This window comes from Stenotrophomonas sp. LM091, from assembly GCF_001806305.1.
In the GTDB taxonomy this organism is placed as follows: domain Bacteria; phylum Pseudomonadota; class Gammaproteobacteria; order Xanthomonadales; family Xanthomonadaceae; genus Stenotrophomonas; species Stenotrophomonas bentonitica_A.
The window spans coordinates 1,087,799-1,145,469 of the sequence record NZ_CP017483.1; the positions used below are offsets into that span (position 1 = coordinate 1,087,799).

Here is a 57,671-nt window from a genome sequence, read left to right on the forward strand (position 1 = left end):
GTCGGCAGCGCATCGGCAGGGCCCAGCGGCCGGGGCCAGGGTGCCGTGACGGGATCGCCGGCCAGAACAGGGACCGGCAGCCAGAGCGCGAGACCCAGCATCACCGCAGCCCAGCGATGGCCCATTGATGCGGATCGGCCTCCCCCCACGCGTACCCCGACCGTCCTCTCCTGCATGAACAGCACGGTATGCCGAAGCCACGCGAAGCGGGCTGGCAGGATCTGGACCCGGTCACAGTCCGATCAATCAAATTTCAGATCAAAAAAGAAACTACGAGGCATGGCATTGATCGCACCGGTGCGCGCTGTGCATCGGCTGATCAGTGTCGGGGCGACTTCCCGGCGCGCGCCTGCACGATCGCATCGATCAGCATGTCACCGGTCACCGGCTTGCGCAGGAAACCGTTGAATCCGGCCGCCAGCACCTGCTGCTCGGCGTAGGCATCCGAGCGTGCGGTCACCGCGATCAGGGGCAGCTCATAGCCCATCGCACGCAGTTGTCCGGCGATCGCGATGCCGTCCAGCGCCGGCAGGTCCAGGTCCAGCAGACCCACATCGAAGCGGCCTGCCGCCACCTCGGACAACGCCGCCAGGCCGTGCAGCACGTGCACCACCTCGTGCCCGCGCGAGCGCAGCAGCCCGGCGATGACATCGGCCACGGTGGCATCGTCCTCGACCAGCAGGATGCGCAGCGGCGGCAGTTGCGTGCGCGTGTCATGGCCCGCCTCACGCGGCGTGCCGAGCGGCTGTACGGTCCAGGGCAATGGCAGCGATACGGTGAATCGGGCGCCATCGCCCAGCCGGCTGTCGATCTCGATCCGGCCGCCCATCGCCACCGCCAGTTCCTGGCAGATCGCCAGGCCCAGGCCACTGCCACCGTAGCGCGATGCGGTCCGTGGGCCATCGGCCTGTTCAAAGCGATGGAACAACCGTTCCTGCTGGTCCTGGTTGATGCCCGGCCCCGTATCGGAGACCTCGAAAATGATCGCGCGACCCTCCTCGCCCAGTTCGACCCCCAGGCCGACATGGCCATGCTCGGTAAACTTGATCGCATTGCCGAGCAGGTTCATCAGGATCTGCCGCACACGCATCTCATCGCCGCTGACCTGCACTGGACCCGGCAGGTTGAAGCTGCGTTCGAACGCCAGCCCACGGTGGTGGGCCATCGGTTCCATCAAGGCTTCCACCTGCTCCAGCAACGACATCAGATCGAACGGACGCAGATCCAGCTCCAGCCGCCCTGCCTCGATGCGGGCCAGGTCCAGCGCGTCGTTGACCAGCCGCAGCAGATGTTTGCCGGCATGCTGGATCGAGCCGGCATACCCCCGCTGCACCTCATCCAGTGGGGTCGACAGCAGCAGTTCGCTCATGCCCAGCACGCCGGTCATCGGTGTGCGCACTTCGTGCCCCAGGGTGGCCAGGAAGCGGCTCTTGGCCTGTGACGCCTGCTCGGCCAACTGTTGTTTGTGCACCGTCAGCTGCCATTGCTGGCGACGGCGCAGGCGCGCACGTGCGACGTACGCCAGCGCGGCGATCCCGATCAGGCCCAGCAGCACATAGCCCACGATCGCCCAGCCACTGCGCCACCATGGCGGGCGAACCTCCAGGTCCAGCGTGCTGGGCGGCGTCCACGCGCCGTGCGGCGTCGCGGCCTGCACCTCGATGCGATAGTGCCCGGCGGGCAGGCGCGACAACAGCCGTTCGCCGTCGGCCGCCTGCATCACCCAGTTCTGGTCATAGCCGGACACCCGGTAGCGGTAGCGGTTGCCATGCGGGTTGGCGAACGACAGCAGGCGCGCGGACACGATCAGGTCGCGGTCCTGCGGGCCCAGCACGATCGGTGCCTGCGGCGGCAGCATCTGCTGGCCCTCGGCATCGTCACGACGCACCTGCACGCTGTCGATCACCAACTGCGATGGCGGCAGCACCATGTCCGCCGCGTCCGGATCGAAACCAACCAGCCCGGTCGCGGTCACTGCCAGCACCCGGCCGTCGCGTGTCTGCACGGGCGGGCGATTGCTGAACTCCACATCGGGCAAGCCGTCGCGTTCGCCATACAGCCGCAATCGACGTTCGCTGCCCTGCCAGCACACCAGGCCGCGTGGCGTGGTCGCCCATACCTGCCCGTGGCTGCCCAGCGCGAGCCCGCCCATCGACACCGCCGGCATCCCTTCGGCCGCGCCGACGCGTTCGCGCAGGCTCATGCTGAGCCCGTCCCAGCGGTACCGTTCCAGCGCGCCCTGGCGCGCCAGCCAGAGTTCATCCGGGCCCGTCCAGGCGGCATCGTAGATGCTGCCGCGGGAAATCCCGGGCACCTGTTCGAAACGGTCGTTGCGCCAGCGCATCAGCCCCATCTGGTCGCCCATCACCCAGAGCTGCCCGCGCGGATCGAACACCATCTGCTCGACCGGATTCTCGGTCAGCCCGCGGTTCTGGTCGTTGCGGATCGTATCGAGCACGTTGCCGCGGGCGTCGCGGCGCTGGATGCCGAAGTTCATGATCGACAGCCACAGCTCGCCATCCGGTGCCTGCCGGATCAGATCGATGCGCTGGCGTACATCGGCGCCACCGCCGATCTTCCACTCGCGCAACGTGCCGGTGGCCGGCTGGTACAGATTCAGACGGCCCGCGCGACCGATCCACACGGCGCCGTCCTCGCGGGGCAACAGCGACCACGCCGCGCCCACCCCGATCTGTTTGTCGTCGGCGATCTGGCGCAGCTGCCCCTGCACATCGAGACGGTAGAGCCCGTGCGCGCCGGAAATGTAGAAGTCGTCCCCCGCCGCTGCCGCGCCCAGCAGGTACACACTGTCCAACGGCTTGCCGTCGAGCTGGTACCAGCTGGAGAAACGCTTCCAGTCCGGGGGGAGGTAGGCCAGTCCCTGGGTCAGCATCGCCACCCACAGGCCGCCTTCATGATCCTGCAGCATGTCCAGCACGCCACTGCGCGCGGTCAGGAAGCCACTGCCGGCATCACCGGCGAGCAGCCGCGCGGTGCTGGCATCGCCGCGGTAAAGACCATCGGCGGTGCCCAGCCAATAGCCGCCGTTGCGGTCGTGGATCACCGTGGCCGCACGTACATCGGCGCTGAGCTTCCAGGGCGCCGGACGGGCCTGGTCATCGGCACCGATCTCGAACAGCCCGCCTTCGGTGCCCGCCCAGACCGTGCCATCGGGCTCGCGGGTCAGGCGGAACACGCTCTTGCCGCCCAGCAGGGCCGGCGCGATCCGGGTGAAACCCTCGCCATCCCAGCGGGCGACACCGTTGGAGGTCCCCACCCAGACCCGCCCCTGCGGATCGGCCAACAGAGTGTAGATGGTGTTGTCGGGCAGACTGCGCGGATCGCTCGGGTCGGCCTGGTACCTGACCAGCGCCCCGTCTTCGCTGCGCCGGCATATGCCGTGCTGGTTGGTGCCGATCCACAGCGACTGCGCGGCATAGGCCAGCGACCAGAACTGGCCCTCGCACGCCTCGCTCAGGGCGGTAAAGCGGGTGAACGCCGTCCGGTCCGGACCCAGCATGCCCAGGCCAGCACCATTGCTGCCCACCCAGACGCGGTCCAGCGGATCGATCAGCAGTGTTTCCACCTCGTTGCCGGGAAGCGAGCCGGGGTCGGCCGGATCATTGCGCCACACCCGCAGGCCGACGCCGTCCACGCGGGCCAGGCCGTCATCGGTGCCGGCCCAGATGTAGCCCTGGCGATCCTGGGCCAGGGCCAGCACCATGCGCGACGGCATGCCCTCGGCCGCGCCCAGGCGGCGCAAGCGTGGCGTTTCCGCCGATATCCCTGCGGCTTCCAACACTGACGGCACTGCGCACAACCACAGCCCCAACAGCACGATGCCTGCACCCCAGCGGCGCGTGCTCATCGATCCGGTCTCCCTGTTGGTGCGGATTGTCACACAGCGATCAGGACGGTGTCCGCATTCCGGGCCGACGGCCGTGGATGGAACGGGCTGTTTCCGTCCTGCACAGGGAACACGGCACGGGCGCCACGTGCTGTTGTCGGCCGCACCACGATCTGTTGCAGCCATGACGCTGCATCCCATGACACGGCTGTGCGTATGATCGCCCCAGACCCTCATGGAGCCAGCGCCTTGCTCAAGCGCCTGACCCTTTCGCTGCTGTTGTCGGCCCTGCCGCTGCTCGCCATCGCCGCCCCCGACAGCTACCGCCTCGACCCGGTGCATACCCGCGTGCTGTTCGCGGTGGAGCATGCCGGCTTCTCCCACGCACTGGGCACCGTGTCCGGCAGCGAAGGCGTGCTGGTGTTCGACCCGGACGACTGGCGCACGGCACGCCTGGAGGTCAGCGTGCCGATCCGGCGCCTGGACCTGGGCGATGACAAATGGAACAAGGCCACGCTGGCGCGCAACCTGCTCGACGGTGAGCGTTTCCCGGAAGCGCGGTTCGTCTCGACCCGGGTCGAACCGATCGATCCGACCCACGCCAACGTGATCGGCCAGCTCACCGTGCGCGGGGTGACCCGCGAGGTCACGCTGGCGGTCACCCTGAACGCGCTCAAGCGTCATCCGCTGCCGCCGTTCCGCCGCACCGCCGGTTTCTCGGCCACCGCCACACTCAGCCGCAGTGCCTTCGGCGTGGATGGCTGGGCCTCGATGATCGGCGATGACGTGCAGCTGCGGATCGAAGCGGAGGCCGTGCGCGATCGCAGCGCGAGCGAGCCGGGCGATCCTGCCCCTGCCGATGTGCCGGGAACTCCGGCCCCGCCGATCGACTCAGATACCCCACAGCCGGTCCAGGAGACCACGCCATGACCGCCAAGAACACCCCGACCCGCTGGGGCGGCGTCAGCCAGACCCTGCACTGGCTCATCGCCGTACTGATCCTCGCCCTGGGCATCGTCGGGCTGACCATGGGCGAACTGCCCAAAACCCCGAAGTACTTCTGGGTCTACACCATGCACAAATCGATCGGCATCACCGTGCTGGCGCTGGTGGTGACCCGGCTGCTGTGGCGGCTGTACGCCGGCGCCCCGCAACCGGTGCCGGGCACGCCAACCTGGCAGGAACGCGTCGCCTCGGCCACGCACTGGCTGCTGTACGTGCTGATGTTCGCCATTCCGCTGTCAGGCTGGCTGTACGACTCGGCCAGCGGCCTGCGCCCGTTCCGTTGGTTCGGCCTGGTCGATGTGCCCAAACTCAGCCCGCCCGATGAACGTGTCACCCAGATCTCCCACGCCATCCACGAGTGGGGCTTCTGGGTGCTGATCGCGGTGGTCGTCGCCCATGCCAGTGCTGCGCTTTACCACCATTTTTACCAACGCGATGCCACGCTTGCGCGCATGCTCCCGCAGCGCTGGCTTGCCTCCCCCCAGAAGGATTGACCATGAACATCAAGCTCACCTCTCCCGCCGCGGTCGCCGCCGCCCTGGCCGGCCTGCTGGCCACCGCCCCGGTGCTGGCCGCCGATTACGTGCAGGCGCCCGGCTCGGTGCTGGCCTTTGCCACCAAGTACGACGGTGAAGTGTTCACCGGCACCTTCCCCGGCTTCGACACCAGGATCAGCTTCGATCCGGCCAAGCTGGACGATGCCAAGCTGGAAGTGACCATTCCGCTGGCCAGCGCCAAGAGTGGCAACAGCGACCGCGACTCGACCCTGCAGGGCGCGGACTTCTTCAACGTGGGCAAGTTCGCCCAGGCCAAGTACAGCGCCACCAAGTTCCGTTCGCTGGGCAACAACCAGTACGCCGCGGACGGCACCCTGGAGCTGCGCGGCGTCAGCAAGCCGGTCACGCTCACCTTCACCTGGACCCCGGGCGCGCAGCCGGTGCTGGCCGGCAAGGCGACGGTCAAGCGCCTGGACTTCGGTGTGGGCGGCGGCGACTGGGCCGACACCAAGACCATCCCGAACGAGACCGCGATCAGCACCAAGGTCGTATTGAAAGCAAAATAAGCCGCGCCGGCTACAGGTAGAGCCGACCGTTGGTCGGCTGCCGCAACGATGATCCCCGGGCAGCCGACCAACGGTCGGCTTTACCGGATCCAGGCTTCTACCGCCGCCACGTCGAACGGCCAGTCCAGTTCCCGGCCCCGTGCATCGCGCAACACCGGCACCCGGAGCCCGTAGCGGGGCTCCAGCGCGGCATCGTCATCGATGAACACACTGTCCAGATCGGCCACCCGGGCCTGGGCCAGCACCGCCAGGGCCTGGTCGCACAAATGGCAGTCATCACGCTGGAACAAGGTAAACACCGGCCCACCCGCCTTGGGAAATGTTGCGCCGCACTCAAGGCTGGCGCCTGCGACAGCATAGAATAGCGCTCCATCCGATACCCGCAGTTTGGCAATCATGGCTGTCAGCACGTTCGACGTTTTCAAGATCGGCATTGGCCCGAGTTCTTCCCACACCGTGGGACCGATGAAGGCTGCCGAACGTTTCGTGCACCGCTGGCTGCTCGATCCGGGCCATCTGCAGGACGTGGTGCGCATCCGCGCCGACGTCTACGGTTCGCTGGCCCTGACCGGCCGTGGCCATGGCACCGACAAGGCGGTGCTGCTCGGGCTGGAAGGCCAGCGCCCGAACCTGATCGATCCGGACATCATCCCCGAGACCCTGGAGCGGATCCGCAGCAGCAAGCGGATCCGTCTGATGGGCCAGCACGAGATCGCCTTCGACGAGAAGCGCGACCTGGGCCTGAACAAGCGCCAGAAACTGCCGTACCACACCAACGGCATGCGCTTCACTGCCTACGGCGCCGATGAGCAGGTGATCGCCACGCGCGACTACTACTCCGTCGGTGGCGGCTTCGTGGTCAACCAGGACGATGCGGCCGATGACCGGATCGTGCCCGATGAAACCCCGCTGCCCTATCCGTTCAAGAGCGGCGACGAGCTGCTTGCCCAGACCGCACGCAGTGGCTTGAGCATCGCCCAGATGATGTTCGAGAACGAGAAGTGCTGGCGTACCGAAGACGAGATCCGCGAGAGCCTGCGTGAAATCTGGAGCGCCATGCAGGCCTGCGTGGCACGCGGCATCCGCCAGGAAGGCACCCTGCCCGGCGGCCTGCATGTCTCCCGCCGCGCACCGGCGCTGTACCGCGAGCTGTCCTCCAAGCCCGAAGCGGCGATGCGCGACCCGTTGACCACCCTAGACTGGGTCAACCTGTACGCGCTGGCGGTGAACGAAGAAAACGCCGCCGGTGGCCGCGTGGTCACCGCCCCGACCAACGGCGCCGCCGGCGTGCTGCCGGCCGTGCTGCATTACTTCGACCGCTTCTGCCCCGGTGCCAACGAACAGCGCGTGTTCGATTTCCTGCTGACCTCGGCGGCGATCGGCATCCTGTACAAGGAAAACGCCTCGATCTCCGGTGCCGAAGTAGGCTGCCAGGGTGAAGTGGGCGTGGCCTGCTCGATGGCCGCCGGCGGCCTGGTCGCCGCGCTCGGCGGCAACCCGAGCCAGATCGAGAATGCCGCCGAGATCGGCATGGAACACAACCTCGGCCTGACCTGCGATCCAATCGGTGGCCTGGTGCAGATTCCCTGCATCGAACGCAACGCGATGGGCGCGGTGAAGGCGATCAACGCCTCGCGCATGGCGATGCGCGGCGATGGCAAGCACAAGGTCTCGCTGGACAAGGTCATCAAGACCATGCGCGACACCGGCCGCGACATGCAGGACAAGTACAAGGAAACCAGCCGCGGCGGGCTGGCGGTCAACGTCATCGAGTGCTGATCCGCCGCCCCCGGATGTAGAGCCGACCGTTGGTCGGCTGCTCCCGGTCGCATCATCGGCACCCCTGCACGGCCACTCCGGTACAGTCGTACTTCCCCCGATGGAGACCGCCATGCGCATCCTGGCCGCCGCCCTGCTCGCCTGCCTGCCGCTGACCACCCTCGCCGCCGACACCTACGGCCCGCGGCTGGAAGGCTTCGACTACCCCTATCCGGTCAAGATCTTCCGGTTCGAGTCCCAGCGCCAGCCACTGGAGATGGCGTACATCGACGTGCCCGCCGGCGGCAAAGGGTTCGCCGGTACGGTCGTGCTGCTGCACGGGAAGAATTTCTGCGCGGCTACCTGGAAGGACACCATCGCAGCACTGAGCGCGGCCGGCTACCGGGTGATCGCCCCGGACCAGATCGGCTTCTGCAAATCGAGCAAGCCCGAACGCTACCAGTACTCGTTCGGCCAGCTGGCCGCCAATACCGAAGCGCTGCTGGAGCACCTGGGCTACGGTGAGGGCAAGCTGCACATCGTCGGCCATTCGATGGGCGGCATGTTGGCGGCACGCTTCGCGTTGATGTATCCCCAGCGCTTGCTCAGCCTGTCACTGGTCAACCCGATCGGACTGGAAGACTGGAAGGCCAAGGGCGTGCCGTGGCGCAGTATCGATGCCTGGTATGCGGGCGAGTTGAAGACCAGCTTCGACAGCATCAGGAAGTACCAGCTGGACGTTTATTACAACGGGCAGTGGAAGCCCGAGTACGAGCAGTGGGTGCGCATGCAGTCGCGCATGTACGACGGCCCCGGCAAACAGGCAGTGGCGTGGAGCCAGGCGCTGACCTCGGACATGGTGTTCAACCAGCCCGTCGTCTATGAACTGCCGAAACTCACGGTCCCGACCACCTTGTTCATCGGCCAGACCGACCGCACCGCGATCGGCCGTGACCTCGCGCCGCCCGCGCTGAAAGCGACGCTGGGCAACTACCCTGCGCTGGGCAGGGCGGCGGCCGCGGCGATTCCCGGCGCCACCCTGGTGAGCTTCGAGGACCTGGGCCACTCGCCGCAGGTGCAGGATCCGGCCCGGTTCAATGCGGCACTGCTGAAGGCGATCTCACCACACGACTGACCTGCCCACCCCCCGGTAGTGCCACGCCATGCGTGGCAGCAGCCGTCCTCACCCTTATCCGCCGACGCAGCCAGCCCACCCTGGCGCTACCGCGTGCCTTGGTGGGATCGCGCGGCAATCAGCCCCGCACGATCGCCAGCACGTCGTCCAGCAATGCGGCGGCGGTGACTTCCGCGCCGGCGCCCGGCCCCTGGATCAACAGCGGCTGGGCGTGATACCGATCGCTATGAATCGCCACCCGGTTGTCAGTCTGTGCACCGCCGGCCAGCGGATGGTCACGCGGGAGCACACGCAGCCCCACCGACGCACCCTCGTGATCGAAGCCGCCGACGAAACGCAGGCAACCGCCCTGCTCGCTGGCCTGCCGCCAATACTGCTGCAGCGGGGCATCCAGCAGTGACAGCTGGGCCAACGCATCGGCCGGCGGCAACACCGCCAGCGCGTCGGGCACCAGTGAGGCGACCTGCACCTGCTCGGCACGCAATGCGATGCCGCTGGCGCGCGCCAGGATCAGCAGTTTGCGACGGACATCTTCACCGGACAGATCCACACGCGGGTCCGGCTCGGTGTACCCGGCGCCCGCTGCCTCACGCACCCACGCAGAAAACGGACGCTGGCCATCGTAGTGATGGAACAGCCATGCCAGCGAACCGGACAGCACGCCCTCCACGCGATGGATGCGGTCGCCACCGGCAACCAGCGCGCGCAGGCTGCTCAGCAGCGGCAGGCCAGCCCCCACCGTCGCACTGTCGCCGTAGCGCGCGTCGCCCTGCTGCCCGCTGTCGGCGATGGCCTGGGCACGTGCGAGCTGCGCACCCTGGCCGAGCTTGTTGGCGGTCACCACGTGCACGCCACGCGCCAACCACTGCTCGTGCCAGTTGGCGACCTCGTCACTGGCCGTCGCATCGACCACCACGTCACCGCGCTGCAGGCCCTCGGCTTCCGCCCAGGGCTGCAGTGTCACCGCACCGCGTGCGGCCAGGTTGGCCTGGGCAAGTTCGTGCGCGGGGGCCTGTTCGCAGGTGCGCGCCGTGCGTGAATTGGCCAGCCAGGAAAACGACGGCAGCGTGACGCCACGGTGCTGCAACGAGGCATACCGTTCCACGAAAGCGGTGCCGACCGTGCCGGTGCCGAGCAGCGCCAGTTTCCGGTTGGCAACCAGCGGTAGATTCAGCACCGCGCTCATGCATCCACCTGTTTACGGCGCTGCACGTCGCGGTGCTGATCGATCACGACCTGGGCGCGTTCCAGCCCGGCCTGCAGATCGGCCACCAGATCCTCCGGCGATTCAATGCCGACCGACAGGCGCAGCAGCCCTTCGCTGATGCCGGCATGCGCGCGCGCTTCCGGAGTCATCGCTGCATGGGTCATGGTGGCCGGGTGCGCGACCAGGCTCTCGACGCCGCCCAGCGATTCGGCCAGGGTGAAACAGCGCAGGCCATCGACGAAGGCGCGCACCGCCGCGTGCGGATCATCGCCCGGGCACGAGGCCAGTTCGAAGGACAGCATCGCACCGAAGCCGCTCTGCTGGCGCGCCGCGATGGCATGGCCGGGATGATCGGCCAGGCCGGGGTAGTACACGCTGGCCACCGCATCGCTGGCGGTGAGCAGATCGACCACGGCCACCGTGTTTTCCTGGTGCGCGCGCAGCCGTGCACCGAGCGTGCGCAGGCCACGCAGGGTCAGGAACGCATCGAACGGCGAGCCGGTCAGGCCCAGTGCGTTGGCCCACCACACCAGCTGCTCGTGCACCGCCGGATCGCGCGCGACCACCGCGCCGCCGACCACATCGCTGTGCCCGTTGATGTACTTGGTGGTGGAGTGCAGCACCAGGTCGGCACCGAAGCTGATCGGCTGCTGCAGCGCCGGCGACAGGAAGGTATTGTCGACGACGACCTTGGCACCGGCCTTGTGCGCGGCGTCGATCACGAAGCGCAGATCGGTGATGCGCAGCAGCGGGTTGGACGGGGTTTCGATCAGCACCAGCGTCGGCGACTGCGCCAGTGCATCGGCCAGCGAGCGCGGATCGGTCAGGTCGGCGGTGATCAGGCCGAAGTGCCCCTTCTTCGCCAGCGCATTGAACAGGCGCCAGCTGCCGCCGTACGCATCATGCGGCACCACCAGGGTATCGCCGGGCTGCAGCAGCGCATTGAGCACCAGGTTGATCGCGCCCATGCCGGTGGACGTGATCACGCCACCGGCGCCCCCCTCCAGTTCGGCCAGCGCTTCACCCAGCAGATCACGGGTGGGGTTGCCGCTGCGCGTGTAGTCGTACTGGCGCTTGTTGCCGAAGCCATCGAAGCTGAAGTTCGAGGACAGCACGATCGGCGGGGTCACCGCGCCATGGGCGGTGTCACGGTCGATGCCGGCACGCACGGCGGCGGTGACGCGGCTACAGGACGGCTCGGTACCAGCGGAACGGCTCATGCGGTTTCTCCGGGGGATCGAAAAGCGGTGGCGAGGATCGCGTCGATGCGATCGGTTTCTTTCAGGAAGGCGTCGTGGCCATACGGGGAGCGCAGCACGCGCAGGCTGCCGCGCGGGCCCAGCCCTTCCACCAGACCGACGCAGTCGGCCAGCGGGACCAGGCGATCGCCTTCCACGGCGACCACGACGGTCGGGACCTGGATGGCGGTCGGGTCGATGCGGTGCAGGTCGATCGATTCGGACAGGCGCAGGTAGGCATCGACCGGCGTGCGGGCCACGTACTGCGCACCGGCGGCATCCAGGTAGTCCTCGGCGGCAACGCGCACGCGGCCATTGACCACTTCCGGTGCGGCATCGAAGCGTTCACCGAACTCTTCCGGCGTGCGGTAGCTGAGCATGGCGAACTGGCGCGCCAGCGACAGCCCGTGGCTTTCGGCGCACTGCAACTGGCCAAGCGCGACCGCGCGACGCTGCAGCGCGCGCCAGGCGGCGGCATACGGATGCGGGCGGTGCGCGCCGCTCACCGCAATCAGCTTCTGCAGGCGCTGGCGGTGGCGGAGCGCGAACTGCTGGCCAACCAGCGCACCGTAGGAGTAACCGACGAAGCACTGCAGGCGGGCGATGCCAAGATGATCGAGCAGCAGGGCCAGCGCGTCGGCCTGGTCGGCAGTATCGATCGGCAGGTCCAGCGCGCCGTCGGCACCAATGAAATCGAACGCCAGGATCCGCAGCGAGGCCGGATCCAGCGCGCGGCCCGGGGCCACCAGGCCTTCGGCCCAGCCCTTTTCCGGAAATTCGGCATTGGCCGCCACGTGGCGGTGGGCGGAGATGCCACCGGCCAGCACCACCACCGGCGCGTCGGCGCGGCCCACGATTTCGTAGCGCAGCCGCACCGGCCGCGGTCCACCGTGACGCATCGACAGCACCGCCGCGATATCGCCGCGCACGGCGTTCAGCCCGGCGTCGACGGGGACGCTGAGCGGGGCGAAAGTTTCGGTGGCGGCAGGGGCGGCGGTGGCGAAGCTCATGGCGGTATCCAAAGGAGGAAAGCGGCCATCGAGCTTTCGCGGAGCTCGCGTTCGAAGCGCACGCACGGTGCACGGTTCGAACCATCTTTCGGAAGACACCAACGGTCTCCGCAGGATTTGGCACCTACGCAGGTCGCTTTCGCGTCTGCGGGCTGCCCCGGCTTCAAAGGGCCTGTCCCTCTGCCGGTCTCGATGGTGCAGCCACGATGCCAGCGCCTTTGGCTGATGTCAATCCCTTCATCGGCATGAAGAGATATATATTCCAGATCATCATCAGTCACGCATACTCCATCTTCCCTGCTTACCGGCGAATGCCTTGCGCTGCCTGCGTCTGCCCGCACTGACCGTGTTGATCCTGGCGGCGCTGAACGCCTGGGCCGGCCCGGGCGCAAACTGGCGGGACGGCTGGCGGATCGACCGGCCGACGCCCGCCACCGCCGTCCAACCGGCCGGCCAGGCAGGTGCGCCGGCCTTGGCGGTGCTGACCCTGGAGGGGGAAGGCGACCGTTGGCAGGCACGCGTCGACAACCGCCTGGCGGGGCCGGTCCAGGTCGCACTGGCATCCTCACCCGGTGCCCCCGCCCTGCCGGGGCTCCCCGTGCAGACCGTGGTGGCCGCTTCGGCCAGCGTCGTGGTGGTCCACGTCCAGCCGCCGGCCGGCACGACGACGATCCGGCTGGCGCTGACCGCCGTTCCCGGCGATCCCACCGCCCGCCCGCAGGACGTGGCCTACCAACTGCCGTTTGACGCCGCCCGCATCCAGGTCAGCCAGGCGCCGCAGGGTCGTTTCAGCCACGGCGACGCGGAAAACCGCGACGCCATCGACTTCGCGCTGCCCGAGGGCACGGCCGTGCTCGCGGCGCGGGCGGGAACCGTCATGCAGGTCCAGACTGATTTCCAGGGCAATGGCCAGGACCGCGACCACGATCTGGGCCGGGCCAACCTGGTGCGGGTGCTGCACGAGGACGGCAGCATGGCCGTGTACGCCCACCTGCAGCACAACGGCGCGCTGGTCCGCCAGGGCGAGCAGGTCCAGGCCGGGCAGCGCATCGGCCTGTCGGGCAATACCGGCTACAGCGCCGCGCCGCATCTGCATTTCGCAGTCCAGGTCAATGCAGGGATGCGGCTGCGCTCGATTCCGGCCCGGATTGTCAGCCCGCAGGGCGAGCTGCGCTTCGCCCGCGCCGCCGATGAGACCGGGGCGTCCGCCCTTCACTGACCCCGGTCATGCCCGCCCCCGCTATACTGGGCGGCTCATCTCCATGAAAAGCGCCCCGGGCGGGCGCGTCACGCCATGTCCGAAGTCGCTACCGAAGCTGCGCGCCGCCGCACCTTCGCCATCATTTCCCATCCTGACGCCGGCAAGACCACGCTGACCGAAAAGCTGCTGCTGTTCGGCGGTGCGATCCAGATGGCCGGTTCGGTCAAGGGACGCAAGGCCGCGCGCCATGCGACCTCCGACTGGATGGCGCTGGAAAAAGAGCGCGGCATCTCGGTGACCTCCTCGGTGATGCAGTTCCCGTACGAAGGCAAGATCGTCAACCTGCTTGATACCCCCGGCCACGCCGACTTCGGCGAGGACACCTACCGCGTGCTCACCGCGGTGGACTCGGCGCTGATGGTGATCGACGTGGCCAAGGGCGTGGAAGAGCGCACCATCAAGCTGATGGAAGTCTGCCGGCTGCGCGACACGCCGATCATGACCTTCATCAACAAGCTCGACCGCGAGGGCAAGGAGCCGATCGATCTGCTGGATGAAGTGGAAAGCGTGCTGGGCATCCAGTGCGCACCCGTGACCTGGCCGATCGGCATGGGCCAGCGCCTGAAGGGCGTGGTCCACCTGATCAGCGGCGAAGTGCACCTGTATGAGCAGGGCCGCAACTTCACCCGCCAGGATTCGACCATCTTCCCCTCGATCGATTCGCCTGGGCTGGCCGAGAAGATCGGTGAGCGCATGCTGGCCGATCTGCGCGACGAGCTGGAGCTGGTGCAGGGCGCCAGCCATCCCTTCGACGTGGAGGCCTACCTGGCCGGCAAGCAGACGCCGGTGTTCTTCGGTTCGGGCGTGAACAACTTCGGCGTGCAGCCGCTGCTGGACTTCTTCGTCGAGCACGCGCCCTCGCCGCAGCCGCGCGCCACCACCGGCCGGGTGATCGCGCCGGAGGAAAACAAGCTGACCGGTTTCGTGTTCAAGATCCAGGCGAACATGGACCCGCAGCACCGCGACCGCGTCGCGTTCATGCGGGTGTGCTCGGGCCGTTTCGTGGCCGGCATGAAGACCTTCCATGTGCGCACCGGCAAGGAAATGAAGCTGGCCAATGCGCTGACCTTCATGGCCAGCGACCGCGAGATCGCCGCCGAGGCGTGGCCGGGCGATGTGATCGGCATCCACAACCACGGCACGATCTCCATCGGTGACACCTTCACCGAAGGCGAAGCGGTCAGCTTCACGGGCATCCCGAACTTCGCGCCGGAACTGTTCCGCCGCGCACGCCTGCGCGATCCGCTCAAGCTCAAGCAGCTGCAGAAGGGCCTGGCGCAGCTGTCCGAAGAGGGTGCCACCCAGTTCTTCCGCCCGCTGATGAGCAACGACCTGATCCTGGGCGCGGTGGGTGTGCTGCAGTTCGATGTGGCGGCATACCGCCTGAAGGATGAGTACGGCGTGGAAGCGACCTTCGAGCCGGTCAGCGTGACCACGGCGCGCTGGGTCACCTGCAACAACGAAAAGAAGCTGGAAGAGTTCCGCGAGAAGAACGCGGGCAACCTCAGCATCGACGCCGCCGGGCAGCTGGTGTACCTGGCACCGACCCGGGTCAATCTGCAGCTGGCCCAGGAACGTGCGCCGGACGTGCGCTTCGCGGCGACGCGCGAAGCGGCGCACAGCGTCTCGGTCGGCTGATCGCGCGACCGCGCTGCCGGCTGAACAGGCGCGCGTGCATGCGCGCGCCATCGCGGCGATGATAGGGGGGAGCGGGCTCCCCCTCCCCGCATCTCCCATCATCGCCATGACCTCTGTCGTTTCCGTTCGAGAAGAAATCGCCAGCGCCCTGACCCACGGGCTTGGCGCCGTCGCTGCACTGGCCGGTAGTGCGGTGCTGATCACCCTGGCCGCCATCTATGGCGACGGTTGGCAGTTGGCCAGCGCGATCGTGTTCGGGGTGGCACTGCTGCTGTTGTACACGGCCTCGACGCTCTACCACGCGATCCAGCATCCGATCGCGAAGGGCCGGCTGAAGGTGTTCGATCACTGTGCGATCTACCTGCTGATCGCCGGCACCTATACGCCGTTCACGCTGATCGGCCTGCGCGGCCCCTGGGGCTGGGGGATGTTCACTGCGATCTGGGCGCTGGCGCTGTTCGGGGTGGTCTTCAAGTTGTTCTATACGGGCCGGTTCAAGCTGCTCTCGACGATCATCTATATCGCGATGGGCTGGATGGTGATGGTGGCGATCAAGCCGATGTGGAACTCGTTGGATGCGTGGACGCTGGGGTGGCTGTTGGCCGGCGGCGTGTTCTATACGCTGGGGACGGTGTTCTATCACCGGGAGTCGGTGCCGTATTCGCATGCGATCTGGCATCTGTTCGTGATCGGCGGGAGTGTGTGCCACTTCGTTGCGGTGACGGCGCAGATTCTTTGAGTGTTGTTTTCCTGCAGTAAGAGCATCGGCAACGACACCAGCAACAGCAACAGCAACAGCGGCAGAAGCAGCGAAAGCGAAAGCAGCCAAGGCTTCAGGCATGCGCCAGGCTGGGGCGGCACGGGTGGGTTGGCGCGCACGGAAAGGTCAACGGCATGGCTGTCTGATCCAGTACTGTCCGCGCCATGCGCCGGGTGGTTGAAGGCAATCCTCCAGCCACCCTGACACTACGCTTACCAATGCTTCGCGCTGCCTGCACGATGCAAGGGCAACCATGGGGATGTGAATACTGTCCCCTCCCCTGCTCCGTCCGATGCCGCTTCCCGTTCCCGCTGGCACTGGCGCCGTCCTGGCAAGCGGGGGCAGCGGTGGCTGGCGATTCTCGTGTTTCTGTTCGCGGCACTGTTGATCCTGATCGCGTTGTGGGACTGGAACTGGTTCAAGGGGCCGGTCGAACGGGCGGTGCAGGCCAAGACCGGGCGGGAGTTCCATATCAATGGGAATCTGGATGTCGATCTGGGCCGGGTGACGACCGTGCGAGGCGATGGGCTGACGTTCGCGAATGCGACCTGGGCCAAGCAGCCGCAGATGGCGACGGCGGATCGGGCAGAGATCGATCTGCGGGTGTGGCCCTTGCTGCGCGGGCAGGTGCGGATTCCGGAGATCCGCTTGACGCGGCCGGATCTGCTGCTGGAAACCGCGCCGGGGAAGAATCAGCCGGGCAACTGGGATTTCCTGGGCCCGAGCGACGGTGACCCGCCGGTGCTGCAACGGTTGCTGATCGAAGATGGGCGCCTGCAGTTCAAGGACACGGCCGGCAGGACGGATGTGCTGGTTTCGCTCAACAGCGGCAAGCCGCGGGACAAGGACAGTGGCCCACCATTGCTGGTGAAGGGCAAGGGACGCTGGCAGGGCAATCCATTCTCGCTCAATGGCAATACCGAGTCGCCGCTGGAGCTGACCAATACGGGGCATCCTTTCCGCATCCATCTGGATGGGCGCGCGGGGAACACGCATGCGATCGCCAGCGGCACGCTCACCAATCCCTTCCAGCTGCGGGTATTCGATCTGGAGCTGATGCTGAGCGGTCAGGACATGGAGGATCTGTTCCCGCTGATCGGCGTGGCGATGCCGTCCACGCCGCCGTACAAGCTCAAGGGCCGCTTGAAGCGCAACAACGCGGTCTGGCGCTATGAGTCGTTCACCGGCACCGCCGGCGACAGTGACCTGGGCGGGACCGCGCAGATCGATGTCAGTGGCGAGCGCCCATTCCTGACCGCGGATCTGGTCTCCAAGCGGCTGGACTTCGACGATCTGGCCGGCTTCATCGGGGCACCGCCGAAGACCGGTGCCGGAGAGTCGGCCAATGCCGAGCAGAAGGCCAAGGCGGCCGCGCTGGCGGCCAGTGCCAAGGTGTTGCCGGACACGCCGTACAACCTGTCCAAACTGCGTGCGATGGACGCCGACGTGCGCTGGAAGGCGCAGCGCATCAATTCGCCGACGCTGCCGCTGGATGACATGGATGCCCACCTCAAGCTCAATGACGGGCTGCTGCGCCTGGAGCCGTTGAACTTCGGCGTGGCCGGCGGCGACATCCGCAGTACGATCCGCATGGATGCGCGCAAGCAGGCGATCTCCACGCAGTTGCAGGCCACCATCCGCAAGGTGCAGCTGGGCAAGCTGTTCCCTGATGCGAAGCTGGCCGAACAGGCCTCCGGCGGCATCAGTGGCGACGTCAAACTGACCGGCCAGGGCAACTCCGTCGCGGCGATGCTGGGCAGCTCTGATGGCACCGTGGCGGTCGGGATCGGCCGCGGCCATGTCGGCAATCTGATCATGGAACTGGCCGGCCTGGATGTCGCCGAATCACTGAAGTTCCTGTTCACCGGCGACAAGCAGATTCCGCTGCGCTGCGCGTGGGGCGACTTCGGTGTCGACAACGGCGTGATGCAGTCGCGCTCGCTGGCCTTCGATACCACCGATACGTTGATCGTCGGCGAAGGCAAGGTCGATCTGAAACAGGAGCAGCTGGACCTGCTGCTGCGCCCGCGCCCGAAGGACATGAGCATTCTGGCGCTGCGCTCGCCGCTGCGCATCGGCGGCACCTTCAAGGATCCCTCGTTCCGCCCGGACTTCAAGGCGCTGGGCATCCGTGGGGCGATCGCGCTGGCGCTGGGCAGCATCGCTCCGCCTGCCGCGCTGCTGGCCACCATCGAGACCGGCCCGGGCGAGGACAGCAACTGCGGCGGCCGTTACGCCAAGTAAGCGCGGGGCCATCCGGGCAGGGACCGACGCTGCGTCGGCCTGCCCCGCCGCGCGCGGCCACGCTCAACCGGCAACGATGTACTGCTGCAGTTGATCCAGTTTCTGCGCCTGCTCGTCGATGACCGCCTTGACCAGATCACCGATCGAGATCACCCCGAGCACACCCGTGCCATCAACCACCGGAAGGTGGCGGATGCGGTAATCGGTCACCAGCTGCAGGCAGTGCTCGACCTGCTCGCCAGGGGCGACGGTCACCACTTTGGGGGTCATGATCTCGCGGACTTCGGTCGTCCGGGACGAGCGTTCGTGCAGCACGATCTTCCGTGCGTAGTCGCGCTCTGAAAGGATGCCGACCAGTTGCCGGCCCTCCATCACCAGCACCGCGCCGATGCCCTTCTGGGCCATCAACCGGATGGCGTCGATCACCGCCGAGCTCGGGGTGACGGCGAATACCTCAGGGGACTTGCCTTCCAACAGCTGCCGTACCGTGGTCATCTCGCTGCTCTCCACCGATGGGATGCACGGCCGAGTCTGCCACGAACGGGGCCTGCCAGGTGTCAATCAGGTACAGCGGGCGCTGCTTGGATTCCTCGTACAGCCGGCCCAGGTACTCACCAATCAGGCCCAGGGCGATCAGCTGTATGCCGCCCAGGAACAGGATCACCGCCATCATGGTCGGCCAGCCCGCAACGCGGTCGCCGTACAGCGCTGCCTTGGACACCACCACCAGCGCGAACACGAACGCGAACGTCGCTGCGGCCAGGCCCAGATAGGTGGTCACCCGCAGCGGCGCGGTGGAGAATCCGGTGATCCCTTCCAGGGCGAAATTCCATAGCCGCCAGAAGCCGAATTTGCTCTCGCCCACCAGCCGCGCATGCCGATGGTAGGGCAAGGCCTTGCGGCGGAAACCCACCCAGCCGAACAGCCCTTTCATGAACCGGTGGCGCTCACGCAGCTGGCCCAGTGCCTGCACCGCGCGCGGCGACAGCAGCCGGAAATCACCGGTGTCGGCCGGGATCGGCGTTTTGGACAGCCGCCCGATCACCCGATAGAACGCCTTGGCGGTGGAGCGCTTGAGCCAGCTCTCGCCATCGCGCGCCAGGCGCGTGCCATAGACGTTGTCATAGCCCTGCTGCCACAGCGCGACGAACTCGGGAATCAGTTCCGGCGGATCCTGGCCATCGGCGTCGAGGATCATCACCGCGCCGTCGTCGACGAAATCCAGCCCCGCCGTGAGCGCAGCCTCTTTGCCGAAGTTGCGCGACAACCGCAGTACGCCGACGCACGAATCCTCGGCGGCCAATGCCTGCATGACGGCCCAGGTGGTGTCCGTGCTGCCGTCATCCACATACAGCACGCGGCCGTCGATGCCCTCCAGCCCAGCCAGCACTGCGCGCAGGCGCGGGTGCAGCATCGGCAAGGCGAGCGCTTCGTTGTGGGCGGCGACGACGACGGTCAGGCGAGGGCTGGTCATGCGGCGATTGTAGCGTCAGCCAATCACATGCATGAATGCTCACTCCTCGCCGAGGTACGCCCCTCCCCCGAGCTGACGGGCCTGCCGCTGGATCCAGGCGGCGCGGCGCTGCACGTACGGGCCGGGCTTGGCCGCGCTGTAACGGCGGGGCGACGGCAGCACCGCCGCGAGCCGCGCACTTTCGGCCGGGCTCAGCCGGGACGCGTCCTTGTTCCAATACTGCTGCGACGCGGCCTGCGCGCCATAGATGCCATCGCCGAACTCGGCGATGTTGGCGTACATCTCCAGGATCCGCGACTTCGGCCACAGCGCTTCGATCAGCACCGTGTACCAGACCTCCAGCCCCTTGCGGATCCAGCTGCGGCCCTGCCACAGGAACAGATTCTTGGCGACCTGCTGGCTGATCGTGCTGGCCCCGCGCAGCCGCCCGCCGCGCGCGTTGTGGTCACGCGCCTTTTCGATGGCCTGCAGGTCGAAACCATTGTGCTCCGGGAAACGCTGATCCTCGGCAGCCACCAGCGAAATCGGCAGGCTTGGCGCCATCTGGTCCAGATCGCGCCAGTGGTAATGCAACCGATAGCTCCAGTCACCCTCCCCCAGCGCCTCGCCGTAGCGCCACAGCATCACGCTGGAAACAGGCGGGTCGATGAAACGCAGGACCAGCACCTGCAGCACACTGAACCCGACGAACAGCACTGGCAGCCACAGCAGGCGGCGCCAGCGCCAGCGGCGCCGCGGTGACGGTTCCAGATCCGGTTCGACCTTGAGGTTGCTGCGCTCTGCCCCCATTACTGGTGCATCCTTTACTTGCACGGTTGTCGGCGCATTATCCGGCAACCGGCACTCCTTTCGCGCAGCCACCGAACCGATGACCGCCCAATCCGACTCCCTTGTCCGTTTCCTGCTCCCCGATGCCGGCGTCCGCGGCGTGCATGTGCACCTCGATGACACCTGGCGGGAGATCCTCTCGCATGCGGTCTACCCGCCGGGCGCCGCCGAGCTGCTCGGCGAGGCCAGCGTGGCCTCGGCGCTGTTCACCGGCCACACCAAGGTCGATGGCCGCCTGTCGATCCAGCTGCGCAGCAACACTGCGATGCGCACCCTGTTCGCCGAGTGCACCGCGGCCGGCACCCTGCGCGGCATCGTCCAGCTGGCCGAGGGCGGTGGCGATGCCCCGCGTGATCTGACCGCGCTGGGTGAGGATGCGCTGCTGGCGATCACCATCGAAAACCCCGGCCTGGATCCGCGCGAACCGCAGCGCTACCAAAGCTTGGTCGGCTTGACCGCGGCCGGCCTTGACGAAGCCTTCGAAGACTATTTCCGCCAGTCCGAGCAGTTGCCGACCCGTCTGCTGCTGGCCGCCGATGGCACCCGCGCCGCCGGCCTGCTGCTGCAGAAGCTGCCCGGCGATGAAGGCGACCAGGACGGCTGGTCGCGGGCCAGCGCACTGTTCGAGACCCTGGGCAAGCAGGAACTGCTCGAGGTGCCCGGCCACGATCTGCTGCACCGCCTCTTCCATGAAGAGACGCCGGAACTGCTGGGCGACAAGGCCCTGCGCTTTGCGTGCTCCTGCTCGCGTGAGCGGGTGGCAGGCATGCTGCAGTCCATTGGCGAAGAGGAGGCCCGCGCCGCCGCCGAGCCCACTGGCGCGGTGGAAGTGCGTTGCGAATTCTGTGGGCAGGAGTATCACTTCCCGTTGACGGAATTCGACATACTGTTCCGTGAGATGGATGTATCCTCGCCGGCACCTGAACGGCTTCAGTAAACTTGGCAAGCGTTTTGTTCTGGGGAGAACCAAGACTTGTTAAGAAATCATAAACGCCCTAGGATCAATGTCCCGCTTCGGCGGGAACTTGTGTTCACTGCGCTTGTCTGAGAGTTCCCATGCATCCCCTTCTGCGTCTACCGCTGGCCCTGATGATCGCCCTAGGCGCGATCCCGGGCGCGCATGCGCAGGCCAAGGGCAAGCAGGACGGCACGGTGCTGCCGGTCTGGAACAAAGGCAGTGGCAAGGTCGAAGCGCTGCTCTACCTGGAACCGACCGGTGAACAGGCCGCAGGGGCCCGCTGGCATTTCGGCCGCAGTTCGCTGGACGCGGCCTTCGGCCTGTCCTCGGGTGACTCGCTGGGCCTGCTGTGCAACAGCAGCCGCGGCACCAGCATCAGCGGATTGGCCAGCCATTGCATGCTGGCCACCTTGGGCGATGAAGAAGACAACACGCTCAGCCGTCGGGTCAGCGGCACCGCCGCGTTCAACCGCCCCGGCGGCCGCGTGGGCATCACCGCCGGCAGCGGCCGTGACACCCTGCCGGCCTGGCTGGCCGGCCCCAACAAATCGCCCTCGCTGCGCGCCGAACAGAACGATCTGACCGTCTTCGGGCAGAAGAACATCGGCCGCGAAGGCTTCGTCTCCATCGGTGGCACCTATGCCAAGGCGCGTCTGGTGCCCATCGCGGACGCTTCGCCGGCGATCGTCGACCGCTGGGACAGCAAAAGCCTCACCATCGGTGCCGGCTATGGCAACTTCAGCGGCAACATCATCGGCCGCGTGGTCGATGTTCCCGGCCAGCCGGGCAAGTGGGAAGGCCTGGGGGTCGGCCTGACCTGGCGCACGCCGTGGAGCGGTCAGCTCACCGTGGGCGCCGAGAACGTGGTCACCCGCGGCAAGAATCCGTTCGCCCCCCGCAACGAGAGCACTGACGAGGGCACCGTGCCCTATGTGCGGTACGAGCAGGATCTCTGACCTGTCTTTGCGACGACCCGTCAATACACGTCACCCGAAGGGCGCCTCCATGAGGCGCCCTTTTTCGTTTGGGCTGGGTGTCAAGGGCGCGCACGGCCCATTCAGGGTGAATTTTTTTTAACAAAAATCTTAACAAATGAGACGTTTTAGGCTGTAGATATCGCTTAGAGCCTTGCGCTGCAAAGGCTTTGCCGAATTTCACCTAAATCACATGGAACATTAACGGCTCTTTAATTTTTAGTTGCACGTGGTTACTATCGAGTCAGCTTCACGGATTGGGAACGCCTTTCGTCCCCGCGCTGAAGCCCATCCCAACACGTTGCACCCAAGTCAACTTGGAGAGAGAGCCCAATGAACCGCAACAGCAACAAACTGCGCGACGCCGTCGTCCTCGCGCTGATCGCCAGCGCTGCCGGCACCGGCAGCGCCGTCGCTCAGGAAGCCACTGGCACCACCAATCTGGACCGCATCTCGGTCACCGGTTCGCGCATCCGCCAGGTTGACGTGGAAACCGCCCAGCCGGTGCTGACCATCTCGCGTGCGGATATCCAGAACCAGGGCTTCAGCTCGGTCGGCGACATCCTGCAGAACATCTCCGCCGCCGGTAGCCCGAACTTCAGCCGCTCCTCGCCGCTGACCTCCAACCAGGAAGCCGGTGGTCAGTACATCGACCTGCGCAACCTCGGCGCACAGCGCACGCTGGTGCTGGTCAATGGCAAGCGCCTGGGCATCAGCCCGGATGGTTACCAGGACATCTCGATCATCCCGACCTCGATGGTCGAGCGCATCGACGTGCTGAAGGACGGCGCCTCGTCGATCTACGGCTCGGACGCAATGGCCGGCGTGATCAACATCATCACCCGCAAGAACTTCGATGGCCTGGAAGCCAACGTCTACAAGGGCCAGTACAGCCAGGGCGACGGCGAGAAGGAAACCTACGACTTCGTCATGGGCTTCTCCGGTGACCGCGGCTCGCTGACCGTCGGCGCCGAGTACCACAAGGAAGAAGGCGTGTGGGCCAAGGATCGTCCGTTCACGGCCGACACCTACCCGGATTGGGATCCGGCTTCCTCGCTGACCCCGGTCGGCCAGTACGGTAACTACAACCGCTTTGCCAACCAGTTCAACCGCAACGCCGCGGGCGCACTGGTGCTCAACGCCCAGGGTAACCCGGTCCGTCGCAGCGCCGCCTGGTCGGTCGCCAACCAGGGCAGCGATGCCATCGGTGCCAACGACTTCCACCCGCAGACCGCTGCGGACCAGAGCCGTTCGTCCGATCAGATGCACCTGCTGACCCCGCTGGAGCGTCGTTCGCTGTTCGTCAGCGGCAACTACGACATCACCGACAACGTCCGCTTCACCACGGACCTGTCCTACACCAAGCGTCAGTCGCAGCGTCAGATCGCCGGTTATCCGCTGCAGTCGTCCGCCTTCGGCGTGCCGATGGCCGGCGCGGTCTACCAGACCAACCCGGATGGCAGCCGCACCCTGGTCAGCAACGGCAGCTACTTCAACCCGAACGGCAATCGTGACTTCTACCAGGCCGACGTTGCGAGCTACGTCGATGCCAATGGCGACCCGCTGTTCCTGCAGACCAACGACGTCGACTTCCGTCGCCGTGGCTGGGAAGTTCCGCGTACCACCGATTCGACCCTGACCACCTGGCGTTTCGCCGCGGCACTGGAAGGCTCCTTCGAAATCGGTGACCGCTTCTTCAACTGGGATGTCGGTGCGCTGTACAACGAAAACGACAGCCTGCTGATCAACAACGGCAACTTCTACATCCCGGCCGTCGCCGCGGCTGTGGGCCCGTCGTTCCTGAACGCCGCCGGCCAGGTCGTCTGCGGTACCCCGGGCAACGAGATCGCCGGCTGCGTGCCGTGGAACCCGTATGCCGGTTACGGCGCAGGCAGCGAACAGTACTCGCTGGGCGATCCGAACGTGCAGAACTACCTGTTCCGCGAAGAGCACGCCACGGGCAAGACCAGCACCCACAACTACTTCGCCAACCTGTCCGGCACCATCGTGCCGCTGCCGGCCGGCGATCTGGGCTTCGCGATCGGTTACGAATACCGCAAGGAAAGCGGCGCCTTCAACCCGGATGCGATCGCCCAGTCGGGTGACTCGACCAACCTGGCGTCCGGTCCGACCAAGGGTTCCTATGCCCTGGATGAGTTCTACCTGGAATTGAACATCCCGATCCTGGCGGATCTGGCGTTCGCCAAGGAACTGACCCTGGACGTGGCCACCCGTTACTCGGACTTCACCAGCTTCGGTGACACCACCAACAACAAGTTCGGCCTGAAGTGGCGTCCGATCGACGACCTGCTGGTCCGTGCCACCTATGCCGAGGGCTTCCGCGCCCCGACCATCGGTGACCTGTACGGCGGCACCTCGCAGACCTTCCCGACCAACTTCGTCGATCCGTGCGACAGCGTCTACGGCGACGTCCGCGGCAGCGCACGCTGCGTCCAGGATGTCGGCCAGGGCTACCGCCAGCTGTCGCAGGGCTTTGTCCCGACGACCGGCCGTGCCGCACAGAGCCCGGTGCCGTTCAACTCCGGCTCGAACCCGAACCTGACCCCGGAAACCTCCGAGTCCAAGACGGTCGGCTTCGTGTACAGCCCGAGCTACGTCACCGGCCTGAGCGTGGGTGTGGATTGGTGGAGCATCCGCATCGACAACACGATCGTCAGCGACAGCCCGAACCTGATCATGGAAGACTGCTATGTCCGCCTGATCGAATCGCGCTGCTCGATGTTCAGCCGTGACCCGAACAACGGCAACATCGTGGGCACCCTGAACTACGGCAACCGCAACGCCGGTTACACCGAAACCGAAGGCTTCGACTTCGACATCAGCTACAGCCGTGATACCGATTTCGGCCGCTTCTCGGCCAAGTCGGCCACCACGTACGTGGGCAAGTACGAAGAGAAGTCCACGGACGATGCCGACGCCGTGCCGGCACAGAACAATGGCTTCGGTGCATTCTTCCGCGTGCGCTCGAACCTGGGCCTGGGCTGGAGCATGAACGACCTGTCGGTCAACTGGAACCTGCGTTACTACTCCGGTACCAAGGAAAACTGCCGCTTCGCCACCCGTTGCACGCTGCCCAACTACAGCGCACCGGACACCTTGGGCGTGATCTCGCCGAAGACCGAGCTGGGTGCAGTGACCTTCCACGACGTGCAGGTGTCCTATGCCACCCCGTGGAACGCCACCGTCGCCGTGGGTGCCAACAACGTGTTCAACAAGGTCGGCCCGATGATGACCTCGCAGCCGAGCTCGAACTTCTCGTACTACGGCGGCTACGACATCGGTCGCTTCCTGTACATGAAGTACTCGCAGAAGTTCTGATCGATCCACTGATCAACAACGTCTGATCCAACGGCCCCGAAAGGGGCCGTTGTTTTTTTGTGGCGGTGCCCGCGTCCGGCAAACGGCGCGCACAGAAAAGGCCGCGTTTCCGCGGCCTTCTGCATGCCTGTCACGGGCCGGTCAACCGAGCGGAATCAACGTCTCGATCACGTGCTCCACATAGGCTTCGAAATCCTCGCGGGCCTGCTTGGGCTGCTGCAGCTGCAGCGACAGCTGCAGGAAACCCACATAGGCCGCGTAGGCCAACCGCGCACGGTGCTGCGCATCGGTACGGCTCAGGCCGGCCTGGCGGAACGAGGCGACCAGATACTCCAGGCGCCGGTGCGAAACACGGTCGATGACCGGGCGCACCATCGGGTGATCGAGCGCCTTGAGCAGTTCGCTGTAGATGATGTGCGGCTGCACTTCATGCGCGACCACCTGGAACAGCTGGCGCAGGCGTACGCGCGGATCGGTGACATCGGCCAGGCTACCGAAGACCTGCTCCTGCTCGAACAGTTCCCAACGCTCCAGCGCCGCCTGCAGCAACGCGTCGCGCGAGGGGAAGTGCCAGTAGAAGCTGCCCTTGGTGACACCCAGACGCCGCGCCAGCGGCTCCACCGCGACCGCGCCCACGCCTTGTTCGGCAATCAGATCCAGTGCGGCCTGGGCCCAGTCTTCGGCACTGAGGCGGCTGTTGCGGCCGGCACGTGGCTCGCCGGCGGAAGCTTCGGGTTCATTCATAGGTGGATTTAACCATACGCCGGGGTTGGTTGCAGTATGTGAATCGGTGAAACGCCGCTTCACGCCTGCTGGCACAAGGGATACACACACCATACTCCTAAGTATTGACATCGCACAGGGCAGGTCCATACTAGCGAGTATGGTCACTCCTTCTTCTTCTACCCTGCCGCGTTTTGACGATGAGCGACTGACCGGCGCACATGACACCGTGCTCGCCGCGACCCGCTCACCCCCGGGACGTCGCGGCACCGTGATGTTCGCCCACGGCTTCGGCCAGACCCGGCACGCCTGGAATGCCACCGCGAGCGCCCTGGTCGAGGCCGGTTACCAGACCCTGGCCTACGACGCACGCGGCCACGGCGATTCGGACTGGAACCCGGCCGACCTTGCCTACCACGGCGAACAGTTCGCCGATGATCTGATCGTGCTGGCCGGCGAACAGCCGCAGCCGCCGATCCTGATCGCCGCGTCGATGGGCGGCCTGTTCGGCCTGCTCGCCGAGTCACGCTGGCCCGGCCTGTTCTCGGCGATGGTCCTGGTTGATATCACCCCGCGCTGGGATACCGCCGGGGTCGAAAAGATCCTGATGTTCATGACCGCGCACCCGGACGGCTTCGCCTCGCTGTCGCAGGCGGCCGATGTGATTTCCGCCTACGTGCCACACCGTCCGCGCAAGTCCGAAGATTCGCTGCGCGCATTGCTGCGCGAGGACGGCCACGGCCGTTGGCGCTGGCACTGGGATCCGCGCCTGGTCGCCGAGCTGGCGCGTGACAGCGAACAACACCAGGACGCGCTTGCCGATGCGGCGCGCCAGGTGAAATGCCCCCTGCTGCTGGTCAGCGGTGGCCGCAGCACCCTGGTCACCCCGCAGACGGTGGCCGAGTTCCTGGCGTTGGTGCCACATGCACGCCACGTGCAGCTGCCGGAGGCCACGCATATGGTCGCCGGTGATGACAACAACGCCTTTACCGCTACTGTGTTGGACTATCTGGACGTGTTGCCCTCGGCCTCCGCCGTCGCATCGTCCGCCATTACCGAGCACGTCACCGGAGCACGCTCATGAGCATTGTCGTTCCCTTCCTCGTCGTCCTGTTGGCAGGTGCGTTCGTCGCCTACCACCGGATGCGCCTGATCACCTGGACGATCATCAGTGTGGTGCTGCTGGCCGCCTGCTGGTTCATCCCGTACGTCAACCAGACCGCCACGATCGTGGCTGCGGCCATCGTCGCGGTGATCGCCGTCCCGCTGCTGCTGCCCTTCATCCGCAAGCCGCTGCTGACCGCACCGATGATGAAGGTGTTCCGCAAGGTGCTGCCGCCGCTGTCGCAGACCGAGCGCATCGCGCTGGAAACCGGCTCGGTCGGTTTCGAAGGCGAGCTGTTCACCGGTGACCCGGACTGGAACATCCTGCTGAACTACCCCAAGCCGCAGCTCACCGCCGAGGAACAGGCCTTCCTGGATGGCCCGGTCGAAGAGCTGTGCAGGATGGTCAACGACTGGGAAATCACCCACGTTTACGCCGACTTGCCGCCGGAACTGTGGAGCTTCATCAAGAAGAACAAGTTCTTCGGCATGATCATTCCGAAGGAATACGGCGGCCTGGGCTTCAGCGCGCTGGCCCACCACAAGGTGATCCAGAAGCTGGCCTCGGTGTCGAGCGTGGTCAGCTCCACCGTCGGCGTGCCGAACTCGCTGGGCCCGGGCGAACTGCTCAACCATTACGGTACCCAGGAGCAGAAGGACCAGTACCTGCCGCGCCTGGCCGATGGCCGTGAAGTGCCGTGCTTCGGCCTGACCGGTCCGTTCGCCGGTTCGGATGCGACCTCGATTCCCGATTACGGCATCGTCTGCAAGGGCGAGTGGAACGGCGAGCAGGTGCTCGGCGTCAAGCTCACCTTTGACAAGCGCTACATCACCCTGGCCCCGGTGGCCACGCTGATCGGCCTGGCCTTCCGCATGTACGACCCGGATGGCCTGATCGGCAGCACCCGGGACATCGGCATCACCCTGGCGCTGCTGCCGCGTGACACGGCCGGTGTGGAAATCGGCCGTCGCCATTTCCCGCTCAACTCGACCTTCCAGAACGGCCCGATCCGCGGCAAGGATGTCTTCATCCCGCTGACCCAGCTGATCGGTGGCGCCGAGAAGGCCGGCAAGGGCTGGAACATGCTCAACGAGTGCCTGGCCGTGGGCCGCTCGATCACCCTGCCCTCCACCGCCAGCGGTGGTGCCAAGGCCGGTGCGGTGGTGACCGGTGCCTATGCCCGCATCCGCAAGCAGTTCGGCCTGTCGGTCGGCCGCTTCGAGGGCGTGGAAGAGGCGCTGGCCCGCATTGGCGGCAAGGCCTATGCGATCAGCGCGCTGTGCCAGGCCACGGCCGCTGCGGTGGACCGCGGCGACGTGCCGTCGGTGCCGTCGGCGATCGCCAAGTACCACTGCACGACCATGAGCCGTGAAGTGATCTCCGATGTGATGGACGTGATCGGCGGCAAGGGCATCATCCTGGGGCCGCGCAACTTCGCCGGCCGCAGCTGGCAGGCCGCGCCGATCGCGATCACGGTCGAAGGCGCCAACATCATGACCCGCAGCCTGCTGATCTTCGGCCAGGGTGCGATCCTGTGCCACCCCTGGGTGCTGAAGGAAATGAAGGCCGCGCAGGATCCGGACACCCGTGCCGGCCTGCAGGAATTCGACCGCAGCCTGTTCGGCCACATCCGCTACGGCATCTCCAACGCCGTGCGTTCGTTCTGGTTCGGGCTCACCGGCGCCCGCTTCGGTGCCGCCCCGGGCGATGCCTACACCCGCCGTTACTTCCGCAAGCTGGACCGCTACTCGGCCAACCTGGCGCTGATGGCCGACATTTCGATGATGACCCTCGGCGGCAAGCTGAAGTTCAAGGAGTCGCTGTCCGGCCGCCTGGGCGATGTGCTGAGCCACATCTACATGACCAGCGCCATGCTCAAGCGTTACCACGACGAGGGCGCGCCGGCGGCCGACCAGCCGCTGCTGGCCTGGGCCTTCCATGACAGCGTGCACAAGATCGAAGAATCGCTGTCGGCGGCGCTGCGCAACTTCCCGATCCGTCCGATCGGTTGGCTGATGTGGGCGCTGATCTTCCCGTTCGGCCGCCGTGCCGAGGCCCCGGGCGACCGCCTGGGCCACCGCGTGGCCGCGCTGCTGATGGCGCCCAACGAAGCCCGTGACCGCCTGGCCAGTGGTGTGTTCCTGACGCCGTGCGAGAACAACCCGGGTGGCCGCATCAACAGCTACCTGTCCAAGGCGATCATGGCCGAGCCGGTCGAGCGCAAGTTCATCAAGGCGCTCAAGACCAAGGGCATCGAAGCGCTGGACTTCGCTACCCAGCTGGACGAGGCCGTGGCCGAAGGCGTGATCACCCAGGATGAGCGCACCCTGCTCGAAGAGCTGCGCACGCTCACCCTGGAAACCATCACGGTGGACGACTTCGATCCGGAAGAACTGCGCTCGGCGGGCTACTACAAGCGCCAGCAGACGGACGCGCAATCCCAGGCCGCGTGATCCCGGCCACCAGGTAAACGACAACGGCGGACTTCGGTCCGCCGTTTTTTTAGGAGACTCCCGATGTCCGCTCCCCTGCTCACGCTTTACCGCCGCATGCAGCGCTGGCCTGCCGGCGGCTGGCTGTTCTCGCGCGCGGTGTGCTTCAAGGCGCCCTACTTCGCCAGCATCGCCCCGCGCATCACCGCGCTCGAGCCGGGCCGCTGCGAAGGGCGCATCGCGCACCGGCGCAAGGTCGCCAACCACCTCGGCACGGTGCATGCGATCGCGCTGTGCAACCTGGCCGAACTCACTGCGGGCCTGATGGTGGACGCTTCGCTGCCCAAGGGCATGCGCTGGATCCCGAAGGGCATGGAGGTGCAGTACCTGGCCAAGGCGACCGGCACGCAGCATGCCATCGCCACGCCGGAGCAGCCGATCGTGGCGGCCGAGGCGGGTTACGCGCTGCCGGTGAAGGTGCAGGTGCGCGATGACGCCGGCACGGTGGTGTTCCAGGCGCGGATCGCGATGTGGGTGTCGCCGGTCAGGCGATGAGCATTGGCGCAGCCACCCACGGGGTGGCGCTACGTTCGATCCGTCTGTCGCAGGGTAGCGCCACGCCGTGCGTGGCTGGCGCCTGTCAGGCCGGCACCATCCACCATGCCGCCACGGCCAGGATCGCCGGCACGGCCTGGATGAAGAAGATCCGCTTGTTGACGCTGTAGGCGCCGTAGCAGCCGGCCACGATCACGCAGCCGAGCATGAAGTTCACCAGCATCGGCAGGTGATCGAACAGCCCCCACAACAGGCCGGCAGCGAGGAAGCCGTTGTACAGGCCCTGGTTGGCCGCCAGCACGCGCGTGGTCTCGGCCTTCTCCGGCGTGTTGCGGAAGGTCTTCAGGCCCAGCGGCCGGGTCCACAGGAACATTTCCAGGACCAGGAAGTACACGTGCAGCAGGGCGACCAGCAAGGTCAATGACAGCGCGATCCAATACATGGGTCAAGGTTCCTGGAAGACTCCGGAGAGCTTACTCCGGTCGCTCGCCGGGCAGCTTCTTTTCTTCGCGCAGCAGGCCCAGCGCGGCAATCGTCATCGCCCCGGCCACCACCAGCCCACCGACGAAGACAATGTGCGAACCGAACAGGGACAGCCCCTTGTGCACCCAGGCGAACGTCAGGTCGCCGCCACGGTAGACCACGGTGTCGATCGCCGCGCCGGCCTTGTAGCGCCACTGGCGGTCCACACGGGTGTAGATGGTCTCGCGCGCGGGCTTGGCCAGCGAGAATTCGCTGGCGCGGGTCATCACCTGCACCATCGCCACCATCAGCGGCAGCGGCGAGGCGGCCAGTATCGAAAACCCGATGATGATGGCGACACCCGGGATCAGCAGCGCCGGGGCGATGCCGTACCGCGACAGCAACCAGCGGGTGAAGCCGAGCTGCACGATCAGGGTCAGCGTGTTCACCGCCAGGTCCACCCGCGAGAAGAAGGCCGTGCTGGACGCGGCGTCGGGATACAGGCGGCGCACGATCGAGGCCTGCTCGTTGTAGAGCATCGTGCCCACGCCCACGCCGAACAGCACCAGCACAGCCAGCCAGCGCAACAGCGGCTCACGCACGATCAGCTTCAGACCGTCGAGCACGCTGCCGCCCATCGGGGTTTCACCCGACACCAACTTCTGCTCCTGCTCCCGTGCCACCGCCCACAACCGCAGCCGCCAGATGCAGACCAGGCAGGCACTCAGAAAGCCGGCCGAGACCAGCATCAGGTTGGCAATACCCACCCGCTCCACCAGCGCCGCCGTGATGATCGGCCCCAGGAACGCACCGAGCGTGCCTGCCGCGCCGATGTAGCCGTATACCTCGCGTGCCTGTGCGTTGGAGAACACGTCCGCCATGAAGCTCCAGAACACCGCCACCGCAAAGAGGTTGAACACGGCGGCCCAGAAGAAGAACGCCATGCCGCGCCCAGGCACGCCACTGTCGAACAGCAGGTAGAAACCCAGCAGGGAAATGATGAAGAAGACATACACCGCGGGCAGGAATACCCGCCGCGCATAGCGGCTGACCAGCGCGCCGTACAGCGGCTGCAACACCAGCATGATGAAGAACACCCCGGTGAACAGAAACTGCAGCACGAAGTCCTGCACCGCAATGCCATGCGCGCTGAACCAGTCGATCAGCACGGGCGGGAACACCGCCTTGGCGTCGGCCGAGGCAGCCATTGCCTCGCGCACCGGGCGCAGTACGTAGTAGCCGCTCAGCAGGCAGAAGAAGTACAGGCACGCCCAGATCAGGGGCGGCGACTGCCGCAGCGCCCCGCGCAGGCCCGATTGCACCGGTGCTGTCGCGGCAGCACTCATCGCACCCACTCCCGGTTTGGGCGGCGTGACAACGGCGGCATCGTGGAAACTCCGGGCAGGGAAGCGCGCAAGGTAAACGATGCACCGCAACATCGCCAGCGTTGGGCGCGGCCACCTGCGCAACGCTGCGTGGCCGATGCTGCAGCCCCTGCGCGGGGCAACCTGCCTTATGCTCGGCGGGCACCCCGTCCAGGAGCGGCATGTACGACTACATCGTCATTGGTGCCGGCTCGGCCGGCTGCGTGCTGGCCAACCGGCTCAGCGTAGACCCTGCCTGCCGGGTGCTGCTGCTGGAAGCCGGCCCGCGCGACACCAACCCGTTCATCCACATGCCGGCCGGGTTGGCGCGGCTGGTCAACAACCGCCGCATCAACTGGAACCTGGACACCGAGCCCGAGCCCGCGCTCGGCGGCCGTCGCCTGTGGTGGCCACGCGGCAAGGTGCTGGGCGGCTCCAGCTCGATCAATGCGATGTGCTACGTGCGTGGCGTACCAGCCGACTACGATGGCTGGGAGGCCGCCGGTGCCACCGGCTGGGGCTGGGAGCAGGTGCTGCCCTGGTTCGTGCAGGGCGAGCGCAACAGCCGCGGTGCCAGCGCGCTGCACGGCGATGCCGGTCCGCTGTCGGTGTCCGACCTGCGCCACCACAACCCTCTCTCGGCTGCCTTCATCGCGGCCGCGCAGCAGGCCGGCCACGCCCATAACCCCGACTTCAATGGCCACCAGCAGCTCGGTGTGGGGCTGTACCAGGTCACCCAGCGCGAAGGCGCGCGCTGCTCGAGCGCGGACGCCTACCTGCGCCCGGCGCGCCACCGGCGCAATCTGACGGTGCTGACCGGTGCCCACGCCGTCGCGCTGAGCTTCGACGGCACCACCGCCACCGGCGTGCACTATCGGCGTGGCGGGCAGCACCTGCATGCACGCGCAGGGACCGAGGTGATCCTCAGCGCCGGCGCCATCCATTCCCCGCACCTGCTGATGCTGTCCGGCATCGGCGAGGCGGACACGTTGCGCTGCCACGGCATCACGCCGCGGGTGGACCTGCCCGGGGTCGGCCGCAACCTGCAGGACCACCTGGACATCTGCACCGTCGTGCACACCGGACCAGGCGTCAGCTACGACCGCAGCAGCGAACTGCGCATCGCCATCGACTACTTCCTGCGTGGCCATCGCGGCGCCGGCACCAGCAACCTGGCCGAGGCCGGTGGTTTCGTGCGCTCATCGCTGGCCACCGATGCCCGCGCCGACGTGCAGTTCCATTTCGTCCCGGCAATGCTCGACAACCACGGCCGCCACCGCCTTCCCGGCGACGGCTACACCCTGCATGCATGCCCGCTGCACCCCCGCAGCCGCGGCCGCTTGCGGCTGCGCGACGCCGACGCACGCTCAGCGCCCCGCATCCATGCCAACTACCTGGGCGATACGGGTGGCCATGACCTGAAGATGATGCTCGAATGCGCGCGCCTGGCGCGCACGATCCTGGCCCAGCCCGCCTTCGACCGTTGGCGCGGCACGCCCGTGTTTCCGTCGCACAGCAATCTCGATGACACCGCGCTCGAGGCGTTCATCCGGGCCAAGGCCGAGACCGTCTATCACCCGGTCGGCACCTGCGCGATGGGGCAGCATGCCCAGGCCGTGGTCGACCCGACCCTGCGCGTGCACGGCACCCGGCGACTGCGGGTAGTGGACGCTTCGGTGATGCCCACCCTGATCAGCGGCAATACCAACGCGCCGACGATGATGATCGCCGAGCGGGCCGCCCACTGGATCCGGACCGCCGCGGCAGGCTGAACAGGGGTGCGCTGGCCGCCCTCCCGTGCCCGCGACCGATCGGCACCGGGATCGGCAAAACCCGCACGTTTTCAATGCGATACGCATTCATCTTCGATTCGTTTGTGCAATCACGAAAAGCGGCGCTAGAATCGGTCACAGCAGTCGCGCACGGGCACCCATACGATGAACCAGAACAACAGGCGCCGACCGATCCGTTCGGCGGCAACCGGGTTGTTGGGCATGTTGATGCCCATCGCCATGTCTTCCACCGCGCAGACCCCTGTCGCCTCGCCCGCCGCATTGCCGGTCAACATCGAGGAGTCGGCGCCGACCGCGGCACCGCACACCCAGCCTGCAGCGTACCGCACGACCCCGGCCGGCCTGAAGGTGCAGCCGCCCGCGCCGGGCTTCAACGTCGCTTCGATCGAATCGATGGCGCAGCAGCTCACCTACGGCGAGCGCGTGCCCGGGATGGCCGTGGCCATCGTCCAGGGCGGCCGCGTGCTGAGCGCGCGCGGCTACGGCGTCACCGACGTCAACAACCCGCAGCAGGTCGATGCCCACACCGTGTTCCGCCTGGCCTCGCTGTCCAAGGCCTTCGCCGGCACGATGGCCGGGCTGCTGGTCAACGACGGCACGCTGCGCTGGGACAGCAAGGTCACCGACTACGTGCCCGGCTTCCAGCTCAGCACGCCCGAGGCGACCGAGCGCCTGACCGTGGCCGATCTGCTCAGCCATCGCGTTGGCCTGCCGTACAACGCCTACGACCGCGACGTTGAAGCCAACGCCGAGTACTACACCCTCACCCACAAGCTGGCCGCCACCTCGCTCAAGTGCCTGCCCGGCGACTGCTATGCGTACCAGAACGTGGCCTTCAGCCTGATCGGCGATGTCGTCTACGCCGCCTCCGGCAGCTTCTACGAACAGTCCGTCGAGCGCCGCCTGTTCAAGCCGCTCGGCATGGACGATGCCAGCCTCGGCCTGGCCGGCATCCAGGCCAGCTCGCGCTGGGCCCGCCCGCACGTGCGCAGCCGCAACGGCTGGGTCGCGCTCACGCCCAAGCCGACGTATTACCGCCTTGCTCCGGCCGCCGGCGTCAACGCCAGTGCCAGCGACATGGCGCAGTGGTTGCTGGCCCACACCGGCCACCGCCCTGACGTGCTGCCGGCCCCCTTGCTGGCCACGCTGCACGCCAGCCTGATCAGCACCCCCGGCGAAATGCGCTCGGGCTGGCGCCGCGAGCGCCTCAACTCGGCCGGCTACGCCCTCGGCTGGCGCACCTTCGATTACGCCGGCCACGAGGTGATCTTCCATGCCGGTGCCGTCCAGGGCTATCGCGGCCTGGTCGCCCTCGTGCCCGAACGTGACCTCGGCATCGCCATCATGTGGAACGGCGAGAGCAGCCTGCCCAGCGGCCTGCTGCCGACCGTGCTCGACCAGGCGATGGGCCTGCCGACCCAGCGTTGGCTGGACGTGGACACCGATTTCGGCAGCGACAACCTCATGGCCGAAGACGCCGCCCCGCAGGGCAAGCGCAAGGGCGTCTCGTCGAACCGCGCCGTCGCCTCCCCGCGCTGATCCGCGCGCACAGTGGCATCGAGAAAGGCGGCCGGATGGCCGCCTTTTTCATTGTTTCCGTTTGCCTTGCCCATAAAAAAACTCCTTCCCCGCTGGGCTGCCAGGGAAGGAGTCTCAGGTACGGCTATCGGGAAAAACTCAGATCAGCGGTGCCGGGGTTGCCGGCAGAGCGACCGGTGCGGCCTTCTTCTTGCGAACGGCCGGCTTGCGCTTTGCAACCTTCTTCACCGCCTTCTTCGCCGATGCCTTCTTGGCCGGAGCCTTGCGGGCAGTCGCCTTCTTGGCGGTGGCCTTCTTGGCTACCTTGCGGGTGGCCTTCTTGGCAGTCTTCTTGGCAGCCTTCTTCGGAGCGGCTTTCTTGGCTACCTTGCGGGTCGCCTTCTTGGCCGTCTTCTTTACCGCCTTTTTCGCGGTCTTCTTGGTGGCTGCCTTCTTTGCAGTCTTCTTGGCGGCCTTCTTCGCCGTCTTCTTCACTGCCTTCTTCGCGGTCTTCTTGGTCGCAGCCTTCTTTGCCGTCTTCTTCACGGCCTTCTTCGCCGTCTTCTTCACGGCTGCCTTGCGGGCGGTCGCCTTCTTGGCCGCCTTCTTCACCGTCTTCTTGGCAGCAGCTTTCTTGGCTACCTTCTTGACGGCCTTCTTGGCAGTGGCCTTCTTAGCGACCTTCTTGGCTGCCTTTTTGGCGGCCGGCTTTTTCTTCGCAGCTTTCTTGGTTGCCATGGGATGGCTCCTCGTCAGTGATCTATGGAGTGGAAACGCCCAGGTAAAGCAAACCCGCCGTTGCTGCGTTGCGGGGACCGCCGTCGCGTCATGCGCGTCGTGACGGATACGGTGACACCCGCCGCATCTGGCCAGGCAGGTATCGAAGAGGAAAGGAACTTGCGGTTCGCCGGAGGAAGCGAAGCCATCTCCACCGTCATGGGACGCGAGGTGGATGTCCAGGTTGTGCTTCGCGACTTGATGTCGATTCTGCTCACTCTGTTCGCAGGCAAGGTCTGCTGAGGCGAAACCTAATCACGCTTTTTTTGACTGTCAACAACCCCGGCGAAAAATTTTCACACCGGCGCCTTGCCTCGCCCCCCTCGCTGCGCCCGCGTGCGACCTGCCAAACGCACGATGCCGCCGCCGGCGCGAACGCCCTGCGCCCGCACACGCTGACAACACTGAAAAGAAAAACACTTAAAAGAAGCACTTTCGTGTCGCGACATCGCAACATCGCGGTGCATGCCATTGCGTGCCCGCGCGTGCAGCCTGCTCGACCACGCACCTCGCCAGCCTCCCCGTGCGCCCCTTAAACGGACCGGAAAACTTTTCACATCTGCGCGCACTTTTTTCGACCCGATTCGCGCAACTGCGCAAACTTTTGACCGCCCTGGCACCGGCGCGTCCGTCCGCGATGATCGACTTCGAGCGTCCGTGCGCGTCCATATCGATGCCACATCGGTGCGCGATCGGGTGCGCGGCGCGGACCCGATCACCGGCTGCATCGGCACCGAACCGATCGTCATGAGCCCGTGGTCGCGATCGCGTGCCGCCGCGCGCGCACTGCAATCCTCACGTACTGCTAACGCCGTTCGCGTGCGCCCGGCGAACGGGCAAAAAAAAACGGCCGCACCAGGCGGCCGTTCTTCAGCGGCGGCGACGATCAGTGATCGTCGTTTTCCAGCAGCTCGGCGTAGTCGTCCGGACCCAACAGGTCGTTGACTTCTTCCAGGCCGGCCACTTCGACGACATAGATCCAGCCGTCGCCGTAGGCGTCTTCGTTGATGGTTTCCGGCTTGTCGCTCAGGGCCGAATTGACCTCGACCACCGTGCCGGTGATCGGGCTGTACACGTCCGAGGCGGCCTTGACCGACTCGACCACGGCAGCCTGCTCGCCGGCCTTGACCTCCTGGCCAACCTCCGGCAGTTCAACGTAGACCAGGTCGCCGAGCAGGCCCTGGGCGTGGTCGGAAATACCGACGGTGACGCGGCCATTGCCTTCAACGCGCGCCCACTCGTGGGACTTGAGGAATTTGAGGTCGCCGGGGATCTCGCTCATGGGACTGCTCCGAGGAATATCAGGGGGGTCAAGAAACGGGGGTAGTGTAACCAACCGGCGCGGATGCGGAGGCATCCGCGCCGGGTAAAGCACGGCATCAGCCGTCGATCAGCACACCGGGCTGGGGCTGGCCTTCGCGCACGAACGGGAACTTCACCACGCGCACCGGAACCTGCTTGCCGCGGATATCCACGCGGACCTCGCCCAGTTCGCCGCCCGGCACGCGGGCGAACGCGATGCCCTTGCCCAGGGTCGGCGAGAAGGTGCCGGACAGGATCTCGCCCTCGCCGCCGGCGGTGAGTACCACCTGGCCGTGGCGCAGTACGCCCTTCTCGTCCATCACCAGGCCGATCAGCTGGCGGGCGTTGCCGGCCGCCTTCTGCGCTTCGAGCACGTCGCGACCGATGAAGTGGCGACCTTCGTCCAGCGCCACGGTCCAGGCCAGGCCGGCTTCGTACGGGGTGATCTCTTCGTCCATGTCCTGGCCGTAGAGGTTCATGCCGGCTTCCAGGCGCAGCGTGTCGCGCGCACCCAGGCCAGCCGGACGCACGCCGGCGGCGCTCAGGGCATTCCAGAAGGCGACCACGGCGCTCTGCGGCAACAGGATCTCGAAACCGTCCTCACCGGTGTACCCGGTGCGGGCCACGAACAGCGCGGTGCCATCGGCGGTGGTGGTTTCCAGCGCGGCGAAACGGCCCAACTTCTCCAGCGCGGCGCGGTCGCCCTCGCCGAGCAGGCTGATCACGCGCTCGCGCGCGGTCGGCCCCTGCACCGCGATGATGGCCAGGTCTTCGCGCTCGATCACCTCCACGTTGAAGGCCGCGGCCTGCTGGCGGATCCAGGCCAGGTCCTTTTCGCGGGTGGAGGCGTTGACCACCATGCGGAAGAAATCGTCGGCCATGTAGTAGACGATCAGGTCGTCGATCACGCCGCCGCGGGCATTGAGCATGCACGAGTACAGTGCCTTGCCGGTGGCCTTGAGCTTGTCCACCGAGTTGGCCAGCAGCGTGCGCAGGAACGGCTTGACCTGGTCACCGCGCAGGTCGACCACGGTCATGTGGCTGACGTCGAACATGCCGGCGTCGCTGCGCACCAGATGGTGCTCGTCCAGCTGCGAACCGTAATGAATGGGCATGTCCCAGCCACCGAAATCGACCATCTTGGCGCCGAGTGCGCGGTGGGTATCGTTGAGAAGCGTCTTCTGGGTCATGACCGGTTCCGGGGGAATGAAGGCAAGACATCCATTATCCCAGAACCGTCTTCACAACGCCTGCGGCGGTGCGGGAAAACCGCGGATCAGGCCTGCTGCACCTTCAGCGTCATCCCTTCCACCGCCACCACCCGTACCGGGCTGCCGGCGGGCAGGTCGGGACCTGCGACAACCCAGAAGGCATCGTCCACCTTGGCCCGGCCCTTGCCGGCGGTGATGGCCTGGTCGAGCACGACCACCCGCCCGATCAGCTGTTCGGCGCGGCGGTTCAACAGCGGCTGGTCGCTCCGGCGATCGTGCGACCGGCCCCAGCGGCGGTAGCACTGGATCGAGACCACGCTGAGCACCACGAACGCGACCACCTGCCACAGCAGCGGGATCTCGGCGAACACCGCCACCAGCACGAACACCGCAGCCGCACCGATCCCGATCCACAACATGAAGGCACCGGGCGCGAGCGCCTCGGCGGCGAACAGCACCAGTGCCAGCGCGCCCCAGGCCACCACTTCCCAGCGCATGTCAGCCTCCGATCCGCGGCGGGACGCCGCGCGTGGTTTTCTTCTCTTCCTGCTTGGCGAACGCTTCGCGTGCCAGCTCGGCGACGCCGGCGATCGAGCCGATCACCCCGCTGGCCTCCATCGGCATCAGCACCAGCTTCTGGTTCGGCGAGGTCGCCAGTTCCTTGAATGCTTCCACGTACTTCTGCGCGATGAAGTAGTTGATCGCCTGCACGTCGCCCTGGGCGATCGCCTCGGACACCATCGTGGTGGCCTTGGCTTCGGCCTCGGCCAGGCGTTCGCGCGCTTCAGCGTCGCGGAAGGCGGCCTCCTTGCGTCCCTCGGCCTCGAGCACCGTGGCCTGCTTTTCGCCCTCGGCGCGCAGGATCTCGGACTGGCGCGAGCCCTCGGCTTCCAGGATCTGCGCGCGCTTCTCGCGTTCGGCCTTCATCTGCCGCGCCATCGCATCAAGCAGGTCGCGCGGCGGCTGGATGTCGCGGATTTCGATGCGGTTGACCTTCACGCCCCACGGGTTGGTGGCATGGTCGACCACGCTCAGCAGCTGGGCGTTGATCACTTCGCGCTGGCTGAGCGATTCATCCAGGTCCATCGAGCCGATCACGGTACGGATGTTGGTCTGCACCAGGGCGATCATCGCCACTTCCAGGTTGGCGACCTCGTAGGCGGCCTTGGCGGCATCGAGCACCTGGAAGAACACCACGCCATCCACGCGCACGGCAGCGTTGTCCTTGGTGATCACTTCCTGGCTGGGCACATCCAGCACCTGCTCCATCATGTTCACCTTGCGCCCCACGCCGTAGACGATCGGGATCAGGAAATGCAGGCCCGGCGACATGGTGTGGGTGTAGCGGCCGAAGCGCTCCACGGTCCATTCGTAGCCCTGCGGCACCATGCGCACGGCCTTGAACAGGATGACAACGGCCACGAAGGCCAGCACAAGCGAGAACAGCATGGTCGGAAACATCAGGTCACTCCCTTTCCCCGGATTCGTAGCACCGAGTATAGCCACGCTGCCTTCACGCCCGCATCGGGGTGCCTGACGCGCCGCAGGTCGGGATCAGGCGCTGCGCGGGGCGAACATGATCACCATCATCCCGGCCAGGCACAGGCCGACGCCCAGCAGGTCCCAGCGGCTGGGGCGGATGCCGTCCACCAGCCACAACCACATCAGCGCGGTGCCGATGTAGACCCCGCCATAGGCCGCATAGACACGGCCGCTGGCGGCCGGGTGCAGGGTCAGCAGCCAGGCGAACACTGCCAGGCTGGCAGCGGCCGGCAACAGCAGCCACGCGCTGCCCTCCCTGCGCAGCCACAGCCAGGGCAGGTAACACCCGACAATCTCGGCCACGGCGGTCAGCACGAACAGCAGCAGCGTTTTCACGGCTTGGGCTCGTCCGCCTTGGCCTGCTGCCAGAGGGCTTCCTGCGCGTCCAGATCGAGCGCGGCCATGGTCTGCCCGGCTGCGTGGGCCTGGGCTTCCATCGCGCGGAAGCGGCGCTCGAACTTCTGGTTGGCCTGGCGCAGTGCGGCGCCGACATCGACCTTGGCGTGGCGGGCCAGATTGGCACAGACGAACAGCAGGTCGCCGAGTTCTTCCTGCAGGCGCGCGTGGTTTTCCTCGACCGGGCCGCGCGCGAATTCAGCGGCGACCTCGTCCAGTTCCTCGCGTACTTTATCCATCACCGGCGCCGGGCCCGGCCAGTCGAAACCCACCCGCGCCGCGCGCGCCTGCAGCTTCACCGCCCGCTGCCATTCCGGCAGGCCGCGCGAGATCCCGGCCAGCGCCGAGGTATCGGTCTGGCCCTTGGCGGCGCGCTCGGCGCGTTTGATCGCCTCCCAGTTGCTGTTGACGTCCTCCGCACCGTTCACCTGGACCTGGGAGAACACATGCGGGTGGCGACGCTCCATCTTGTCGCTGATCGCGCGGGCGACGTCGGCAAACCCGAACGCGCCCTGCTCCTGCGCCATCTGCGCATGGAAGACCACCTGGAGCAGCAGGTCGCCGAGTTCATCCTTCAGGTCATCCAGGTCACCCCGGTCGATCGCATCGGCGACCTCGTAGGCTTCCTCGATGGTGTACGGGGCGATGCTGGCGAAATCCTGCTGCAGGTCCCAGGGGCAGCCCTGCTGCGGGTCGCGCAGGCGCGCCATGATGCCCAGCAGGCGGTCCAGTTCGGGGGTGGCAGGCATCGTTGCTCCAGTCAGGTCAGGCGGGCAGCCACTCGCGCCACGGCAGGCGGGTATCGCCCAGCGCGATGAAGTCACCGTTCAAGAGGGTCTCGCGGCGGTTGTAGCGGAACGGCTTGCCGGTCTCGGCCGAGAGCACCGCGCCACCGGCGGCATGCAGTACGCACTGACCGGCGGCGGTGTCCCATTCGGACGTCGGGCCCAGACGCGGGTAGACGTCCAGCGTGCCCTCGGCCAGCCGGCAGAATTTGAGCGAGGAGCCCTGTGCGAGCACCTCGATATCGCCCATGCGGTCCAGCAGCGCCTGGGTCTGCTCGCTGCGATGCGAGCGGCTGGCGGCGACCCGCAGCGGCGCCGAGGCCGGCGTGCGGGTGCGCAGTACCGAATCGCGCATGCCGTCGCGGCGATAGGCCAGCTCGCCGCGCATGGCGTGCCAGACCTGGCCGGTGGCCGGGGCCAGCACCACGCCGAAGGCCGGTGCGCCCTGGTAGATCAGCGCGATGTTGACGCTGAACTCGTCGTTGCGCTTGACGAATTCGCGGGTGCCGTCGAGCGGATCGACCAGCCAGTACGCCCCCCAGTGCTGGCGGACCTCCCACGGTACCTGCGCCGATTCTTCAGACAGGATCGGCAGGTCCGGGGTCAGCTGCGCCAGCCCGCGCTCGATCACCTGGTTGGCGCCGAGGTCGGCGGCGGTGACCGGGCTGTGGTCGGACTTGATCTCCACATCGAACGGGGTGGCGTAGACGGCCATGATGGCAGCGGCCGCGTCCTGGGCGATGGCGATGACGGTTTCGCGCAGATCCGTCGTGAGTTTGATCATTCCTTCCGTCCCAGCCACTCGCGCGCGATGAACAGCGCCGCCAGCGATCGGCCCTCGGAGAAGTCCTCGCGCAGCATCAGCTGGTCCAGGTCGGCCAGCTTCCACGGCACGACGTCCAGTTCCTCCGGCTCGTCGCCGGCCAGGCGCTCGGGGTATAGATCGCGCGCCACCACCAGCCACGACTGGTGGCTCATGTAGGTCGGCGCCAGGGTCATTGCGCGCAGCACATCGACCCGACGGGCACCGTAGCCGGCCTCCTCCTTCAATTCGCGGTCGGCCGCCTGTTCGGGCGTCTCGCCGGCATCGATGCGCCCTTTCACCAGGCCCAGCTCGTAGCGATGCATGCCGGCGGCGTATTCACGCACCAGCAGCACGGTCTCGTCGTCGAGCATCGGCACCACCACCACGGCGCCATGGCCGCGGGTCACCAGCCGTTCGAAGCGGCGGCGTTCGCCATTGGAGAATTCCAGATCCAGATGCTGGCGCTGGAACGGCCCGCTTTCCTCGTCCGTGATCTGGTGGATGATGGGCAGGCGACGGCTCATGCGAGCATCTCTAGAATGGGTACTGGTGAAAACGTGTTCATGAGCCCGAAATGCTAGCAGACCCAGCCCCCCTCACGCTGGCCGATCAGTGGCGGCAACGCGATCTGGCCGTGCTGTGGCACCCGTGCACGCAGATGCGCGAGCACCCCGACACCCTGCCCCTGCTGCCGATCGCCCGTGGCGAAGGCCCGTGGTTGATCGACCACGACGGCCATCGCTATCTGGACGCGGTGAGCAGTTGGTGGACCAATCTGTTCGGCCATGCGCAGCCGCGCATCGGCGCGGCCATCGCCCAGCAGGCCACGCAGCTGGAACAGGTGATGCTGGCCGGCTTCAGCCATGCGCCGGCGGTGCGGCTGGCCGAGCGCCTGCTGGCGATCGCGCCACGCCAGGCCGGGCGTGATCCGCTGGCCAAGGTGTTCTATGCCGACAACGGTTCGGCCGGGGTGGAAGTGGCGCTGAAGATGGCCTTCCACTATTTCCGCAACCGCGGGGAGAACCACCGCACGCGCTTCGTGGCATTGGAGAACGGCTACCACGGCGAAACCCTGGGTGCGCTGTCGGTCGGCGACATCCCGCTGTACCGGCGGGTATACGCGCCGCTGCTGACCGAGGCACTGTTCGCGCCCTCGCCCGACGCCTACCTGGCCGAACCCGGCCAGAGCGCGGCGCAGCGTGCGCACCAGGCGGCCGATGCGCTGGCCACGCTGTTCGACCAGCACCCGGGCGAGATCTGCGCGGTGATCCTGGAGCCGCGCCTGCAGTGCGCCGGCGGCATGCGCATGCATGACCCGGTCTATCTGCAGCGTGCGCGTGCGTTGTGCGATGCCAACGGTGCGTTCCTGATCGCCGATGAAATCGCCACCGGTTTCGGCCGCACCGGCACGATGTTCGCCTGCGAACAGGCCGGGGTGATGCCCGACCTGCTGTGCCTGTCCAAGGGCCTGACCGGCGGCTTCCTGCCACTCTCGGCGGTGCTGGCCACGCAGGCGCTGTACGACGCCTTCCTGGACGATTCGCGCGAGCGCGCGTTCCTGCATTCGCACAGTTACACCGGCAATCCGCTGGCCTGCGCCGCTGCGCTGGCGACGCTGGACATCTTCGCCGACGAGGACGTGATCGCCCGCAACCGCAGCACCGCTGAAGTGATGCGCACCCTGGCCGCACCGTTCGCCGACCACGCGCATGTCGCCGATGTGCGCCAGGCCGGGATGGTGGTGGCGTTCGAACTGACCCGCAACGGCGACAAGCGTACGCCGTTCCCGGCCGAGGCCAGAATCGGGCTGCACGCCTACAAGGCCGCGCTCAAGCGCGGCGTGGTGCTGCGCCCACTGGGCAATGTGCTGTATTGGATGCCGCCGTACTGCGTGGAGGACGACCATCTGGATCTGCTTGCACTGACCACCCTGGCTGCCATCGACGAGGCCGTCGCATGCGCGTGACCCGGAGCTACATCGATCATCCGCTGACTGTCGGCCAGACCCTGTCGCTGCCCGAGGATGCGGCCAACCATCTGGTCCGCGTGATGCGCCTGCGCGAAGGCGATGGCTGCGTGCTGTTCAACGGCGATGGCCAGGACTACAGCGCGACCCTGGTGGTGGTGGGCAAGCGCGATGCGCAGGTGCGCATCGAGGCCGCCACCGCGCTGGACAACGAATCGCCGTTGCACATCACCCTGCTGCAGGGCATCGCCCGTGGCGAGAAGATGGACCTGATCCTGCAGAAGGCCACCGAACTGGGCGTGCAGGCCTTCGTGCCGGTCAATGCCGAGCGCACGGAAGTGAAGCTTGACGCGGCCCGCGCCGAGAAGCGCCTGGCGCACTGGCACAGCGTGGTGGTCTCGGCCTGTGGCCAATCCGGCCGCGCGCGCGTGCCAAGCGTGGTCGCGCCGCGATCGCTGCAGGACGCCGCCAACGCGATGCCGGCCGAGGCGTTGAAGCTGACCCTGGATCCACAGGGCGAGCATCGCTTGTCGACGCTCTCGGCCGCACCGGGCGGCGTGGTGATCGCGATCGGCCCGGAAGGCGGCTGGTCGCCGCGCGACCGCCAGGCGCTGGCCGCGGCGGGCTTCCAGGGATTGCAGTTGGGCCCGCGCGTGCTGCGTACCGAGACCGCAGGGCTGGCGGCGATTGCGGCGGTGCAGGCACGCCTGGGCGATCTGGGCTGACGATCGCGCTTGCCTGACGCCTCAGCCCCCTTGATTCATCGGGAGCGATTGCCCCCTTGAGTCCAGGGAGCGCGCCGACAGGCGCGGGGACACTTCACCCCGCGACCGGGAAAGCGTCGTCCAGCGCCGCTTCCAGGGCGTCCAGGTCCGGCAGCAGCGCACTCTGCTCACCCAGCAGCACGCGCATGTGCACGCCCTGAGGCAGGGTTTCTTCGGACGCGTCGGCGAGCAGGCCGTCGCGCGGCACCGCGATCAGCTGCGGGAACGTCTGGGTCAGCAGGGCGAAGTACGGGCGGCGCGGATTGCCGCCCAGTGCCTTGAGCACGACCACCTTGTTGTTGGTCACCACCGGCTCGTCGCCCTGCCCGGACAACCGGGCAAAGGACAGCAGCGGCACGTCCCAGCCGTGCCAGGCGATCTGCCCGACCAGCCAGGCCGGCGCGTCGGGCACGGTTTCGACCGGCACCTTGGACATCATTTCGGCGACGGTGGCATTGGGCAGCAGCACGCGTTCGTGCCCGGCCTGGATCAGGACACCGCGGATTTCGTCGTTGCTGGCGTAGCTCATGGAGATTCCTTCAAGGGTGCGTCGGCGCGCTTACGCGTCCACGCCCCAGCGTTCGGCGATGGTGGCGGCCAGCTGCGGCGGTTCACCGGCCTGCTGGCCGGCAGCGACCACGGTACTGGCCGCCGTCGGGTCATAGCAGCCCTCGCCGATCTGACCGCCCACCCAGGCCCCGGCGGCCGCCAGGGCGAGCACGGCGTCCACCTGGGCGGCATCGGCGCCGCTGAGCAGGACCACGCCGCTGTGCAAGGCCGGCAGTGTCGCGATCTGGATGCCGGTGGGCTCGGCGATGAAATGCAGCGTGCCCTGGCGCACGACGATGCCGATGTCATCGGGCAGGATGTAGGCCTGCCCGGCTTCCACCGGCTGGGCGTCTTCGGCCAGCAGCACCGGCAGGGCGGACACCCGTGCCATCTGCTTGACCAGATTGCCGTAGCGTCCCCCGTCCAGGCGCATATGCACCAGCACCGCGGTGCTCAGCGATTCGGGCAGCGCGGCCAGCAGGCGGCGCAATGCATCCGGCCCGCCGATCCCGGCCAGGACCAGCACCGCGCCCGTGCAGCCACCGGCGGCTCCCGGCTCGGGCTCGAGCTCGACCAGCGACAGACGTTCGATGTCGAAGCGCTCCGGCGCCGGGCCCGTGTCGCTGCTCGATGGTGAGCCCGTGACCACGGCGTCATCTTCGACCAGCGACCAGCGGCTGTGGTCCCCGATCGCGGTGATCGGGTCCACCGGCGCACTGCTCGCCGCATCGTCCACCTCCAGCGCGGCCAATGCCTCTTCCAGCGACACCGGCTCGCTCAGCTCCGCGGGCACCTGGTACAGGCCATCGGCAGGCACGTCGGACGCCGCATCCTCCGCTTCGCGCAGGTGGAACTCCAGCGGCGCATCGGCATGCAACTGCGCCGGGGTGACCGGCAGGCCCGGTTCGGGCTGCAGTTGCTGGTCCTGTTCCGAGCCCGGCGGCAGCACGTCCTGGTGACCGTGCAGCTTGGCCACCAGATGCCGCGCCCAGCGCTGCGCTTCCCAGCCCTCGCGGCGCGCGGCCAGCTCGGCCTCGTCGAAGATCAGGGTCAGTGACGGCGAGCCCAGCACCGGCTCCAGCCGTTCCAGTGCGTCTTCGATCGCCGGCTCCAGCGCGATCAGCACCGCGCCGGGGTCGGCATCACGCAGGGCCTGGAGCTCGAGCGTGTTGGGGTCGTCCTCCAGCACCACGCGGGCGCCGGCATGGTCGAGCGCCTCGCGCAGCCGCTCACGCGCCGGCCCGGACCGGGCCAGCAGCGCCACCGACAACAGGGCGTGGACATCACTCGCGTGCACGGGCGATCCCCAGCAGGTCATACACGTTGCGCATCAGATCCAGCTCCTGGTACGGCTTGCCCAGGTAGCGCTGGACACCGAGTTCGAAGGCGCGCTGACGGTGCTTGTCGCCGCTGCGCGAGGTGATCATCACGATCGGCACGCCCTGGTAGCGTGGGTCGGCGCGCATGACACTGGCCAGCTCGTAGCCGTCCATGCGCGGCATCTCGATATCCAGCAGCATCAGGTCGGGCACGCGCTCGTCCAGCCGCTCCAGTGCTTCGATGCCGTCACGGGCAACCGTGACCTCGAAGTTGTGGCGCTCCAGGATGCGGCCGGTGACCTTGCGCATGGTCAGTGAATCGTCGACCACCATCACCAGCGGCACATCGCGGTCGCTGACCTTGGCGGCGGCGGTGATCGGCTTGTGCGGATTGGCCAGGTAACGACGCACCAGTGGCGCGACGTCCAGGATGACGACCACGCGGCCATCGCCGGTGATCGTCGCACCGTAGATGCCCGGTACCGAGGCGATCTGCAGGCCGACCGGCTTGACCACGATTTCGCGGTTGCCCAGCACCTGGTCGATCGCCACGGCCACGCGCAGGTCACCGGCGCGGACCAGCAGCAGCGGCACCTGGGCCTGGCCTTCGGCACGGGCCTGGGCCTGGCCGATCAGGGTGCCCAGATCGTGAAGTGCGAACTCCTCGCCACCGTAGTGGTAGCCGCCGTTGGCGGTTTCGAAACGCTCGCGCGAGATCCGGCCGATACCGCTGACCGAGGCCACCGGCACCGCGAAGGTGGTCTCGCCGATCTGTACGAACACCGCCTGGGTGACCGCCAGCGTCTGCGGCAGGCGCAGGGTGAACGTCACGCCCTGGCCGCTGACCGAGTGGATGTCCACCGAGCCGCCGAGCTGGCGCACTTCATTGTGGACCACGTCCATGCCCACGCCACGGCCGGCCAGCTGGCTGACCTGGTCGGCGGTGCTGAAGCCGGGCGAGAAGATCATCGCGTCCAGTTCGGCATCGCCCAGTACCGCATCGGCGGCGATCAGGCCACGCTGTTCGGCGCGGCGACGGATCGCCCCGCGATCCAGGCCGGCGCCGTCGTCGGCCACTTCCAGCACGATTTCCGAGCCTTCACGGCGCAGGCGGATGGCGATCTCGCCCTCTTCCGGCTTGCCGGCGGCACGGCGCTGTTCCGGAGTTTCCAGACCGTGCGCCACCGAGTTGCGCAGCATGTGTTCCAGCGGCGCGACCATGCGGTCGAGCACGTTGCGGTCCAGTTCGCCGTGGGTCCCTTCCAGGGTGACGTGAACCTGCTTGCCGGTGTCCTGTCCGGCCTGGCGAACCACCCGGCGCAGACGCGGCACCAGCCCATCGAAGGGCACCATGCGCGCGCGCATCAGGCCGTCCTGCAGTTCCGAGCTGACCCGCGACTGCTGCTGGAGCAGCACGTCGTACTGGCGCGACAGATCGTCCAGCACGCCCTGCAGGCCGCCCAAGTCGGCCGCGGACTCGTTCAGCGCGCGGCTGAGCTGCTGCAGCGTGGAGAAGCGGTCCAGTTCCAGCGGATCGAACGTGTGGTGGGCCTGGTCCTGTTCGCGCTGGTAACGGGCCACGATCTGCGCTTCGGTCTCCAGGTCCAGCCGGCGCAGCTGATCGCGCAGACGGGCATTGGTGCGGTCCAGTTCGCCCATGGCGCCGCGGAAGGCCCCGAGCTGCTGTTCCAGCCGCGAACGGTAGATCGCCACTTCACCGGCGTGGTTGACCAGGCGGTCGAGCAGATCGGCGCGTACGCGCACCTGTTCCTGCTGCGGCCGCGGCAGGCCATCCTCTTCGCTGACGGTTTCCAGCGGGACCGGTGCCGACAGCGGCGCTGCGACAAGCGCGGCGATCGCCGCCTCGACCCTGGCATCGCCGGAGGGCAGCGCATCGTTGGCGGTGTCGGCCGGCGCCGGCGCGATGCGGCCCTGGGTGCGCTGCTCGAAGGCGGCAATCAGGTCGTCGGGCATGGCCACGGTGCGGTGCTGCCCGGTACGGGTCAGCAGTTGGTGCAGGCGATCGAATCCACGCTCCAGCAGGTGCACGTCGCTGCGATCGATATCGGTGCGGTTGGCTGCCACGGCTTCCAGCAGCGACTCGATGCCGTGGCCCAGGTCGCCGATGGGATTGATCCCGGCCATGCGCGCGCCACCCTTCAGGGTGTGCAGATCGCGCTGCAGGCCAGCGATCACGTCGCGGTCCTGGGGCGCAGCGCGCAGCTCGCTGATCAGACCATCGCAGTGGTCAAGCAGGTCCTTGCCCTCCTCCACGAAGATATCGACCAGCTCCTGGTCGAGCTGGGTGAAGTCGAGTGCATCGCCCGGCCCGAGGTCGTCGCTGTCGGCCGATGCCGCCGCGAGGACGTCGGCCGGTTCCGGATCGTTGGTGAGGCTGGCCGCAGGCGCGTCTTCCAGTTCGAAGAAGCGGGCCGGGGTGGCCGCGTCGGCCGAGGTATCCGGCGCTGTGGTCTCGATCACGTCGGCGAACGCGTCGGCTTCACCCGTGTTCTCGTCGGTGGCGTCCAGACCCAGCACCCGGGTGTCCAGCGCATCCGGCGCATCGACGACGGTCAGGCCGTCGTCCATCGCCTGCTGCGCGTCCACCACCTCGCCAAAGGCCGGCGGCGGTGGCAGGACGTCGGCCAGTGCCTGCGCGTCCTCGTCGCTGTCTTCGTCGCTGCTCTCGTCGCTGCTCTGCTCGCCGTGCTGCTCGCTGTCCTGCTCGCCATCGCTCCAGCTGTCGTTGGCCGCGTCATCCACGGAGGCCGCGTAGACGCTGCCCGGCACAGGAGCATCGGCAGGGATGTCGGCAGCCGGACCGTCGGGGCCGACCGGGCGCGCCGCTGCCGGATCGGCCTGAGTGTCGGCCTGGGCGTCGGCCGGAGCGTCGGCGTCGGCCCTGGTTTCAGTGTCGGCGTCGTCCTGGCTTGCCGGGGGGGTCGGCTCGGCGAGCTGATCGAAGTAGCGCGAGAGATCCTCGGCCGAGGTCAATTCGGCCGATTCCAGGCCCGCATGCATACCGGCCGGATCGGTGTCCTCGGCCACCGCATCGGATGCTGCCTGCGCATCGGCGGCATGCGTGCTGTCGGGCAGTTCCGCGTCGAAGTAGGCGGACAGGTCGTCCGTGCCGGTCAGCTCCATGGCGATGAGCGCATCATCGTCGTTGGCCGGCGCGACCGCGTGACTGGACCCGATCACGCTCAGGCCATCGGCGTCGATCTCTGCCTCCAGCTCGTCGATGCCGGTGGTGTCATCGGCGCGCGCCAACACCGGTGCGGCATCGTCCTCAACCTCATCGCCAATCATTTCGACCGCATCCGTCTGCGCATCGGCGACCGGGGCGAACTGCCCAGGCTCGGCGGCATACGCTTCAGCTGTTTCGCCGGCGTCGATCGCTTCGTCCAATGCGTCCGTGCCGGCGGCGTCAGCCGCCTGGACGGGCAGTTCGTCGTGCACCAGGTCCAGATCGTCCTCGGCCAGGGCCGGCCAGCGCGCTTCGGGCAACGTATCGGCCAGGGCGACCAGACGGGCCGCCAAGGCGGTCTGCACGGGCACCCGCGGGGCCTCGTCCTGCAGGGCCGCCATGGTGGTGGTGATGGCGGCGCAGGTCTCGGCGAGCGCGTCCATGCCTGCCGCAGCCGGCAGCGCATCGGCCGCAAGCGAACGCTTGAGGTAGCTTTCCGCCGCGCCGGTGACGGCCGTGATCTCCGGCACATCGGTCATGGCGAAAGCACCGTTCATCGTGTGCACGGCGCGCAGCAGGCCGTCGGTCACCGGCTGCGGGGCATCGGCAGCCGCATCCAGCCACGCCTGCAGCGTCGCCTGGTGCACCTCGACCTCGGCTTCCAGGATCTCGCGCAGCACGCTGTCGATGTTGGCCGGCGTACTCTCGATCACCGGTGCAGCCTCGGCCGCAACGGTCTCCATGACCGTCGGCACCGCGGTGCTCACCGCACGCTGCAGCGGCACGTGGAAGGTCTCTTCGCCCGCGGCCACGCGATCGGCGATGGCCTGCATGGCCTGCAGATCGGCGGTGACACGGCTGCCATCGCGCAGTGCCGCATTGAGCTGCGGCAGCGCGTCGTAGGCCTGGCCGACCAGCGCAACCACGGCCGGCGAGGCCGGGCGGCTGCCATCGAGCACGCGGTTGAGCATGCCCTCGATCTTCCAGCTGAACTCGCCCAGGGTGCGCGCACCCACCAGCCGGCCACTGCCCTTGAGGGTATGGAACACGCGACGGATCGGGCGCAGGCGGTCCAGGTTGTCCGGCGCGGCGCGCCAGGCCGGAAGCAGGTTGCCCAGGTTCACCAGCTCTTCGTCGAACTCTTCGATGAACACCTCGCGGATGTCCTGGTCGATGTTCTCGCCATCGTCTTCGAAGCCCGCCTCGATGCTGATGTCATCGGCGGACGCGACCACCGTCGGGCTCCCCGCTGCGGCGGCCGTCGGCACGGTCTCGGCGTCGGCGCCTTCCGGGCGGAACTGCGCCGCGGCGGCATCCAGCTCGGCCAGGAAGCGGGTAGCGGCATCGTCCAGCTCGATACGGCCGATCACCGCATCGCGCACCGTGGCATTCGGCTGCGCTGCATCGGCTGCGGCCTCGGCCGTTTCGACATCGTCGGCGAACGGGTCGAGCGGCGGCGCGGCGCTGTCCTGCGCCGATGCGACGGGAATCTCCTGCAGGAACGTCGGCAGCGCTTGCACATCCACCTCGCCCGGCGTGACGCTGGACGAAGCCGCGGCCCCTGCATCAATGCTGTCGCTGTCGATATCAGTACCGGTATCGGTATCGGTATCGGTATCGGTATCGATGCCAGTGCCAGTGTCAGTGTCAGTGGCAGTATCGATGTCAGTGTCATCGACCTGCAGCGAGAGCACGTCATCGGCGTTGCGCAGGCCGTCATCGAAGGTGAATTCGATCGGCTCGTCGCTCAGCGCCAGCAGCTCGTGCTCGGCGGCCACCGGATCGAACCCGGCGCCGGTGGCCACGAAGGCCGGCATCTCCAGCGGGGCATCGGCGACGTCGTCGCCCATGCGATCGGCCTGCAGCGCGGGCGGCAGCGAGGCCACCCCCACGCAGCGCCGGGCGGCAGGTCGGCAATGATCGGGTCGAGATGGGCAAACGTCAGCCCTTCATCGGCGTCGTCCTGCTGGCCCAGCGTCCACTGCGGCGCATCGGCACTGACCGGCGCGGTGGAGGCATCGAACACCAGCGCCACCGGCGGCGGTGTCACGGGCGCGGCGGCCGCCGGCGGCGCATCGAAGGTGAAGTCCGGCAGCGGCGGCGGCAGGTTGGCCGGGCGCGGTACCTCGGCGGTCACCGCCAGCTCGATCGGCTCGGGGGCCGGCGCGTCCCACGGCGTCAGTTCGATGGGTTCGGGCGCAACCGGCAGCGATTCCGGGCCGGTGTCGGCGGTTGGCTGGTTCGCATCCGGCAGCGGCCAGTAACGCAGCGTTTCCAGGCTGTTGCGGGTGATGTCCAGGATGTCGTCGCGGCCCGGCCGGCGTTCGCGCAGGGCTTCCAGGTAGTACTCCAGGCTGGCCATGGCATCGGCCAGGGTATCCAGCTGGCGCCCACTGGGCACGCGCTGCTTGCCGAGCAGTTCCACCGCGATGTACTGGCGCACGCCCTGCAGGTAGTCGGCCGGGGCCGACAGATCGAGCATGCGCAGCGCGCCGGACACCTCGCCGAGCAGGCGCGGCACTTCCTGCAGCTGCTGGTGATTCCAGTTGGTTTCGATGAAGGCGACGAAATGCTCACGCGCGGCGGCGAAGTTGGCAATGGCTTCATGGGCCAGCACTTCCACCGTGCGGCGGTTCTCCACCGCGCTGGGATCGTCCTCGCCACTGCCACCGGCGCCCAGATGGGCGACCTGGTCGTCCAGCGAGGCATCCACGTACAGCAGCGCGCCGGCGATATCCAGCAACAGCGTTTCATCGATCTGCTGCACGCCCTCGACCACCTCGCGCAGCGCATCGCGCTGCTGCACGACCACGCCACGGGCCACGCCCAGGCCCATCATGCCCAGCGTATCGGCGACCGCGCCCAGCTCGTTGACCTGGGTCTGCAATTGCACCGGCTCGCCGCCGGTACGCAGGTGCAGGTCCAGCGCGTCCTTGATCCGCAGCAGCTCTTCCTTGACCGCGTTGCCGACCGTATCGAGCAGCTCGCGGTTGCGGCCGCTCAGGCTGCCACGCGCGTGGTCCAGCTCGGCCTCGGTGGCACTCGCGCTGTCCGGCGCGAAGGCGAACAGCACGCTCTCATTGATGCCCGGTGCCGCGCGTGCGGAGCGGATGTCGTTGAGCAGCGGCAGCAGCACGATCGGGATGTCGCGGTGGCCGTTCTGCAGGCGCTCCAGGTAATCGGGCAGCAGCACGCTGCCACGCATCAGCGTGGCGCAGGCTTCATCGCGGTCGGGTACGTCGCCGGCGCCGATCGCGTGGGCCAGCTGTTCCAGCTCCTCGGCCACCATCGCCGGGGCGTACAGCTCGACCATACGCAGGGTGCCCTGCACCTGGTGCAGGTAGCCGGCGCAGAAGCGCATCCGGCTGCCGTCGGCAGGGTCTTCCACGTAGTACTCGACCTCGTTGCGCACCTGGCGCAGGGTCTCGTCCAGCTCCGGCTTGACCCAGCCCAGCGCAGCGTGGCTCATGGCATCGCGCAGCGTGCTCATGCCAGGTCTCCCGGCAGCTCGGCGCACATGGCGTGCGGTGATTTCTCGCGATGCATCATCTGCTTGTTCCTTCCCTCTCCGCCCTGCCCGTGGCTCACGCCGGCAGCTTGAAGTCGGCAACCGAGCGGCGCAGGTCGGCCGCCAGCTGTGCCAGGTGGCCGATCGACTCGGCGGTCTGTCCCGCGCCCTGCGAGGTCTGGCCGGTAATCTGACGGATCACGCCCATGGTGCGGGTGATGTCCGATGCCGCGGCCGACTGCTGCTGGGCAGCGATCGAGATGTTCTTGATGAGGTTGTTCAGTGCGTTGGAGACGCGCTCGATTTCGGTCAGCGCGGTACCGGCGTCTTCGGCCAGGCGCGCGCCGGAGACCACTTCGGCGGTGGTCTGCTCCATCGAACTGACCGCTTCGTTGGTATCGGCCTGAATGGCCTGGACCAGATTCTCGATCCGTCGGGTCGCACCGGAGGTACGCTCTGCCAGGCGCTGCACTTCGTCGGCCACCACGGCGAAACCGCGACCGGCCTCGCCGGCCGAAGCGGCCTGCACGGCCGCGTTCAACGCCAGGATGTTGGTCTGCTCGGAAATGTCGTTGATCAGCTCCACGATCGAGCCGATTTCCTGCGAGGACTCACCCAGTCGCTTGATGCGTTTGGAGGTTTCCTGGATCTGGTCGCGGATCTGGTCCATGCCCTGGATCGTCTCGCGCACCACGCCGGCACCTTCGGCGGCGATGATCACCGAGCGCTGCGCCACGTCGGCAGACTCGGCCGAGTTGCGCGACACCTGCTCGATGCTCGATGCGATTTCGCCGATCCGGTCCGAGGCGGAGGTGATCTGGTTGGCCTGGTGGCCGGCTGCTTCGGCCAGCTGCATCGCAGTGGCCTGGGTTTCCTGGGTCGACACGGCAACCTTGGCCGAAGTGTCGTTGATCGTGGTCACCAGGTGGCGCAGCTCATCCACGGCGTAGTTGATGGCGTCGGCGATGGCGCCGGTCATGTCCTCGGTCACCGAGGCCTTCACCGTCAGGTCGCCTTCACCCAGCGAGCTGATTTCATCCAGCAGCCGCATGATGGCCTGCTGGTTGCGGCTGTTGTACTCCACCTGGGTCTGGTAACGCAGTTCCTGCTCGCGCGAGCGGCTGCGCACGGTGCTGCCGACGAACCCGACGATGGCGATCAGCGAGAACGCGCCGGAGGCCACGCCCAGCCAGAAGTTCGGGAACAGGCGGGTATCGCGCAGCGAGCCGAACGAAGAGAACGCTTCGAACAGCTTCTTGCTGTCGCGCAGCATGTCCGCCGAACCGCCGGTCAGGGCAGCGGCCGAAGACTGTGCGGCGAACAGCTGGCGGGAGCTGGCCAGGATCGCGTCGGCGTCCTGCTTCATGGTGTCCCACTGCTTCTGCGACTGCTCCAGCGCGGCCAGTGCCGGGCCGTTGCGGACCGCGGCGATGCCCAGTTCCTCGTTGCCATTGCGCAGTGCGTCGAGCACCTGGGTGAACACGACCGAGTCGCGGGCGAGCGCATCGCCGGCGGCGGCGGCATTGGCGCCGCCGGCGCGCATTTCCGTCACCCGGCGGGCCATCGAGCCGACCACCACCACCTGCTGCAGCGCGTTGTAGACCTGCGAGGACGGGGCGCCGCTGGCCGACATCGCGCGGACCACTTCGTTCAGCTGCGCCTGCAGGGCGGGCACGCCGTTGACGAAGTTGTTGGCATTGCCAGCCAGGGCCAGCACGGCCGGTTCGCTGGCGACCAGCTGGCCGGCGCTCTTGCCGAGCGGCTCCCAGGTCTGGATCAGCGTGTTCAGCGGCCCGGCGACATTGGTTTCGGTCCCGTAGCGGCCCTTCAGGCCGCTGACGGTGCTTTCGATGTCGCTCTTGGTCAGCTTGAACGCGGTGAACGCCTGGGCGTTGCCCGACACCGCTTCACGGCCCTGGTTGGCCAGCTGCTGCGAGAGCACCTGCAGGTTCGCGGCATCGGTACTGGCACTGGCCAGGCGACTGCCCTGCCAGGTCGCCACGCCGGTGTTGACGCCGAACACGATCATCGACACGGCCAGCAGGCCGAGCCAGAAATTGGTGCCCACCGAACCGAACTTGCCGGCCTTGGCGGATTCCGAAGCAGTACTCATCGTTCAACCTCGATCTTCAATACGGAGAGACAGGCGCCTGCGGTCAGGCCGCGGCCTGCCTGAATTCGGGGGTACGCGACAGCAGCGACAGCGAGAACACGCCCCAGTCATGGCCATCGCCATGGAAGGCGCGATCGATGAAATGTGCGTAGCGGCCGGTGGCCAGATCGCCGGCGACGATGTCCTGGTCCAGCTCGAAGCTGCGCTGGCCGAACAGTTCATCGATGGTCAGCGCCACGTCACCGCCGGCCTGGCGCATGATCAGCACGCGCTGGCCTTCCTGCTGCACGGTGCGCTCGCCTTCCAGGAAGAACTTCAGGTCGACCACCGGGAACAGGTTGCCGCGCAGGTTGCCCACGCCCAGCAGCCACGGCTGCGCGCCGGGCACCGGGGTGACCGGCGGCATCGGCACGATTTCCACCACTTCGCGGAAATCCGACACCAGCCGACGCTTGCCGACCCGGTAACCGACGCCACGCCACAGGTCCTGCGAGAACTGCCGCTCGGGCAGCTGCACCGCATGGGCCAGGCTGCGCCGCTCATAGCCCTGGAGGATGTCGAAAGGAGAACGCATCAGACCACCAACTGGTTGATCCGCGCGATCAGTTCCTCCTCGCGCGGCGGCTTGACGATGTAGTCGGCCGCCCCCTGGCGCAGCCCCCACGCCTTGTCGGTTTCCATCGCCTTGGTGCTGACGATGACCACCGGAATATGTTTGGTGGCCGCGTCGCGCGCCATCGCACGGGTGGCCTGGAAGCCACTCATGCCCGGCAGGACCACGTCCATCAGCACCAGCTGCGGGGACTGCTCGCGCACGAGCTTGAGCCCGTCCTCGGCGTTGTCCGCTTCCAGGACTTCATGACCGGCCTTGGTCAACCATTGCGTGAACACCGCACGGTCGGTCGGTGAATCCTCGATCAGTACGATTCGAGCCATTGTGCCTTTCCCCCCTGGTCAGGCGTTGACGTATGTGCGGATGGCACCCAGCAGTTCTTCACGCGTGAATGGCTTGGTCAGGTACTGCTCCGAGCCGACGATGCGGCCGCGCGCCTTGTCGAACAGGCCGTCCTTGGAGGACAGCATGATCACCGGCGTGGCTTTGAACAGCTGGTTGCCCTTGATCAGCGCACAGGTCTGATACCCGTCCAGCCGCGGCATCATGATGTCCACGAAGATGATCTGCGGCTGTTGGTCGGCGATCTTGGCCAACGCCTCGAAACCATCGGTCGCGGTCACCACCTCGCAGCCTTCCCGCTTCAACAGGGTTTCCGCGGTCCTGCGGATGGTCTTCGAATCATCGATGACCATCACGCGCAGCCCTGCGAGTTCCCCACCCGCAGCCATGTATTCAGTCATTACCTTTCCCCAAGCTCGCGACGCTTGCGCTGATCCCCGGCGCCGCTGCGAAAGCGTATCTATATCCCAATACCGGCGCGCGCTTCAAGCACACCCACCGCGGCCCCGCCGCGAGCGGCCCAGCCGGTGCGCGGCACGCCGCTTTTGCGCAAACCCGGCCCGTTCCCCGGCCGGGCCGGACACTGCGTTCCGGCCCCCGGGGCAGGCATTGCCGGGCCATTGTCGCTACCATCATCGGCCTGCCCGCCAGGTTGCGACCATGCCGTTGAATGTCATCGTGGTGATGGACCCCATCGCCCATATCAAGATTGCCAAGGACACCACCTTCGCGATGCTGCTGGAAGCCCAGCGCCGCGGCCATGCCCTGCACTACGTCAGCCCCGGTGGGCTGGCCCTGCGC

Annotated in this window: 47 protein-coding genes, 2 pseudogenes and 1 riboswitch (2 of these 50 running past the window's edge); of the genes and pseudogenes, 22 read left to right on the forward strand and 27 right to left on the reverse strand. The window is 67.1% G+C overall.

Annotated features, from left to right (window positions below):
• Positions 1-125: the 5' end (the start) of a sensor histidine kinase gene (locus tag BIZ42_RS04825; RefSeq protein WP_070425717.1), read on the reverse strand. Its footprint begins 3,382 nt before the window's first position; the window shows 125 of its 3,507 coding nt (coding positions 1-125); it begins with the start codon at positions 123-125; its stop codon lies off the left edge, out of view.
• 194 nt (positions 126-319) lie between these two features.
• Positions 320-3,868 carry an ATP-binding protein gene (locus tag BIZ42_RS04830; RefSeq protein ID WP_070425718.1) on the reverse strand — a complete coding sequence of 1,183 codons (3,549 nt, stop codon included), beginning with the start codon at positions 3,866-3,868 and terminating at the stop codon, positions 320-322.
• 195 nt (positions 3,869-4,063) lie between these two features.
• Here BIZ42_RS04830 and BIZ42_RS04835 point away from each other — a divergent pair, with 195 nt between their 5' ends.
• Genes BIZ42_RS04835 through BIZ42_RS04845 form a run of 3 tightly spaced genes read left to right on the forward strand, consistent with a single transcriptional unit; the run spans position 4,064 to position 5,915 of the window.
• On the forward strand, positions 4,064-4,777 hold the full coding sequence (locus BIZ42_RS04835) for a YceI family protein (RefSeq protein WP_070425719.1): 714 nt from the start codon (positions 4,064-4,066) through the stop codon (positions 4,775-4,777).
• The gene (locus tag BIZ42_RS04840) at positions 4,774-5,346 is read left to right on the forward strand and encodes a cytochrome b (RefSeq protein ID WP_070425720.1); all 573 of its coding nucleotides are present in this window, start codon (positions 4,774-4,776) and stop codon (positions 5,344-5,346) included. Before BIZ42_RS04835 ends, BIZ42_RS04840 begins: the two co-directional genes overlap by 4 nt.
• 2 nt (positions 5,347-5,348) lie before the next feature.
• Entirely contained in the window at positions 5,349-5,915 is a 567-nt protein-coding gene (locus BIZ42_RS04845; RefSeq protein WP_019186059.1) for a YceI family protein, read from the forward strand.
• A gap of 80 nt (positions 5,916-5,995) precedes the next feature.
• Here BIZ42_RS04845 and BIZ42_RS04850 read toward each other — a convergent pair whose 3' ends face one another.
• Positions 5,996-6,214, reverse strand: a complete 219-nt coding sequence (locus BIZ42_RS04850; protein ID WP_070425721.1) for a glutaredoxin family protein — start codon at positions 6,212-6,214, stop codon at positions 5,996-5,998.
• 97 nt (positions 6,215-6,311) lie between these two features.
• Here BIZ42_RS04850 and BIZ42_RS04855 point away from each other — a divergent pair, with 97 nt between their 5' ends.
• Positions 6,312-7,694, forward strand: a complete 1,383-nt coding sequence (locus BIZ42_RS04855; RefSeq protein WP_019185097.1) for an L-serine ammonia-lyase — start codon at positions 6,312-6,314, stop codon at positions 7,692-7,694.
• Between the two features lie 112 nt (positions 7,695-7,806).
• Positions 7,807-8,808, forward strand: coding sequence for an alpha/beta hydrolase (locus BIZ42_RS04860; protein WP_070425722.1), 1,002 nt, complete (start codon positions 7,807-7,809; stop codon positions 8,806-8,808).
• 118 nt (positions 8,809-8,926) lie between these two features.
• Here BIZ42_RS04860 and BIZ42_RS04865 read toward each other — a convergent pair whose 3' ends face one another.
• Genes BIZ42_RS04865 through BIZ42_RS04875 form a run of 3 tightly spaced genes read right to left on the reverse strand, consistent with a single transcriptional unit; the run spans position 8,927 to position 12,263 of the window.
• Positions 8,927-9,994, reverse strand: coding sequence for a homoserine dehydrogenase (locus tag BIZ42_RS04865; protein ID WP_070425723.1), 1,068 nt, complete (start codon positions 9,992-9,994; stop codon positions 8,927-8,929).
• Positions 9,991-11,235, reverse strand: coding sequence for an O-succinylhomoserine (thiol)-lyase (locus BIZ42_RS04870; protein ID WP_070425724.1), 1,245 nt, complete (start codon positions 11,233-11,235; stop codon positions 9,991-9,993). Before BIZ42_RS04870 ends, BIZ42_RS04865 begins: the two co-directional genes overlap by 4 nt.
• Complete coding sequence (locus tag BIZ42_RS04875) at positions 11,232-12,263, reverse strand: homoserine O-succinyltransferase (RefSeq protein ID WP_070425725.1); 1,032 nt, start codon at positions 12,261-12,263, stop codon at positions 11,232-11,234. The genes BIZ42_RS04870 and BIZ42_RS04875 overlap by 4 nt, the downstream gene beginning before the upstream one ends.
• Before the next feature lie 78 nt (positions 12,264-12,341).
• Positions 12,342-12,462: riboswitch (SAM riboswitch) on the reverse strand.
• Positions 12,463-12,579: 117 nt separating this feature from the next.
• Between BIZ42_RS04875 and BIZ42_RS04880 the strand changes: the two genes are divergently transcribed.
• The 4 genes from BIZ42_RS04880 to BIZ42_RS04895 all read left to right on the forward strand — a co-directional run bounded on the left by BIZ42_RS04880 (position 12,580) and on the right by BIZ42_RS04895 (position 18,166).
• The gene (locus BIZ42_RS04880; protein ID WP_083279788.1) at positions 12,580-13,482 is read left to right on the forward strand and encodes a M23 family metallopeptidase; all 903 of its coding nucleotides are present in this window, start codon (positions 12,580-12,582) and stop codon (positions 13,480-13,482) included.
• A 75-nt stretch (positions 13,483-13,557) separates the two neighbouring features.
• Complete coding sequence (locus BIZ42_RS04885) at positions 13,558-15,162, forward strand: peptide chain release factor 3 (protein WP_070425727.1); 1,605 nt, start codon at positions 13,558-13,560, stop codon at positions 15,160-15,162.
• Between the two features lie 100 nt (positions 15,163-15,262).
• A complete protein-coding gene (locus BIZ42_RS04890) occupies positions 15,263-15,901 on the forward strand; it encodes a hemolysin III family protein (protein ID WP_026070085.1) in 639 nt (212 codons plus the stop codon).
• A gap of 282 nt (positions 15,902-16,183) precedes the next feature.
• Positions 16,184-18,166, forward strand: a complete 1,983-nt coding sequence (locus BIZ42_RS04895) for an AsmA family protein (RefSeq protein WP_070425728.1) — start codon at positions 16,184-16,186, stop codon at positions 18,164-18,166.
• 63 nt (positions 18,167-18,229) lie between these two features.
• Here the strand turns inward: BIZ42_RS04895 and BIZ42_RS04900 are convergent, their stop codons facing one another.
• From BIZ42_RS04900 to mtgA, 3 genes are read right to left on the reverse strand one after another with little or no spacing between them, the layout of a single operon-like run.
• The gene (locus tag BIZ42_RS04900) at positions 18,230-18,661 is read right to left on the reverse strand and encodes a CBS domain-containing protein (RefSeq protein WP_019185106.1); all 432 of its coding nucleotides are present in this window, start codon (positions 18,659-18,661) and stop codon (positions 18,230-18,232) included.
• Positions 18,621-19,640, reverse strand: a complete 1,020-nt coding sequence (locus BIZ42_RS04905; protein WP_070425729.1) for a glycosyltransferase family 2 protein — start codon at positions 19,638-19,640, stop codon at positions 18,621-18,623. The genes BIZ42_RS04900 and BIZ42_RS04905 overlap by 41 nt, the downstream gene beginning before the upstream one ends.
• Before the next feature lie 39 nt (positions 19,641-19,679).
• Entirely contained in the window at positions 19,680-20,429 is a 750-nt protein-coding gene (gene mtgA, locus BIZ42_RS04910; protein WP_019185108.1) for a monofunctional biosynthetic peptidoglycan transglycosylase, read from the reverse strand.
• Between the two features lie 79 nt (positions 20,430-20,508).
• On the opposite strand from mtgA, the gene BIZ42_RS04915 reads away from it, so the two are divergent.
• The 3 genes from BIZ42_RS04915 to BIZ42_RS04925 all read left to right on the forward strand — a co-directional run bounded on the left by BIZ42_RS04915 (position 20,509) and on the right by BIZ42_RS04925 (position 25,739).
• Positions 20,509-21,405 carry an Hsp33 family molecular chaperone HslO gene (locus BIZ42_RS04915; RefSeq protein WP_070425730.1) on the forward strand — a complete coding sequence of 299 codons (897 nt, stop codon included), beginning with the start codon at positions 20,509-20,511 and terminating at the stop codon, positions 21,403-21,405.
• Positions 21,406-21,557: 152 nt separating this feature from the next.
• Positions 21,558-22,382: a hypothetical protein gene (locus tag BIZ42_RS04920; RefSeq protein ID WP_172838071.1), complete on the forward strand. Its 825-nt coding sequence runs from the start codon at positions 21,558-21,560 to the stop codon at positions 22,380-22,382.
• Positions 22,383-22,733: 351 nt separating this feature from the next.
• Positions 22,734-25,739 carry a TonB-dependent receptor gene (locus BIZ42_RS04925; protein WP_070425732.1) on the forward strand — a complete coding sequence of 1,002 codons (3,006 nt, stop codon included), beginning with the start codon at positions 22,734-22,736 and terminating at the stop codon, positions 25,737-25,739.
• Positions 25,740-25,880: 141 nt separating this feature from the next.
• Here the strand turns inward: BIZ42_RS04925 and BIZ42_RS04930 are convergent, their stop codons facing one another.
• Complete coding sequence (locus BIZ42_RS04930; RefSeq protein ID WP_019185113.1) at positions 25,881-26,483, reverse strand: TetR/AcrR family transcriptional regulator; 603 nt, start codon at positions 26,481-26,483, stop codon at positions 25,881-25,883.
• Positions 26,484-26,622: 139 nt separating this feature from the next.
• Here BIZ42_RS04930 and BIZ42_RS04935 point away from each other — a divergent pair, with 139 nt between their 5' ends.
• The 3 genes from BIZ42_RS04935 to BIZ42_RS04945 all read left to right on the forward strand — a co-directional run bounded on the left by BIZ42_RS04935 (position 26,623) and on the right by BIZ42_RS04945 (position 30,554).
• A complete protein-coding gene (locus BIZ42_RS04935) occupies positions 26,623-27,546 on the forward strand; it encodes an alpha/beta hydrolase (RefSeq protein ID WP_070425733.1) in 924 nt (307 codons plus the stop codon).
• On the forward strand, positions 27,543-30,020 hold the full coding sequence (locus BIZ42_RS04940) for an acyl-CoA dehydrogenase (RefSeq protein ID WP_019185115.1): 2,478 nt from the start codon (positions 27,543-27,545) through the stop codon (positions 30,018-30,020). The genes BIZ42_RS04935 and BIZ42_RS04940 overlap by 4 nt, the downstream gene beginning before the upstream one ends.
• A 63-nt stretch (positions 30,021-30,083) precedes the next feature.
• Entirely contained in the window at positions 30,084-30,554 is a 471-nt protein-coding gene (locus BIZ42_RS04945; RefSeq protein WP_070425734.1) for a hotdog fold domain-containing protein, read from the forward strand.
• A gap of 85 nt (positions 30,555-30,639) precedes the next feature.
• Here BIZ42_RS04945 and BIZ42_RS04950 read toward each other — a convergent pair whose 3' ends face one another.
• Positions 30,640-30,996: a DUF1304 domain-containing protein gene (locus BIZ42_RS04950; protein WP_019185117.1), complete on the reverse strand. Its 357-nt coding sequence runs from the start codon at positions 30,994-30,996 to the stop codon at positions 30,640-30,642.
• Positions 30,997-31,027: 31 nt separating this feature from the next.
• Positions 31,028-32,362: an MFS transporter gene (locus BIZ42_RS04955; RefSeq protein ID WP_070425735.1), complete on the reverse strand. Its 1,335-nt coding sequence runs from the start codon at positions 32,360-32,362 to the stop codon at positions 31,028-31,030.
• 200 nt (positions 32,363-32,562) lie between these two features.
• On the opposite strand from BIZ42_RS04955, the gene BIZ42_RS04960 reads away from it, so the two are divergent.
• The 4 genes and pseudogenes from BIZ42_RS04960 to BIZ42_RS04975 all read left to right on the forward strand — a co-directional run bounded on the left by BIZ42_RS04960 (position 32,563) and on the right by BIZ42_RS04975 (position 36,711).
• Positions 32,563-34,152 carry a choline dehydrogenase gene (locus tag BIZ42_RS04960; protein WP_070425736.1) on the forward strand — a complete coding sequence of 530 codons (1,590 nt, stop codon included), beginning with the start codon at positions 32,563-32,565 and terminating at the stop codon, positions 34,150-34,152.
• Positions 34,153-34,317: 165 nt separating this feature from the next.
• Entirely contained in the window at positions 34,318-35,712 is a 1,395-nt protein-coding gene (locus BIZ42_RS04965; RefSeq protein WP_019185120.1) for a serine hydrolase domain-containing protein, read from the forward strand.
• 262 nt (positions 35,713-35,974) lie between these two features.
• A pseudogene (locus BIZ42_RS19985) lies at positions 35,975-36,430 on the forward strand (hypothetical protein); the annotation flags it as partial.
• A gap of 89 nt (positions 36,431-36,519) precedes the next feature.
• Entirely contained in the window at positions 36,520-36,711 is a 192-nt protein-coding gene (locus tag BIZ42_RS04975; protein ID WP_070425738.1) for a hypothetical protein, read from the forward strand.
• A 643-nt stretch (positions 36,712-37,354) separates the two neighbouring features.
• Here BIZ42_RS04975 and gcvH read toward each other — a convergent pair.
• The 8 genes from gcvH to nudE form a co-directional block, all read right to left on the reverse strand.
• The gene (gcvH, locus tag BIZ42_RS04980) at positions 37,355-37,750 is read right to left on the reverse strand and encodes a glycine cleavage system protein GcvH (RefSeq protein ID WP_019185123.1); all 396 of its coding nucleotides are present in this window, start codon (positions 37,748-37,750) and stop codon (positions 37,355-37,357) included.
• Positions 37,751-37,847: 97 nt separating this feature from the next.
• Entirely contained in the window at positions 37,848-38,960 is a 1,113-nt protein-coding gene (gene gcvT / locus BIZ42_RS04985; RefSeq protein WP_070425739.1) for a glycine cleavage system aminomethyltransferase GcvT, read from the reverse strand.
• An 86-nt stretch (positions 38,961-39,046) separates the two neighbouring features.
• The gene (locus BIZ42_RS04990; RefSeq protein ID WP_070425740.1) at positions 39,047-39,478 is read right to left on the reverse strand and encodes an NfeD family protein; all 432 of its coding nucleotides are present in this window, start codon (positions 39,476-39,478) and stop codon (positions 39,047-39,049) included.
• A 1-nt stretch (position 39,479) separates the two neighbouring features.
• On the reverse strand, positions 39,480-40,442 hold the full coding sequence (locus BIZ42_RS04995; RefSeq protein WP_070425741.1) for an SPFH domain-containing protein: 963 nt from the start codon (positions 40,440-40,442) through the stop codon (positions 39,480-39,482).
• Positions 40,443-40,535: 93 nt separating this feature from the next.
• Complete coding sequence (locus BIZ42_RS05000) at positions 40,536-40,859, reverse strand: YnfA family protein (protein WP_070425742.1); 324 nt, start codon at positions 40,857-40,859, stop codon at positions 40,536-40,538.
• Positions 40,856-41,668 (reverse strand): nucleoside triphosphate pyrophosphohydrolase, encoded by an 813-nt coding sequence (gene mazG / locus BIZ42_RS05005; protein WP_070425743.1) that lies wholly within the window; start codon positions 41,666-41,668, stop codon positions 40,856-40,858. The genes BIZ42_RS05000 and mazG overlap by 4 nt, the downstream gene beginning before the upstream one ends.
• Positions 41,669-41,684: 16 nt before the next feature.
• The gene (cysQ, locus tag BIZ42_RS05010; protein ID WP_070425744.1) at positions 41,685-42,488 is read right to left on the reverse strand and encodes a 3'(2'),5'-bisphosphate nucleotidase CysQ; all 804 of its coding nucleotides are present in this window, start codon (positions 42,486-42,488) and stop codon (positions 41,685-41,687) included.
• The gene (nudE, locus tag BIZ42_RS05015; protein WP_070425745.1) at positions 42,485-43,033 is read right to left on the reverse strand and encodes an ADP compounds hydrolase NudE; all 549 of its coding nucleotides are present in this window, start codon (positions 43,031-43,033) and stop codon (positions 42,485-42,487) included. Before nudE ends, cysQ begins: the two co-directional genes overlap by 4 nt.
• A 50-nt stretch (positions 43,034-43,083) precedes the next feature.
• Here nudE and bioA point away from each other — a divergent pair, with 50 nt between their 5' ends.
• Both bioA and BIZ42_RS05025 read left to right on the forward strand, forming a co-directional pair.
• Positions 43,084-44,475 (forward strand): adenosylmethionine--8-amino-7-oxononanoate transaminase, encoded by a 1,392-nt coding sequence (gene bioA / locus BIZ42_RS05020; protein WP_070425746.1) that lies wholly within the window; start codon positions 43,084-43,086, stop codon positions 44,473-44,475.
• Entirely contained in the window at positions 44,466-45,200 is a 735-nt protein-coding gene (locus BIZ42_RS05025) for a 16S rRNA (uracil(1498)-N(3))-methyltransferase (RefSeq protein WP_070425747.1), read from the forward strand. Before bioA ends, BIZ42_RS05025 begins: the two co-directional genes overlap by 10 nt.
• 94 nt (positions 45,201-45,294) lie before the next feature.
• Here the strand turns inward: BIZ42_RS05025 and BIZ42_RS05030 are convergent, their stop codons facing one another.
• The 7 genes and pseudogenes from BIZ42_RS05030 to pilG all read right to left on the reverse strand — a co-directional run bounded on the left by BIZ42_RS05030 (position 45,295) and on the right by pilG (position 57,271).
• On the reverse strand, positions 45,295-45,768 hold the full coding sequence (locus tag BIZ42_RS05030) for a chemotaxis protein CheW (RefSeq protein ID WP_070425748.1): 474 nt from the start codon (positions 45,766-45,768) through the stop codon (positions 45,295-45,297).
• 30 nt (positions 45,769-45,798) lie between these two features.
• On the reverse strand, positions 45,799-47,106 hold the full coding sequence (locus BIZ42_RS05035; protein WP_070425749.1) for a chemotaxis protein CheB: 1,308 nt from the start codon (positions 47,104-47,106) through the stop codon (positions 45,799-45,801).
• A pseudogene (locus tag BIZ42_RS05040) lies at positions 47,072-53,784 on the reverse strand (Hpt domain-containing protein). The gene BIZ42_RS05035 and the pseudogene BIZ42_RS05040 overlap by 35 nt, the downstream one beginning before the upstream one ends.
• A gap of 94 nt (positions 53,785-53,878) precedes the next feature.
• The gene (locus tag BIZ42_RS05045) at positions 53,879-55,915 is read right to left on the reverse strand and encodes a methyl-accepting chemotaxis protein (protein WP_019185136.1); all 2,037 of its coding nucleotides are present in this window, start codon (positions 55,913-55,915) and stop codon (positions 53,879-53,881) included.
• Positions 55,916-55,958: 43 nt separating this feature from the next.
• The gene (locus BIZ42_RS05050) at positions 55,959-56,489 is read right to left on the reverse strand and encodes a chemotaxis protein CheW (RefSeq protein ID WP_019185137.1); all 531 of its coding nucleotides are present in this window, start codon (positions 56,487-56,489) and stop codon (positions 55,959-55,961) included.
• Positions 56,489-56,851: a response regulator gene (locus BIZ42_RS05055; RefSeq protein ID WP_019185138.1), complete on the reverse strand. Its 363-nt coding sequence runs from the start codon at positions 56,849-56,851 to the stop codon at positions 56,489-56,491. Before BIZ42_RS05055 ends, BIZ42_RS05050 begins: the two co-directional genes overlap by 1 nt.
• An 18-nt stretch (positions 56,852-56,869) precedes the next feature.
• On the reverse strand, positions 56,870-57,271 hold the full coding sequence (gene pilG / locus BIZ42_RS05060; protein ID WP_019185139.1) for a twitching motility response regulator PilG: 402 nt from the start codon (positions 57,269-57,271) through the stop codon (positions 56,870-56,872).
• 259 nt (positions 57,272-57,530) lie between these two features.
• Between pilG and gshB the strand changes: the two genes are divergently transcribed.
• Positions 57,531-57,671: the 5' end (the start) of a glutathione synthase gene (gshB, locus tag BIZ42_RS05065; RefSeq protein WP_019185140.1), read on the forward strand. It continues 810 nt past the right edge of the window; the window shows 141 of its 951 coding nt (coding positions 1-141); it begins with the start codon at positions 57,531-57,533; its stop codon lies beyond the right edge, outside the window.

Coding starts and splice junctions, on each gene's coding strand:
- BIZ42_RS04830 (WP_070425718.1), bottom strand. CDS start 3,868: ATGAGCACGCGCCGCTGGGGTGCAGGCATCGTGCTGTTGGGGCTGTGG.
- BIZ42_RS04835 (WP_070425719.1), top strand. CDS start 4,064: ATGATCGCCCCAGACCCTCATGGAGCCAGCGCCTTGCTCAAGCGCCTG.
- BIZ42_RS04840 (WP_070425720.1), top strand. CDS start 4,774: ATGACCGCCAAGAACACCCCGACCCGCTGGGGCGGCGTCAGCCAGACC.
- BIZ42_RS04845 (WP_019186059.1), top strand. CDS start 5,349: ATGAACATCAAGCTCACCTCTCCCGCCGCGGTCGCCGCCGCCCTGGCC.
- BIZ42_RS04855 (WP_019185097.1), top strand. CDS start 6,312: ATGGCTGTCAGCACGTTCGACGTTTTCAAGATCGGCATTGGCCCGAGT.
- BIZ42_RS04860 (WP_070425722.1), top strand. CDS start 7,807: ATGCGCATCCTGGCCGCCGCCCTGCTCGCCTGCCTGCCGCTGACCACC.
- BIZ42_RS04865 (WP_070425723.1), bottom strand. CDS start 9,994: ATGAGCGCGGTGCTGAATCTACCGCTGGTTGCCAACCGGAAACTGGCG.
- BIZ42_RS04870 (WP_070425724.1), bottom strand. CDS start 11,235: ATGAGCCGTTCCGCTGGTACCGAGCCGTCCTGTAGCCGCGTCACCGCC.
- BIZ42_RS04875 (WP_070425725.1), bottom strand. CDS start 12,263: ATGAGCTTCGCCACCGCCGCCCCTGCCGCCACCGAAACTTTCGCCCCG.
- BIZ42_RS04885 (WP_070425727.1), top strand. CDS start 13,558: ATGTCCGAAGTCGCTACCGAAGCTGCGCGCCGCCGCACCTTCGCCATC.
- BIZ42_RS04900 (WP_019185106.1), bottom strand. CDS start 18,661: ATGACCACGGTACGGCAGCTGTTGGAAGGCAAGTCCCCTGAGGTATTC.
- BIZ42_RS04905 (WP_070425729.1), bottom strand. CDS start 19,640: ATGACCAGCCCTCGCCTGACCGTCGTCGTCGCCGCCCACAACGAAGCG.
- mtgA (WP_019185108.1), bottom strand. CDS start 20,429: ATGGGGGCAGAGCGCAGCAACCTCAAGGTCGAACCGGATCTGGAACCG.
- BIZ42_RS04915 (WP_070425730.1), top strand. CDS start 20,509: ATGACCGCCCAATCCGACTCCCTTGTCCGTTTCCTGCTCCCCGATGCC.
- BIZ42_RS04920 (WP_172838071.1), top strand. CDS start 21,558: ATGATCGCCCTAGGCGCGATCCCGGGCGCGCATGCGCAGGCCAAGGGC.
- BIZ42_RS04925 (WP_070425732.1), top strand. CDS start 22,734: ATGAACCGCAACAGCAACAAACTGCGCGACGCCGTCGTCCTCGCGCTG.
- BIZ42_RS04930 (WP_019185113.1), bottom strand. CDS start 26,483: ATGAATGAACCCGAAGCTTCCGCCGGCGAGCCACGTGCCGGCCGCAAC.
- BIZ42_RS04935 (WP_070425733.1), top strand. CDS start 26,623: ATGGTCACTCCTTCTTCTTCTACCCTGCCGCGTTTTGACGATGAGCGA.
- BIZ42_RS04940 (WP_019185115.1), top strand. CDS start 27,543: ATGAGCATTGTCGTTCCCTTCCTCGTCGTCCTGTTGGCAGGTGCGTTC.
- BIZ42_RS04945 (WP_070425734.1), top strand. CDS start 30,084: ATGTCCGCTCCCCTGCTCACGCTTTACCGCCGCATGCAGCGCTGGCCT.
- BIZ42_RS04950 (WP_019185117.1), bottom strand. CDS start 30,996: ATGTATTGGATCGCGCTGTCATTGACCTTGCTGGTCGCCCTGCTGCAC.
- BIZ42_RS04955 (WP_070425735.1), bottom strand. CDS start 32,362: ATGAGTGCTGCCGCGACAGCACCGGTGCAATCGGGCCTGCGCGGGGCG.
- BIZ42_RS04960 (WP_070425736.1), top strand. CDS start 32,563: ATGTACGACTACATCGTCATTGGTGCCGGCTCGGCCGGCTGCGTGCTG.
- BIZ42_RS04965 (WP_019185120.1), top strand. CDS start 34,318: ATGAACCAGAACAACAGGCGCCGACCGATCCGTTCGGCGGCAACCGGG.
- BIZ42_RS04975 (WP_070425738.1), top strand. CDS start 36,520: ATGCGCGTCGTGACGGATACGGTGACACCCGCCGCATCTGGCCAGGCA.
- gcvH (WP_019185123.1), bottom strand. CDS start 37,750: ATGAGCGAGATCCCCGGCGACCTCAAATTCCTCAAGTCCCACGAGTGG.
- gcvT (WP_070425739.1), bottom strand. CDS start 38,960: ATGACCCAGAAGACGCTTCTCAACGATACCCACCGCGCACTCGGCGCC.
- BIZ42_RS04990 (WP_070425740.1), bottom strand. CDS start 39,478: ATGCGCTGGGAAGTGGTGGCCTGGGGCGCGCTGGCACTGGTGCTGTTC.
- BIZ42_RS04995 (WP_070425741.1), bottom strand. CDS start 40,442: ATGTTTCCGACCATGCTGTTCTCGCTTGTGCTGGCCTTCGTGGCCGTT.
- mazG (WP_070425743.1), bottom strand. CDS start 41,668: ATGCCTGCCACCCCCGAACTGGACCGCCTGCTGGGCATCATGGCGCGC.
- cysQ (WP_070425744.1), bottom strand. CDS start 42,488: ATGATCAAACTCACGACGGATCTGCGCGAAACCGTCATCGCCATCGCC.
- nudE (WP_070425745.1), bottom strand. CDS start 43,033: ATGAGCCGTCGCCTGCCCATCATCCACCAGATCACGGACGAGGAAAGC.
- bioA (WP_070425746.1), top strand. CDS start 43,084: ATGCTAGCAGACCCAGCCCCCCTCACGCTGGCCGATCAGTGGCGGCAA.
- BIZ42_RS05025 (WP_070425747.1), top strand. CDS start 44,466: ATGCGCGTGACCCGGAGCTACATCGATCATCCGCTGACTGTCGGCCAG.
- BIZ42_RS05030 (WP_070425748.1), bottom strand. CDS start 45,768: ATGAGCTACGCCAGCAACGACGAAATCCGCGGTGTCCTGATCCAGGCC.
- BIZ42_RS05035 (WP_070425749.1), bottom strand. CDS start 47,106: ATGACCTGCTGGGGATCGCCCGTGCACGCGAGTGATGTCCACGCCCTG.
- BIZ42_RS05045 (WP_019185136.1), bottom strand. CDS start 55,915: ATGAGTACTGCTTCGGAATCCGCCAAGGCCGGCAAGTTCGGTTCGGTG.
- BIZ42_RS05050 (WP_019185137.1), bottom strand. CDS start 56,489: ATGCGTTCTCCTTTCGACATCCTCCAGGGCTATGAGCGGCGCAGCCTG.
- BIZ42_RS05055 (WP_019185138.1), bottom strand. CDS start 56,851: ATGGCTCGAATCGTACTGATCGAGGATTCACCGACCGACCGTGCGGTG.
- pilG (WP_019185139.1), bottom strand. CDS start 57,271: ATGACTGAATACATGGCTGCGGGTGGGGAACTCGCAGGGCTGCGCGTG.